The following is a 56748-nucleotide window of genomic DNA, read 5'->3' as shown; positions in this document are numbered from 1 at the left end:
GGTCCTCGGTCTTGTAGACGCGGTGGCCGAATCCCATGATCTTCTCGCCCGCGGCGAGCTTGTCGCGCACGGACTGGGCGACCTGCGACTGGTCCAGCGACTCCAGGGTCCGCATGACCTGCTCGTTGGCGCCGCCGTGCAGCGGGCCCTTGAGCGTGCCGATGGCCGCGACGATCGCCGAGTGCATGTCCGACAGCGTCGCCGCGCAGACGCGGGCGGCGAAGGTCGAGGCGTTCATCGTGTGGTCGGCGTGCAGGACGAGGCACTCGTCGAAGATCTCCGCGGCGCGCGCGTCAGGGACGCGGCCGGTCACCTGGAGCAGGAAGTTGCCGGCGATGCTGAGCGAGTCGTCGGCTTCCGGTACGGCGGAGCCGCCGGTACGCGCCGCGTGGTAGCGCGCGATCAGCAGCGGCTGCTGCGCCACGAGCCGGGCCGCCTTGCACAGGTTGGCCTCGGGCGTGATGGAGTCCTTGTCGGGGTCGTCGGCCCCGGCCAGCGAGACGAGCGAGCGCAGCGCCTCCATGGGCTTCTGCTTCTCGGCGATCTCCTCGATGTTCTGGGAGACGAGCGCCCCGAGCTCGCGTCCCCTGACCAGCTCCTGTCCGTACCCCGCCAGCTCGTCGCGGGTCGGCAGCTTGCCGCGCTGCAGCAAGTAGGCGGTCTCTTCGAACGTTGCTCGGCCGGCCAGGTCGTGGATGTCGTATCCGCGGTAGAAGAGGCGACCGGCCTTGCCGTCGATGTCGGACAGCGCTGTCGACGCGGCTACGACATCGGCGAGGCCTTTGGTGGGCTTGTCCGCCATAAGTGTTTCCTCCGCTTATCTGTCCCCGAAGTCTACCTGTGAGCAGGTAAAAGGCGCGGAGGAGGTCCAGACCAATTTCACGCCGGATTCTCCTTATGGCAAAGGAGATTCCACATCCGTCCGCCTGGGTAAGCCGGATCTGTAGCAACAGTAATGCCAGGCTACCTGGGAGGAACGTTCGTGCCGCGAGAAGCAGCGCCTGTGAATTGCTGCGACTGCTAGGGAGGACACGCAGTGGAGGGGCCCTTTATCCGCATCGAGGACACCGGTGACGTGGTCCCGTTGCGCCCCGAGATCACGACGGTCGGGAGAGGCCGGGGCGTCGACATCCGGCTCACCGACCCGAGCGTGTCTCGGCTCCACGCCGAGTTCGTACGCCGAGGACCCTACCTGTACGTCGTTGACCTGGGCCTGTCCCGCAACGGCACACGGGTGAACGGCAGGCCGATCGCCCGGAGGGTGCTCGACGACGGCGACGTCGTTTCCTTCGGTGCCGCTCGATGCCGGGTCGGCGGCGTGCCTCGCGAGGACTTCGCACCCGAGGTGGAGTTGCGCCGGGCCGCCGCGCCCGAGCTGACCAGGCGCGAGGTCGACGTGCTGACGTCGCTGTGCCGTCCGGCCCTGTCGGACGAGGCGTTCGTCGCTCCGGCGACCGCCCGCGAGATCGCCGACGACCTGGTCGTCACCGAGGCGGCGGTCAAGCAGCACCTGCTGCGGCTCTACCAGAAGTTCCGCATCCCCGAGGGCACCAACCGGCGCACCAGGCTGGCCAACGAGGTGGTGGCGCTGGGCCTGGTCAGGCCCACACCGGTGGTGCCGCCGCAGCGTTCGGCCACGCCCGCGCCAGAAGGTCAGCCCGCGGGACGACGCGCGTCCTGAAGGAGCACTTGGAGCGGTCCCACGGCAACCGGCTCCGGCAGCCTCAGCGGCCCGGAGCCGGGTGTGATCGTCCCGAGGATGCGAGGGCCTGACGCCCCGGTGCAGCTCGGCACCGTGGCGGGCAGCCCGTGCGCGGTCAGCCAGCCGAGCAGCGAGAAGGCGATGGCCTCCTTGGCGTCGGCGAACTCGTGCACGGTCACCTCGGCGTCCACGCGTGCGCGCAGCATGCCCATCAGCGTGGGATTGCGCACGCCTCCGCCCGACACCACGACGCGCCGCAGCGCGTGCCGCCTGATCTCGGCGGCGACGGTCTCGGCCGTCAGCGCGGTCAGCGTCGCCACCAGGTCCGCCTGCCCTACGTCGGCGTCGACGTAGTCGGGCGTGAACAGCTCCTTGCCCGTCGTCTTGGGCGGGCTCAGGGCGTAGTACGGCTCGGCGAGCAGCTTGTCGAGCAGCTCGGGGACGACCCGTCCCTGCGCGCCCAGCCGTCCGTCCCTGTCGTACGGCGGGGCCGCGGCGTCGATGAGCGCGCATCCGGGCCCGGTGTCGTAGGCGAGACCCGAGTCGCGCACGGTCAGGTTGGCGATGCCGCCGACGTTCAGCGCCCCCGCCCGCTCGGGAAGCGTCAGCAGGTCCAGGTACGACACCAGCGGCGCGCCCTGACCGCCCGCCGCCATGTCGCGCACCCGCAGGTCGGAGACCACCGGCACGCCCGTGCGCTCGGCGATCCACGCGGGCTGGCCCATCTGCAGGGTGCCCAGGCCGGGCCAGTGGTAGAGCGTCTGGCCGTGCGAGCAGATCAGGTCCGCGTCGTACGGCTCGGCGGCGTCGGCGAAGGCCTGGCCGATCAGGGTGTCGAGCGCGCACACCTCGGCCAGGTCGACCCGGCCGGGCGGGAGCGCGCCCACGATGCGCTCCCGCAGCGCGGGTGGGTACGGCGTCTCCCCGGCCTGTTCCACCGTCCCGACGAGGGTGTCGCCGCGCAGCTCCCAGTCGACGACAGCAGCGTCGATGCCGTCGTGGGAGGTGCCCGACATCAGGCCGAGGACACGCATCTAGAGCAGCACCCGGTTGCCGTTGCTGGGACCGCTGACCCGGTTGGCCCGGTCGACGGCCAGCGCGTAGTAGTACTGGCCCCGCTTGCCCTCCGGGTCCACCCAGCGCACGTGCCGGTCGCCCGGCACCAGCGCCACCAGGCCGGCGGCGTTGTCGAAGGCGCCGTCGGCGGGGCGGGAGTCGAAGCGGAAGATCGCGACCTGGAACGGCTCCTCACGCCCGGTGGCGACCACGCGCACCTCGACGCCGCCGCCCTGGACGCGGTGGGCCGAGGCCACGATCGGGCGCCGCGGCTTGGGACCGCTCGCGAGGCGCCCCAGCACGGGAGCCAGCGCGGGCCGTACGTAGTGGTCGGTGACCGCGGTGGAGATCGAGGTGATCCTGTCGACCTTGACGTCGTTGGCGTTGTACCAGATGTCGCCGCCGATCTCGGGGTGGTTCTTGTTGAGCGTCAGGTGGTCGGACAGTTCCTTGGGGTCCTGCCACTCGGGCGCCTGGATGGGGTCGCCCGCCTTGTAGGCGGCCTGGCCGATCCACAGCTCGACGCCGGTGCCCTTGGCGACGTCGGACCACCACGGCACGAGCTTGGAGTAGTCGGCGGGCGGCTGGCCGATGTACCAGTACAGCTGCGGCGCGATGTAGTCGAGCCAGCCCTTCTTGACCCAGCCGCGGGTGTCGGCGTGCAGGTTGTCGTAGGACTGGCCGCCGTTGGTCTCCGAGCCGAGCGGGTCGGTGCCCTTGTTGCGCCAGATGCCGCTGGGCGAGATGCCCCAGGCGATCTCCGGCTTGACCTCCAGCACGCGCTGCTGCATCTCCGAGACCATCAGGTCGACGTTGTGGCGCCGCCAGGAGGCCAGGTCGGGGAAGCCGGCGCCGTACTGCGCGAAGGCCGCGCTGTCGTCGAAGGCGGTGGTGTTGGTCGGGTAGAAGTAGTCGTCGAAGTGCAGGCCGTCGAGGTCGTAGCGGGTGATCGCGTCGAGCATCGCGTCCTGGCAGAACTTGCGCACCTCGGGCATGCCCGGGTTGTAGTAGAGCTTGCCGCCGAAGGGCAGGATCCAGGTCGGGTTCTTGCGTCCCGGGTGCTCGGGGTGGAGCTTGGCCGGGTCGGCCTGCATCGAGACGCGGTAGGGGTTGAACCAGGCGTGCAGCAGCAGGCCGCGCTTGTGGGTCTCCTCCACGGCGAAACCCAGCGGGTCGTAGCCGGGGTCCTGGCCCTGCGTTCCGGTCAGGTACTGCGACCACGGCTCGTAGGTCGACGGCCAGAAGGCGTCGGCGGTGGGGCGGATCTGCAGGAAGATGGAGTTCAGCTTGCGCGACTGGGCCACGTCCAGCCAGGCGATGTATTCAGCCTTCTGCTGCTCGACCGTGAGGCCGGGCTTGGAAGGCCAGTTGATGTTGAGCACCGAGGCGATCCACATGCCGCGCATCTGGTGCAGCGGCGGGGGCACGGCGACTGATTCTGCGAAGGCGGGCAGCGGCACCGCGGTCGCGGCCGCGGCCAACGCCAGGCCGCGCAGGACAGTCCTTCTGGAGGGCGCGCTCATCGTGAACTCCTGGGGGGTGTTGTCATCCAGGGCGACGATGACAGAAAATTACCTTCCGATCAATATTGATGAAGGAAAATGTCATGCTCTCCCAGCTGGCTCTCAGCGTGCTGCAACCGGGTTTCGACGGTACCTCCGCCCCCGACTGGCTGCGCCGTGCGCTGGGCCAGGGGCTCGGCGGCGCCGTGTTGTTCGCCCGCAACCTGCCGCGTCGCGAGCTCGTCGACGAGCTCCGGGCGGAGAATTCCGATGTCGTCGTGGCGATCGACGAGGAGGGCGGGGTCGTCACCCGGCTCGAGGCCGTCGCCGGCAGCTCCTTTCCCGGCAACCGCGCGCTCGGGGTCGCGGACTCGCTCGACCTGACCCGTCGCGTCGGTCACGCGATCGGCTCCCTGGTCAGCTCCCACGACATCACCCTGAACTACGCGCCGTCGGCCGACGTCAACGCCAACCCGGCCAACCCGGTGATCGGCGTGCGCTCCTTCGGGCCGACGGCCGAGCTGGTCGCGCGGCACACCGCCGCGTGGATCGAGGGGCACCAGAGCGCGGGCGTCGCGGCGTGCGCCAAGCACTTCCCTGGGCACGGCGACACGGTGACCGACTCGCATCTGGCGCTGCCGACCGTGCACGCCTCGGCCGAGCTCTTCCACGAGCGGGATCTGCCGCCGTTCAGGGCGGCGATCGAGGCCGGGGTCAAAGCCATCATGTGCGGACATTTGCTGATTCCGGCACTCGACCCCTCGGGGCCCGCGACGCTGAGCCGGGCGATCCTCACCGACCTGCTGCGCGGCGAGCTCGGCTTCCAGGGCATGCTGGTGACCGACGCCATCGAGATGAAGGCGGTCGCCGCGCTGCACTCCCCCGGCGAGATCGCCGTGCGGGCGCTGGCCGCCGGGTGCGACGCCATCTGCGTGGGCCAGACCACCGAGGAGGGGCTGGCCGAGATCGTCGACGCGATCGTCGCCGCCGTGCGCGACGGGTCGCTGCCCGAGGAGCGCCTGGCCCAGGCCTCCGCGCGCGTCGCCGCCCTCGCCGCGTGGTACGGCAAGAGCGAACGCGCCTCCGCCTCGACCCTCGACCCGGCCACCGGCGGCCAGGGCTCCCCCGATCTGGCGGTCGGGCTGGAGGCGGCGCGGGCGGCGCTCACCGTCACCGGCGCCGCGAGGCTCACGGCCCCGCCCCACGTCCTGGAGATCAACCCCCGCCTCAACCTCGCCGTCGAGCCCGGCACCCCCACCGGCCTGACCGCCGCCCTCACCGAGCGCCTGCCCGGCACCACCCGCGTGCGCGTCGCGATGGGCGAGGACCTGCCGCCCCTGCCCGAGGGCCCGGTCGTGCTCGTCGTGCACGACGCCGCCCGCCACCCCTGGGTACGGCAGGCGCTGGCCGGCCTGACCGCGGCGCGTCCCGACGCCATCGTCGTCGAGACGGGCATCCCCGACACCCCGATCGGCGCCTCCTACCTGGAGACCCACGGCATCTCCCGCGCGTCGGCGATCGCCGCCGCGGAATGGCTCGTGGGGTCCACGACGCAGGCGAACGCCCACGCGACCGGTGAGATCGCATGACCGAGCCCGCCAACCCCGTCAGCGCGGTGCGCGCCGTACTCCCGTCGCTGACCCCCGCCGCGCAGTCCATCGCCAGGATCATCCTCGACGATCCCGGCGTGGTCGTGCGCAGCACCATCACCGAGTTCAGCACCATCTCGGGCACGAGCGAGGCCACGATCGTGCGCACCGCCAGGGCCCTGGGCTACTCCGGCTACTCCCAGCTGCGCTTCGCCCTGGCCGCCGCGGTCGCCCGCGACCGGCCCGAGCGGCTGGTCCCCGGCGACCTGGGCCCCGACGACCCGCTCACCGACGTCATCGCCAAGGTGACCAGGGCCGAGTCCGACGCGCTGGCCGACACCGCCGCGCAGCTCGATCCCGAACAGCTCGAAGCCGTCGTGGCGGCCATCGCCGAGGCCCGAAGGGTCGACGTCTACGGCGTGGGCACCTCGGGCCTGGTCGCCACCGACCTGTCGCAGAAGCTGCTGCGCATCGGCCTGTCCAGCCGTCCGTTCAGCGACGCGCACCTGGCGCTGACCAGCGCGGCGCTGCTCAAGAGCGACGACGTCGTGGTGGCGGTGAGCTACAGCGGGGAGACGCCCGACGTGCTGGTGCCGGTGCGCACGGCCAAGGCGGCGGGCGCCCTGGTGGTGGCGATCACCAACAATCCGCGCTCGTCGCTGGCCCTGCTGTCGGACCACGCGCTGGTGTCGGCGGGCCGCGAGACGGCCTTCCGCCCCGGCGCGCTGGCCAGCCGGATCAGCCAGCTGCTCATCGTCGACTGCATCTTCGTCGGCCTGGCCCAGCGCACCTACGACACCGCCGAGGCCGCGCTCAAGGCGACCAGGGCGGCTCTGGAGGTCTTCAGGAACCGGCAGTGACGATCATGCCGCGCAGCTCGTAGCCGGAGATCTCCTCCTTCATCGTGACGCGGGGCGGGGTCCGCATGGCCAGCCCCGGCACCGCGAACAATCTCGTCAGGAAGACGTCGGACTCCTGCACGGCCAGGTGGGCGCCGGGGCACTTGTGCGGCCCGTCGCCGAAGGTCAGCCCGTGGGGCGCGACGCCGTCGGCCACCGCACGCCCCGGACACAGGTCGCCGGGGTCCGGCCCGACGGCCGAGCCGTCGAGGTTGGTGGTGCTGACCGCGATGTCGACGATCTCCCCGGCCGGGATGACCGTGCCGTCGACGTCGAGCGGGGCGACGGTGCGCCGCTTGAGGTTGCCGACGACCGGTTCGAGCCGCAGCACCTCGTGCAGGATCGCGTACCGCTCGGCCTGGGAGCCCTCGACGTAGCGTTTGCGCAGTTCCTCCTGCGAGAACAGGTGCCAGGCGGCCATGTTGATGAATTCGCGGGTGGTCACCATGCCGGCGGCGGCGAAGGTCACGCACTCGCCGAGCACGTCGCCGCCGTGGCAGCCCTCGTCGAGCAGGTGGCTGATCAGGTCGTCGCGCCGCTCGGCGCGCCGGGCCTTCACCGCGGGCCGTACGTCCTTGAAGTAGATCGAGCCGAAGGTGCGGATCTGGCGGAAGAACCAGTAGATGCCGTGGAAGCTGGTGAAGCCCGGCCGGCCCCACTTCTCGGGGAAGAACCGTTCGAGCCGGTCGGACAGGCCCGGCCTGCTCTCGGTCATCCCGATGACCGCCGCGGCCACCTCGACGGCCACGTTGAAGCTCAGCTCGCCCAGGTCGGCGCTGCCGTCGCGCAGCAGCCTGGCGATCTGCTCGTCGGAGACGCGCTCCATGAGCTCGCGGTACTTCTCGTCGACACGTTTGGGGGTGAAGTAGCGGGCGGTCTGCCGACGGTGTTCGCGGTGCTCGGGGCCGTCGCGGTAGAGCACGGCCCGTCTGATCTTCTTGGGAAGCCTGTCCATCGTCTCGACGCCCAGGCCCGCCTGGACGGTCTCGGTGCTGCGTAACACCGTCCGGCCCTGGGCGTGGCCGCGGATCCGCCACACGCCGTCGTCGCCGCGTTCGACGGGGCAACCGACCTCTGATGACCCTCTGTCCACCTTGCGCACGATCGTCATCGTAGGAGGGTTTCGCCCGATCCACGAGGGATGAGGCGCACCGGCACGCGGATCTCGCGCGGCTCGCGCAGGGGCTCGGCCAGGCGGTCGGACAGCAGCGACATGGCCGTGCGCCCGATCGCCTCCGGATCCTGCGCGACGACCGTGAGGCCGGGCCGCAGCAGCTCCGCCAGTTCGAGATCGTCGAAGGCCACCAGCGCGGCCGGGAGCGACGGGTGGCGCTTGAGCACCTCCAGCGTGATCCGGTTGTTCCCGGTGATCAGCGCGGTGACCGGGTCGGACTCGTCGAGCATCGTGCGCATGACGCTCGTGACGAACTCGGGGCTCGGGCTGCCGAGCCGTACCTCGTGCTCGTCGACCGGAACCCCGTGCTCGGCCATCACGGCGCGGAAGGCGGTGACTCGTTCGCGGGCGGTGAAGACAGCGGGGTCGTCGCCGAGGTAGCCGATGCGACGGTGACCCTGCTTGAGCAGGTGTTCCACGGCCAGCCTGATCCCGACAGCGTTGTCACTGAGCACGGCGTCGCACGCGATTCCCTGGGCCGGACGGTCCACGGCGCAGACCGCCAGGCCGTCGGAGATGTCGGGAAGCAGGTAGTCCTGACGTTTGGCGATGGGGGCCAGGATCAGGGCGTTGGGACGGCGGGCGGTGAAGCCGAGCGCCACGTCCCGCTCGCGCGCCGGGTCGTCGTGGCTGGAGCCGATCATGACGACGAGGCCGTCCTCCTCGGCGCGGGTCTCCACGGCCTTGCCGATGGCGGCGAAGAAGGGGTCGGCGATGTCGCGCACCACCAGCCCGATCGCCTGCGACCTGCCCTGACGCAGCTGGCGCGCGCCCTCGTTGCGCCGGTAGCCGAGCCGGTCGATGGCCTCCCGCACGCGGTTGAGCGTCTCGGGGGCCACCGTGGTCTCGCCGTTCACCACGCGCGAGACCGTCTTGAGCGCCACTCCGGCGGCTTCGGCGACATCTTTCATGGTCGGGCGACGTGTCACGGGTGACAACGTTATCTTCTCGACAGCTCTCCAGGGGCCTCTAGCTTGATGACAACGTTGCCATTAGGGTGGCGTTCGCCACTGATGCATCCCCCGGGGAGACGCCGTGCCCGTACGCCTGCTGTCCGCCCAGTCCACCGACCTGTTCGTCGGCACGGAGGCCGAGCCGTACCAGATCCTGAAGGTCACCGCCGCGCAGGGCGAGGTGGACACCCCGCTCGACGTGCGAGGGGACGGCGTCGGACCGGCATCGCCCGTCGTCGTGCCCGCCGGCGACGGCGAGATCGTGGTCGAGGTGCCGCTGCGGATCACCCGGGAGCACGGCGCGCGGGTGGCCTGCGTCGTCACCGCCGCGGACGTCGAGCTGTCCGTCGATGTCATCGTGGAGGAGCCGGGCTGGACCATGTACATGGTCTCCCACTTCCACTACGACCCGGTGTGGTGGAACACCCAGGCCGCCTACACCTCGCCGTGGGAGTTCCTCTCGGGCGACGCCACCACCAGGCCGCTGTGGGAGCGCAACGCCTTCGCCCTGGTCGAGGCGCACATCGACCTGGCGCTGCGCGACCCTGACTACACGTTCGTGCTCGCCGAGATCGACTATCTCAAGCCGTTCTTCGACACCCACCCCGAGCGCCGCGCCGACCTGCGCCGCCTGATGGCCGACGGACGGGTCGAGCTGATGGGCGGCACCTACAACGAGCCCAACACCAACCTGACCGGCGCCGAGACCACGATCCGCAACATCGTCTACGGCATCGGCTACCAGCGCGACATCCTCGGCGGCGACCCGAAGACCGCCTGGCAGCTCGACGCGTTCGGGCACGACCCGCAGTTCCCCGGCTACCTGGCCGCCGCCGGGCTCACCGGCTCTGCCTGGGCACGCGGGCCCTTCCACCAGTGGGGGCCGATCAGCAAGAACTTCAAGACGGCCAAGAACGACGCCACGCTGATGCAGTTCCCCAGCGAGTTCGAGTGGATCTCGCCCTCGGGCGAGGGGGTGCTGACGCACTACATGCCCGCGCACTACTCGGCCGGCTGGTGGATGGACTCCTCGGCGTCGCTGGAGGAGGCCACGCAGGCCGTCTTCGAGCTCTACCGGGCGCTGAAGCCGGTCGCGGCCACGCGCAACATCCTGCTGCCGGTCGGCACCGACTACACCCCGCCGAACAAGTGGGTCACCGACATCCACCGCTCGTTCGCCGAGGCGTACGTGTGGCCGAGGTTCGTGTGCGGCACGCCGCGCGACTTCCTCGACGCGGTCCGCTCGGAGCAGCGCTTCTTCAGCCCGCAGACCCGTGACATGAACCCCATCTACACGGGCAAGGACGTCTCCTACATCGACACCAAGCAGGCGCAGCGCGCCGCCGAGGTCGCCGCCACCGACGCCGAAAAGCTCGCGGCCTTCGCCGCCCTGCTGGGCCTGGGCGCCTACCCGCACACCGCGCTCGACAAGGTGTGGCGGCAGCTTGCCTACGGCGCCCACCACGACGCGATCACCGGCTCGGAGTCCGACCAGGTCTACATCGACCTGCTGACCGGCTGGCGCGAGGCCCACGACCTGGCCGCCGACGCCCGCGACCGGGCCCTCGACGCCCTGACCGGCCAGATCTCCGTCGAGGGCCGGAGCATCGTGGTGACCAACACGCTGTCGTTCGCCCGCGATGGCCTGGTCAGGGTACGGCTCGCCGAAGGCCTCACCGTCGACGCCCCCGCCATCCACGAGGACGGCGTGCTCACCTTCCTGGCCACCGACGTCCCCGCGATGGGATGGCGCGCCTACCCGGTCGTCGAGGGCGCACCCGGCGGATGGCAACCCGCTCCAGGCGTCACCATCGAGAACGACCGCTGGAGCATCACCGCCGACCCCGCGCGCGGCGGCACCTTGACCTCCATCCTCGACAACGGCCGCGAACTGCTCACCGGGGCGGGCAACGAGCTGCGCCTCCACGGCGAGTACCCGCACCACCCCGACATGGGCGAGGGCCCGTGGCACCTGATGCCCACCGGGGAGGCGGCCGGCCAGAGCACGTCCGCGGCAGCCGTACGGGCCGAGAGCTCGGCGCTCGGCTCCCGGCTGATCATCGCCGGAGAGCTCGACGGCCTGGCCTTCGAGCAGATCGTCACCCTGTGGGCGGGCTCCGGCACCGTCGACTTCACCACCAGGGTCCTCGACTACACCGGCCAGGACCGGCTGCTGCGGGTGCGCTTCCCCGCCCACGTCCCCGGCGCGCTGCCCGTCTCCGACGTCGCCGGAGCTGTCATCGGACGCGGCTTCGCCCTGCCCGACGCCGACTCCGCCGAGCACCCGTGGACGCTCGACAACCCGGCCAACACCTGGTTCGGCCTGTCGAGCACCGCCCGCGTCGACCTGGGCGAGGCGGGAGCGCGGGCGATCGGCGTGGCCGAGGTGGTCGTGTCAACGCTCGACCAGGCTCCCGTGGCGCGTGACCTGCTCGTCGCCCTCGCCAGGGTCGGCGTCACCGCCACCACCTCCACCGCCGCCGGATCCAGGTACGGCTGGCTCGACGTCGACTCCAACCTGCCCGACGTGCGCATCATCGTGGGCGAGGACAACCCGCTGGCACGCGAGCTGCTGGAGCTGGTCGACGACGCCTTCGCCGAGACACTCGCCAAGACCGGACGGGTGTGGGTGCCCGCCGAGAAACCGCTGCGCGAGGTCTGGCAACCCAGCGCCGACCTCCGCGACCTGCGCGCCCTGCCCGCCCTGATCGTCACGGGACCGGTCGAGGAGCTGGTCGCCGACCTGGCCGACGCCAGGATCGAGGCTGCCTGCCCGCTCGGCGAGGAGGTCCTGGAGGACCGCACGGTCACCCTGCTGACGTACGGCCTGCCCGGCTTCGCCGTCGACCCCTCCGGCGCGCTGCACCTGTCGCTCATGCGCTCGTGCACCGGCTGGCCCTCCGGCGTCTGGCTCGACCCGCCCCGCCGCACCACCCCCGACGGCTCGGCCTTCCAGCTCCAGCACTGGACCCACGAGTTCAGCTACAGCCTGGCCGCCGGATCAGGCGACTGGCGCGCGCTCAAGCTGCCCTCGGCCGGTCAGGAGTTCATCACCCCGCTGCTGCCCCGCGCCGTCTCCCGCCAGGACGGCCCGTTGCCCGCCGTGCACTCGCTGCTGAGCGTCGAACCCGCCCGCGACGTGCTCTTCGGCACCGTCAAGGCCACCGGCAACCCGCACGCGCACGGCCGGTCCGCCACACCGGGCGACGGCGTGACCATCCGCCTGGTCGAATCCACCGGCCTCGGGACCCGTGCCGTTCTCGACTCCCCCGTGCTGCCGCTCGACAACCTCGTCCAGTCGGACCTGCTGGAGGCGCCCGGCGGTCCCGCCAGGCTGGAGCTGGCCGGCTCCGAGGTCGCCACCTACCTCGCGCCCGCCTCCCTCGCCGAAGGGACCGAACTCGGCCGGACCACCGAGACGGCCCAGCCCGTCTACAGCCGCTACTGGCTGCACAACAAGGGCCCGGCGCCGCTCGGCTACCTGCCCGTCTCCGTCGCCCTCTCCCCCGGCCTGATCACCCAGGACGGCCCGTTCGAGGCCGAGGTCGTCGTCGCCTCCCACCTGGTCGACACCGCCGTCGAAGGAGTCGTCGGCTTCGAGGCGCCCGACGGCTGGAGCGTCTCACCCGCCGAACGTGTCTACCGGGTCGAGGCGGGCGGGCACCTGCGCTTCCCGATAACCGTCACCCCGACCGGCGGGCAGGGGCTCCACTTCGTCACCGCCCGCACCGAGGCCGGCGGCCAGGTCATCGAGGACGTCCTCACCGTCGCCCTCGGCGACGCGCCCGAGCTGCCCGTGCCGGGAACCGCCCCCCAAGACGGCGTTGCCGCCCAGGGCACCAAGGCCGCCGAAGGCCGCGCCACCGGACTCGTCGTCACCTGCCCCGCCGACGCGCTCTCCCTGCGCCCCGGCGAGCACACGTCGCTGGTCGTACGGCTGGCCAACACCACCTCGGCCGAGATCCGCGGGGAAGGGCAGCTGGCGGCCCCGTGGGGGACGTGGGAGATGTTGCCCACGGTCGTCCAGGGCTTCACCGTCGCCCCCGGCGCCACCGTCGACCTGGCCTTCCCCGTGGAGGTGCCGCTCGACATGCCCGCCGGTCACGCGTGGGCGCTGGCGAAGGTCATGTGGTTCGGTCGCTGCCAGTACGCCCCCGTCGTCCGGCTGGAGGTCACCCGATGAGCCACGGTCACTCCCATGCCCCTGATGCCGTGAGGACCCGGCAGCCCGCGACCGGGTCGTCGCGCGGCGGGACCGTCATCGGCTGGGTCAACGACCACCCCGTGCCCCGCGCCCCGCTCGACCGTCGCATCGGCGAGCTGCGCGCCGGGCCCATGAACGGCGCGCTCCCCACGCCGGGCAGCCCGGAGGACAGGCAGCTCGCACGGTGGCTCACCCAGGTGATCCTCACCGAGGTGCTGTGCGAGGACGAAGCCCGCACGCTCGGGCTCTCCCCCGTCGAACGGCCCGCCCTGGACCGGCTCGCCTCCGTCGAACTCGGCTCCATCAACGCGGCCGCGCTCAACGGCAACCCCTGGGTGCGAGCGCTGTTCGAGCACGTCACCGAGGAGGCCACAGTGCCCACCGCCTGGCGGGCCCCACGGGTGTCGGAGGCGGGCGAGCTGTTCCGCGTACGGCACCGCCGCTTCGCCGAACGGCCCGGCGGCGAGGAGGAGCTGAAGGACCTGGGAGTCGTGGAGCTCGCCACCCTGCCCGCCGCTGTGGCCTCGGAGCTGAGGCGCTCGCCGTACGGGACCGTGGTGGGGCCGGTGCGCGACGCGCTCGGCTGGCACCTCGCCGTCGCCCACCCGACCGCGTCGAACCCCCAAGAGCCACCACACACGGCCCCCGCCACCGCCGCCGAACCCGGCACCATCCTTGCTCACTCCCCTTTCCCCGCCACCGCCCCCAGCGACGGCGTGACGAGGGCGGCGGACGGTCACCCGGCGCTCGTGGAAGCGGCCAGGCGGCGCTCCTTCGCCCAGTGGCTCGACCGGCTCAGGTCGGAGAGGGTCGACCTGGTCCCCGGCCTGGAACATCCGGGCGACCCCCGCCAGCCCGACAACCACCACAAGCACTGATGCCCACCACATCCCGCGTGCTGGCGATCGACATCGGCGGCACGAAGCTGGCGGGCGCGCTGGTCGCCGCGGACGGCGAGATGCTCGCCTCCGCCCAGCGCCCCACCCCGCCCACCGACGTCTTCGGCGCGCTGGCCTCGCTGATCGCCGAGCTGACCGGCCCCGGCCCGGCCCCCGTCGCGGTGGGCATCGGGTGCGCGGGGCCGCTGGATCTGGCGGCGGGCACGGTGAGCCCGGTGAACATCGGCACCTGGCGCGGCTTCCCCGTGCGGGACGAGGTGGCCGCGCTGACCGGGCTGCCGACGACGCTGGCGGGCGACGCGCAGTGCTTCGCCCTGGGCGAGTACTGGCTGGGCGCCGGGCGGGGCAGCGAGGCGCTGCTGGGCGTGGTGGTCTCGACGGGCATCGGCGGCGGCCTGGTGATGGGCGGCGTGCCGCTGCTCGGACCCACAGGAAACGCCGGACATGTCGGGCACATGACCGTCGAGGTCGCGGGCGAGCCCTGCGACTGCGGCGGCCGCGGCTGCGTCGAGCGCTACGCCAGCGGCCCGCACCTGACCCGGTGGGCGCTGGAACAGGGCTGGCACCCGGACGCGCACGCACACGGCGGGCTGCCCGACTCGGGCGGCGGGCCGGCCGGTTCCGGGGACGGGCGGTCCGGGTCGGTTGTCCCACGGGCTGTCGATGCGCGGTCGCTGGCCGAGGATGCCGCTGCGGGGCATCCGATCGCCGTCGCCGCGTTCGAGCGCGGCGCCAGGGCGCTGGCCGCGATGGTCGTCTCCACGACCGCCGTCGTCGACGTGCGCAAGGTCGTGATCGGCGGCGGCGTCGCCAACGCCGGCGAGGTGCTGTTCGCCCCGCTGCGGCGAGCCGTCGACGACCTGGCCGGCCTGGCCTTCGTGAAGTCGGTGGAGATCACCCGCAGCACGCTGGGAGTGCGGGCGGGCCTGGCCGGAGCGGCCAGGCTGGCGTGGTCGGCTACTGCCGCTCAGCCCACTGCGCCTCACGACGCTCGATGATCCGCTTCGTGGCCGGGATGACCTCGACGAGCTTGCTCCCCAGGAACGCCCCTACGAAGGCCAGGGCGATCAGGACGAACGGGCTGGTGGAGATGCCCATGACGGTCACGAAGGCATGCAGGGTCACATCGAGCAAGGGGGACTCCAAGGCAGGAAGACACCGATGACCGTGTCACCCGCACGGCCGTTCGGCACAGGCTAGCCGAACTTGACGAGTGATTGACCTGCTTTGGTATGTCTCCTTACCGTCACCCTCATCTGCCCATCGCGCGTATTGCGGCCAGTCGGGGCGCTCTGGACGCAGGGCTGTCGAGGCTGAAGCTCCGCACGTCGCCGAGCTGTTCGCGGGCGAAGGCCTCGGTCTGGGCGACCTGCTCGCGCAGCGCGCCGGCCGAGGCGGGCGGCTCGAAGGTGCCCCAGACCAGCTCGCCCTCGGCCGGGTCGTACTCCCACAGCCCGACGAGCCTGCCGCGGTCGAGGATGGCGTGGCTCTGCAGGTCGAGCCGGTCCTTGGTCTCGTCGCCGTCGACGAGGGTATCGATCTGCCTGCGCAGCAGCGCGATGCCGTCGATGCCCGCGACCAGCGCGTATCGAGGCTCGGCGGGACGCTCGAAGGCGAAATAGTCGTCGGCGTCGAGCGTCAGCAGCCCCTCGCCCAGGTCGACGAGCTCCAGCTCGGCCATGGCGGCCTTGGCGTCGCGCACGGTCCAGCCGGTGAACCATCGCAGGTTGGCCGGAGTCGCGGCGCCGGTCCAGCGGAAGTAGCGCCTGGCCAGCTCGACCCGGGCGTTCTCGACGGGCATGCCGCCGAGCCCCCACCTCACGTAGCCGAAGCGCTGCTGGTCGAAGCGCCCGTTGACGGGCACCCTGCGGATCTCGCCTGCGGCTTGGAGCAGGCCGAGCACGACCGGCAGGGTCGTGGTGACACCGGCTTTCCTGCCGGCGTCGCCGAGGTTGCGCACCAGGTCGCCGAGCAGGGGCTTGAGCGCCGCCGGGTCGAGCGGCGCGTCACCGGTGACCGACAGCACGCCCGCCGCCAGGTCTTCGAGCTCCTTCTCGGTCACCCCGAGCCGGATCGCCTTGGCCGCCTCGCCCTGCGCCGCCCCCGAGCCCACGGTCAGCCCGAGGGCGAAGTCGGCGGCGGGCAGCACGTAGGTGCAGCCGCGGGCGCTGGGCAGCTCGCAGATCTCCAGCGCGGCCGCCGCCCGGTCGGCCTGCTCGCGGGAGCTGCCCGCCCGGGCGAACAGGGTCAGATACGGGTTGGACCCGCCGACCGACCTCGCCCACCCGGTCTCGGCCAGCACCTGGGCGGGCGGGACGCCGGTCAGCCTGCCGTCGAGCCCCTGCCGGTGGGCCCACCAGGCGCGCAGCTTGTCCACGCCTCCACGTTAGTGGAAGAAGTGCCTGGTCCCCGTGAAGTAGAGGGTGACACCGGCCTTCTCACAGGCCTCGATGACCTCCTCGTCACGGATCGAGCCGCCCGGCTCGACGATGGCCTTGACGCCACCGGCGATGAGCACCTCGGGACCGTCGGCGAAGGGGAAGAAGGCGTCGGAGGCGGCCACGGATCCGGCCGCCCGCTCGCCCGCCCGCATGACCGCGAGCTTGCAGGAGTCGACGCGGTTGACCTGGCCCATGCCGACGCCCACGGTGGCGCCGTCGGCGGCCAGCAGGATCGCGTTGGACTTGACCGAGCGCGAGGCGCGCCAGGCGAACTCCAGGTCCTTCAGCAGCTCGGGCGAGGCGGCGGCGCCGGCCTTGAGCTCCCACGCCGCGGCGCTGTCGCCGGGGGCGTCGATCCGGTCGGCCGACTGCACGAGCAGGCCGCCGTCGATGCGCCGGAACTCGGCGGCGTTGGACGGCCCCTGCGGGCAGAGCAGGATGCGCAGGTTCTTCCAGCGCTCCTTGAGGATCTGCAGCGCCTCGTCGTCGTAGGCGGGGGCGACCAGGACCTCGGTGAAGCCCTCGGTGAGCTGGCGGGCCAGCTCGGCGGTGACGGTGCCGTTGACCGCGACCACGCCGCCGTAGGCCGAGACCGGGTCGCACGCCAGCGCCTTGCGGTGGGCGTCGGCCACGTCGGCGCCGACGGCGATGCCGCACGGGTTCTGGTGCTTGATGATCGCGACGGCGGGCTCGGAGAAGTCCCACGCGGCGCGCCAGGCGGCGTCGGTGTCGAGGTAGTTGTTGAACGACATCTCCTTGCCGTGCAACTGCTCGGCGCCCGCGAGCCCGCCCTGGCCGGAGGTGTAGAGCGCGGCCTTCTGGTGCGGGTTCTCGCCGTAGCGCAGGGAGCTGTCGAGCTCCCAGGTGGCGCCCATGAACGCCGGCCAGCTGTCCTGCTCGGCGGCGTAGACGTTGCCGAACCAGCTGGCCACGGCCACGTCGTAGGCGGCGGTGTGCGCGTAGGCGCGCCCGGCGAGCCTGCGGCGCTCGTGCAGGGTGAAACCGCCCTCGCCCAGGGCCTTGACGACCTCGTCGTAGCCCGACGGGTCGACGACGACGGCGCAGGTGGCGTGGTTCTTGGCGGCGGCGCGGATCATCGCGGGACCGCCGATGTCGATCTGCTCCACCACGGCCTCGTCGGCGGCGCCTGAGGCGACCGTCTCGCGGAACGGGTAGAGGTTGACCGCGACCAGCTGGAACGGCTCGACCTCGAGCTCCTCGAGCTGGGCGACGTGGTGCGGCTTGGTCATGTCGGCGAGCAGGCCGGCGTGCACGCGCGGGTGCAGGGTCTTGACCCGGCCGTCGAGGCACTCGGGGAAGCCGGTGAGCTGCTCGACCTTCGTCACGGGGATGCCGTAGGACGCGATGGCGGCAGCCGTACCGCCCGTGGACACGATCTCCACCCCGGCGGCGTCGAGCGCACGGGCGAGCTCCTCGAGCCCGGACTTGTCGTACACCGCGATAAGCGCTCGCCGGATGGCAATGCGTGACACGTTCCTGATCCTCCTGGTTAGTTGCCGATCCGGACTGTTCGCCCGGTAACGGTCCAGCCTTCGCGGACCATGCGGCCCACGGTGTCGACGAGCAGGCCCTGCTCGACGGTCTTGATGCGCTCGTGCAGGCGCTCCTCGTCGTCGCCGTCGAAGACCCGCACGGCCTCCTGGGCGACGATCGGCCCGGTGTCCACCCCCGCGTCGGCCAGCATCACCGTGCAGCCGGTCACCCTGACCCCGCCGGCCAGCGCGTCGCGCACGCCGTGGGCGCCCGGAAAGGAGGGCAGCAGCGCGGGGTGGGTGTTGAGCACGGGGAAGGCGTCGAGCGTCGGAGCGCCCAGGATCTTCATGAAACCGGCGCAGACCACGAGATCAGGCTCGTGTACGGCGATGCGTCTGGCGATCGTCTCGTCCCACTCCTGACGCGAGGGGTGGTCCTTGACCCGTTCCACGAAGGTGGGGATGCTCGCTCGCTCGGCTCTGGCCAGCCCTTCGATGCCTTCGCGATCGGCGCCCACCGCGACGATTCGCGCGCCGTACGACGGATTGACCGCAGCATCGAGCAAGGCCTGTAGGTTGGTTCCAGAGCCGGAGACGAGGACGACGAGCCGCCCCACAGAATTGGACACGCACGCTCCAGTGTTGGGTGGGTAGCCAGGGTATCGGTTCCGTCACCGGTGAAGCAGAGGAGGGTACGTGGTCACACCTGTCCGCGCGTCCGCGGAGGCCGCGGGGCGCAGGGCGATCTGGCTGTCCATCGCGGCGCTCGCCATGGTGTTCATGCTGCCGTTGGCGGGCCTGGTGCTCGCGCTGTTCGCCCTGGTCGCGGGCATCCGCGCGCTGCCCTTGCTCCGGCAGGAGAACAAATCGCGCGGCACCGCGGTCGGCAGCATCGTCGTCTCCTCCGTCGTGCTGCTGTTCTCGCTGATGGCCACCGGCATGCAGCTGTACCTCATGGACGAGTACTCCGCCTACACCGAGTGCATGAAGGGCGCCGGCACGGTCGCGGCGCAGGGTGAGTGCTTCACCGCCTTCAAGGAGGCCACCAGCCAGAAGCTGCCTCCCGAGGTGCTGCGCTACCTGGCCCCCTAGTCCTTGTCCCAGGCGTAGGGGTCCATGTAGATCACGTGGCCGCCGCGGTCGTCGGTCTCGTCGACGATGTCGCGGCGCCGCGACTGTGCCTGCACCTCGGCCGCCGCCGAGGCGTGCTCGTCCATCCAGTCGTCCCTGATGACCGGGATCGCCTGGGTGTCGGCCTCGGTGGCGTCCATCCAGTGGCCGGGCAGCGGCTTGGCCGAGTCGCTCTCGGCCAGGCCCACCTTGCTCGCGGCCCTGGCGATCGCCGCGCCCGCCTTGGCCACCTTGCCCGGCTCCTTGCGCGCGTCGCGGTAGAGCAGCATCCAGTTGGCCAGCCCGGCCGACAGGCCTGCCGCCACGCCGACCTCCAGCGCGACCGACAGCGCCACCTCCCACGGGGAGGGGCCCATCGCGGCCAGTTGCTCGCCGCGCATCGGGCCGCCCGACAGCGCCGCCAGCACGCCAGCCGTCAGGCCGGTCGCCACGCCGGTGACCAGCCCCCAGAACGGCGCCGCCTCGTACGACGGCGACGGCGCCACCCGCACCACGACCACGCCCGCCACGGCTCCGGCGAGGAACGGCAGCGCGATCACGCCCATCGCCCACGCGGGCGCCGGCCCGCTGTCGGGCAGCGCTCCCAGCAACGGCAGCAGCGGCATCGGCTCCAGATTCACCCCCGTCGGCGCCACCAGCGTGCCGGTGCCGACGGCGAAGCCGGGGCCGGCGATGTAGGCCATCGCCCACACCACGGCGTTGAGCAGATACAGCACCTGGATCAGCAGCAGCATGACGCCGCCGACGAAACCGGGCGACAGCTGCGAGGTGAGCTCGGCGATCGAGCGGAAGTTGACCAGGAGGGCGCTGAGCACCAGCAGCAGGCCCGCCGTCAGCATGAGAGCCGTGGCCGTGGCCGTACCCAGGGCGACGGCGCGGGCCCGCTCGGGCAGCAGCCGCAACATCGAGCGGAACGGGCCGATGGTCCTGGCGGTCGCCAGCACGCCGCACGCGAACGCGAGCAGGAAGTGGCTGGCCAGCACCTCGCCGATGTACGGCTGGGTGACGTCGTTCCTGGCCACCAGCGCGATCAGCCCGGCCAGCAGGGCGTACGGCGCGGCCAGCGAGACACCCGCCTGCACCACCAGGACCAGCTGGGCCTTGCGCCGGGCTCCGGCCTGCTCCTTGGGGCTGTTCTTGGGCAGCTGGGCGGGCAGGCGCAACCGCAGGTCGGCATCCCTGGCCATCCACCGGGCCGCCTTGTACAGCAGCACGGCCGGCAGGATCATCAGGCCCAGCGGGAGCAGGCCCACCCGGCCGCCGGGGATGGCGAAGCCCGCGTGGTGGGCGGCCAGCCAGATCTGGGCGGCGGTCCTGAACACCCCCGGCAGGCCACTGCCCAGGGCGGTGCTGCCCGGGGCGGCGATCCAGCCGATCAGGGTCATGGTCGTGAGCGCCGCCAGACCGACCCCGAGCGTCATCGCGGCGGCGAGCATCCCGGAGACGGGAAGCGGCCGCCGGCTCTCGTCATCGTCGCCCGAGATTCCGGGGATCCTGCCGAGCACCGAGCGGGGGGCGGTCCGCAGCTGATCGATTAGGGCCGTCACAGTGTTCGATGTTCTCAAGGATTGGGTCAAGAGCACTCGCCGACACCCCGCTAAGTCCTATTCTCCCGAGGCTCTGCGCTGAGGCATACTGGGTTTGATTTCCCAACTGACTCACCCTCGGAGAGCCCCATGGAAGCCTGGACAGCCCTCGTGACCGGCGCAAACCGCGGATTGGGCAAGGCCCTCGCCGACGCCCTGCTGTCACGCGGCGCCCGCACCGTCTACGCCGGCGCCCGCGACCCGGAAACCGTGACCGACCCGCGACTCGTCCCCGTACGGCTCGACATCACCGACCCCGCCTCCGTCGCCGCCGCCGCCGAACGGTGCGGCGACGTCACCCTGCTGATCAACAACGCCGGGATCGGCCTGCGCGGCGGCCTCATCGCCCCCGGCTCCCTCGACGCCGCCCGCGCCGAGATGGAGACCAACTACTTCGGCACCCTCGCCATGTGCCGCGCCCTCGCCCCCACCCTGGCCCGCAACGGCGGCGGCGCCATCGTGAACGTGCTCTCCGTACTGTCATGGATCACCCTGCCCGGCCTCGGCACCTACTCGGCCTCCAAGGCCGCCGCCTGGGCCATGACCAACGGCGTACGGCAGGAGCTGGCCGGACAGGGGACGCGAGTGGTGGGAGTGCACGCGGCCTTCATCGACACGGACATGGCCGCCGGGGTGGACCTGCCCAAAACCTCGCCGGCGACGGTCGCCGAGCTCGTACTGGACGCGGTGGAGAAGGGAGAGGAGGAGGTGCTGGTGGACGACATCACACGGCAGACGAAGGCAGGGCTTTCGGGGTGACCTCTCCGGCATGCCGAGTCAGCGGAGCTGCCCGCTCTGGTGCAGGTGATCGAAGATGACCTGATCGACCGGGGACACCCGGTCACGGTCGGCATAGCTCAACCAGGCCACCTCCTCGATCTCACCACTGGGCGCCGGCACCCCGTGATGGTCGGCGGTGTAGCAGGTCATCCGCACGATGACACCCTCGGCGTGGCCGTGCGCCTGAGCCTCGTAGGTGCCCACATGCGCGGCGGTGGCGGGGACGATGGCGACGGAGAGCTCCTCGTCGATCTCGCGGACGAGCGTGTCGAGATCGGTCTCGCCGGGCTCGCGCTTGCCGCCGGGGATGTAGTAGACGGTCTTGCCTTTGGAGCGGGTGCTGAGGATCTTGCCTTGGTCCAGGCGGATCCAGGCGATCTTGTCGATGGTGGGGGGCACGGGTTGCTCCTGGCTGTCGGGACGGGCGATGGGTCAAGCGGCCAGGTCGTCGTGGACGATCTGGCTGACCAACGGGAGGGAGGGCAGAGACGCATGAACCGCCGCGGTCGTCAGCAGGCCACTCGATCACTACCGTAAGCGGCACGAGTGCGCCTTCCGCAGATTCAGACCGTCATCCCTTGGAGCCGGCGAACACCATGACCATCAGCCCCCCGGATGCCTCCTGGCTCTTCAACGAATACGCCGGACACCACTACAGCTTCGTTTACGCCCGCAGCACCCCCGAAGACGTGATCACCAGGCTGGGCGGCCAGTGGGCAACCTTCGAGCCCGGCGGATTCCCCGGCGTCGACGCCCTCATGGCAGGCCGCGAATCGCGCATCGGCGTGACCGCCATCGGCGATTGGACCCTCGTCATCGACGGCGCGTCGATCAGCGTCTACGACGAGAAGGTCATCCAGTTGTCCGAGGGCACCCAAGCCGTCCTTCAACTCGTGATCGACGTCGAGGCCATCGACCTGTTCCGCTGGTATGTGGATGGGCGAGCCCGGTACTGCTTCGGCGACGACGAGGCGTTCCTGGTCGGGACGCCGCCTGAGCTCGTCGAGCCACTGGCCGGAGTCCAGCGGCACTTCCCTGCTCTCGACCTCAAGGAGGGAGGCGGGTTCATGCTGGTCGAGCACCTGACCGGCATCGCCGTGACGGAGCGGTTGCTGGAGGATTCCAGCTACCTGTGGGGCCGGTTGCCTGGACACTAGCCGCGCAGCACGAAGCTCACCGACACACCCCTCCCCCGCGAACGGCCCCCGCCAGAGGCCCTCAGCCCGCGCAGGACCGGGGGCGGGCGGGGGGCAGCAAGAGGGGAGCCGAACGCCGTCGCGTAGCGGCGCCCGCCACGCACGCCGGCTGGGCGTCTCCCTGGACAGCCCCCGGCCACGGTCGGCGGGTGGGGGTGACCCATGCGTGCCGTACATCCAAGGAGCGCCGCACAGCCGCCACGGCGCCCGGAACAAGCGGAAAGCCCCGTGCGGTGACCGCACGGGGCTTGTCCGGAACAGACGCGGGTCAGCGGGCCTGCATGATCTCCCGCATCAGGCGCGCCGTCTCCGACGGGGTCTTGCCGACGCGGACGCCGACCTTCTCCAGCGCTTCCTTCTTCGCCTGCGCCGTGCCGGCCGAGCCGGACACGATGGCGCCGGCGTGGCCCATGGTCTTGCCCTCGGGCGCCGTGAAGCCCGCCACGTAGGCCACGACGGGCTTGGTGACGTGCTGCTCGATGTAGGCGGCCGCGCGCTCCTCGGCGTCGCCGCCGATCTCGCCGATCATGACGATGGCGTCGGTGCCCGGGTCGTCCTGGAACGCCTGGAGGGCGTCGATGTGGGTGGTCCCGATGACCGGGTCGCCACCGATGCCGACGGCGGTGGAGAAGCCGAAGTCGCGCAGTTCGTACATCAGCTGGTAGGTCAGCGTGCCGGACTTCGACACCAGGCCGATGCGGCCGGCGGTGGTGATGTCGGCGGGGATGATGCCGGCGTTGGAGGCGCCGGGCGAGGCGATGCCGGGGCAGTTCGGCCCGATGATGCGGGTCTTGTTGCCCTTCTCGACCGCGTAGGCCCAGAACTCGGTGGTGTCGTGGATCGGCACGCCTTCGGTGATGACCACGCAGAGCGGGATCTCGGCGTCGACGGCCTCCTTGACGGCGTCCTTGGTGAACGCCGGGGGCACGAAGACGACGGAGACGTCGGCGCCGGTGGCCTCCATGGCCTCGGCGACCGAGCCGAAGACGGGCAGGTCGAGGTGGGTGGTGCCGGCCTTGCGGGCATTGACTCCGCCCACGACCTTGGCGCCGGAGGCGAGCATGCGCTTGGCGTGCTTGGTGCCCTCGCCGCCGGTCATGCCCTGGACGATGATCTTGCTGTTTTCGGTGAGCCAGATAGCCACTTCGATTACACCCCAGCCGCAGCGAGCTCGGCGGCGCGCTTGGCCGCGTCGTCCATCGTGTCAACCAGCTCGACGCCCTTGAGCGCGGCGTCGGCCAGGATCTGCCGCCCGAGGAGGGCGTTGTTGCCGTCGAGGCGGACCACCAGCGGGCGGGTCACGGCCTCGCCGCGGTCTTCGAGCAGCTTGAACGCGGCCACGATGCCGTTGGCGACGGCGTCGCAGGCGGTGATGCCGCCGAAGACGTTCACGAAGATCGACTTCACGGCCGGGTCGGAGAGGATGATCTCCAGGCCGGCGGCCATGACTTCGGCGCTGGCGCCGCCGCCGATGTCGAGGAAGTTGGCGGGCTTGGGCTTGCCGGGGAACTGCTCGCCCGCGTAGGCGACGACGTCGAGGGTGGACATGACCAGGCCCGCGCCGTTGCCGATGATGCCGACGTTGCCGTCGAGCTTGACGTAGTTGAGGTCCTTCTCCTTGGCCGCGGCCTCCAGGGGGTCCTCGGCCGACTTGTCGGCGAACTTCTCGAAGACGTCCTTCTGGCGGAACTCGGCGTTGCCGTCGAGCGTGACCTTGCCGTCGAGGGCCTTCACGTCGCCGTCGGCGGTGAGGATCATCGGGTTGACCTCGACAAGCGTGGCGTCCTCGTCGACGAAGACGCACCAGAGCTTCTCGATGAGCTCGGCCGCGCCGTCGAGGGCCTTCTCAGGCAGCTGGCCGGCCGCCGCGATCTCGCGGGCCTTGGCGCGGTCGACGCCGGTCAGCGGAGAGATCGCGACCTTGGCGACCTTCTCCGGCGTGCTGTGCGCGACCTCTTCGATGTCCATGCCACCGGCGGCGGAGCAGATCGCGAGGAAGGTGCGGTTGGCGCGGTCGAGCAGGAAGGAGAAGTAGTACTCCTCCGCGATCGCGCTGGCCTCCTCTACGAGCACCTTGTGGACCGTGTGGCCCTTGATGTCCATCCCGAGGATGTCGGTCGCCTTCGCGACGGCGTCGTTGGCGTCATCGGCCACCTTGACGCCGCCGGCCTTACCCCGGCCACCGGTCTTGACCTGGGCCTTGACCACGACGCGGCCGGTCAGCTGCTCGGCTGCCTCGCGCGCGTCCTCCACGGTGAACGCGACGACGCCGCGCGGCACCGGGATGCCGTAGTCCGCGAAGAGCTCCTTCGCCTGATGTTCGAACAGGTCCACGAGGGTCCGTCCTTGCTTGTCCGACTGAGTGTTCGACGGCCCGGGCCACCCCGTGTGCCGGGCGTTTCCGCCAGTGAAGCCTAGCCGTTGTCAAGACCTGGCCTGGTCACCGGGGACGAGTTATTCCGCGATGTGACGGTGATCTCACTTTCTGGCCGATCTCTTAAACCCTCACACATCCACACAGGATCTTCACAAATCCCACTCGCCCCCAAATACCGCCATACGGCATGATCCACCTCGTGAAACGCTTCCTCATCGCTGTCGCCATCGCGGCAGCCAGCGCCCTTCTCACCACGGGCACCGCTCATGCAGCCCCCGAGACCCCCCTCACGGCACTGAAGAAGCAGTATGTCGAAGGCCGCGGCGTCAAGATCAAGGAGACGTCGTTCATCGAGCTCGACGGCGAGTCGCTCGGCAGCTCCAACCGCGTCACCGGCGTGGTCGGCTTCGGCCACAAGGGGGTCGACTCCTACGACCTCACGCTCCGCGGCGCTTCGCTGCTGAGCGAGAACAGCTCGAAGATCCAGATCATCCACGTCAAGGGCGCCACCTACCTCAAGGCGCCCGGCACTCCCGACATGCCGGCCGGCTGGGTGCGCTACTCCGAGGCCAAGGTCAACTTCTCCACCAGCCAGCTGATCAACATCTTCGACCCGAAGGTGCTGAAGAAGGCCATCGCCGCCGCCAAGGTGCGCAAGCCCGGTGAGTACCGCGGCACCCTGCCGCTGAAGGAGCTGGCCGGCTCCGAGGTGGGCGGGACCCTCGGCAAGGCGAAGGTCAACTACCGCATCTTCTTCAACGGCAAGAAGCTGATCACGCGCGTGCGCTCGGAGATGGTCCTCGACTTCGGCGTGCTCGGGTCGATGAACAGCATCACCGACACCCAGTACTACGAGTGGGGCCGGAAGGTGAAGATCCAGGCGCCGCCGAAGGACCAGGTCACGGACGCCAAGGACCTGGAGGGCGGCGAGAGCGGCGACCACCCGTCGGAGCAGCCGCCGCCGGTGTTCGACATGGTTCCCAGCAACTGACGGTTGTGAGTGTCCGGCGGCGGCGCCCTTTCGGGGCGTCGCCGCCTTCGTCCGTGAAGAGCCCGCGCATCTGATACCCATTTCGTCACCTGAGACCTGGCCGATACCAACCGCCAGCAGCGTTTCCTGCGTGATGACTCGACTGATCGCGGGATTCGCCACGGCCGCGGTGCTGCTGACCGCGGCTCCGGCGCAGGCGGCGCCCCCCGCTCCCCTCAAGGCGCTCAAGAAGCAGACGAGCGTGCGCTTCACCGAGCGCACCCACATCGTCGCCGGAAGCTCGAAGGTGGTCTTCACCCGCCGTTCCGGCGCCTTCCTCCTCAACTCCTCCGGCATCAAGGCCTCCGACGTCACGGCGAAGCTCGCCATCAAGGCCGCCGACCTGACCGACGCCGCCCTCATGTGGATGCTCGACCCCGAGCGGACCATCCGGATCGGGACGACCTCGTACATCTCCGGCGGCTACTTCGCCACCCGTCTCCCCGTGGACCGGACCTGGCTGAAGGTCGCCAAGGGCCCCGCGGCCGGGGTCACGGGCATCTACGGCCAGCTCGTCAACGTCGCCGAGGCCCGCACCCTCGCCGCCCTGCTCAAGACCGCCACCCGCACGTCGTACGGCTACCGCGGCACGATCACGCTGGGCCGGCTCCACCAGAGCTCGCCCTGGCTGCGCGCCTCCATCGGGAACCTGCTCGGCAAGCCGAAGACGGTGATCTCCTGGCGCCTCACCCTCGACGCGCGCGGGTTGCCCATACGTCTGGTCTCGCAGTACTCCTCCGGCGCGGACGGCGACGTCGTCATGGACACGCGCTTCAGCGGCTGGAGCGGCAAGCTGAAGATCGTGGCGCCTCCGGCCGACCAGGTGTGGGAGGGCGGCGCGGCCGAGCTGCCCCAGTCGCCGCCGGTGACCTCGCCGATGTCCGGCGGGCAGGTGGTTCCGTGATCAGGCTGGTCGTGTCGGTTCTGATCGCCACGACTCTCATCACAGCGCCCGCGGAGGCGGCGCCCGCGAAGGTGCCCCCCGCCGAGACGACACGAGCGGAATCCGCGCCGCCTGACCCGGTGTCCGTGCTCACGGCGAAACTGACGACACACCACGGCGTGAAGGTCGTCGAGCGCCACCGTCTCACGATCGACGGAGAGCCGTTCGCCGACGGCACCCGCCGGGGCGTGATCAGCTTCCGCCCTTCCGGCTACGACACCACCAACAGGACGAGTCTCGGCAAGGTCAGGGTGCTGGCCGTCGGCCGGCACACGTACATGTCGGGCGGCCCGATCACCTCGGCGCTGCCCAAGGGGAAGACCTGGTTCAAGACATCGAGCAAACCGTCCAGGCGAACGCCGTTCTACGGCCCGATCCTGCTCACGGAGCCCGCCACCCTCAGGGCGTTGCTCGCCACCGCGACGACCACGACAGGGCGGGTGCGCTCGGGCGTGATCGGCTCCAAGGCGCTGGCGCGCGTCTCGCCCTCGTTCGCCACCAAGAAGGCCTTCCCCATCGGCTGGAAGCTCTGGCTGGGCCGTACCGGGCTGCCCACGCGCCTGGTGACGACGTGGACGGAGCAGGACGCGCTGGGCGAACTCGGGAAATCCAGTGACATCCGCTTCAGCTCGTGGGGCCGGAAGGTGACGCTCGTCGCCCCTCCTGCCTCGAAAACGGCGACCTGACACAATCCCGGCATGAGCCGATTGCTGATCGTCAACGCCCACCCCCTGGAGCCGGTCGTCGGGCAGCTCGGCGACCGGTCGTGGATCGAGGTGGCCGAGGGCCGCATCGTGGACACGGGCACCGGCTCCCCGCCGTCCGGTGAGCACCGGGTGATCGACGCCGCCGGCCGTACGGTGCTCCCGGGGCTGATCGACGCCCACGTGCACCTGGTCGCGAACACGCTCGACACGCGCGAGGCCGCGACGTGGACGCCCGGGTACGCCGCGGTGAGGAGCCTGCGCGCGGCCGAGCAGATGTTGCGGCGCGGCTTCACCACCGTGCGCGACGTCGGCGGCGCCGACTACGGCATGGCGCAGGCGCTGGCCGAGGGGCTGGTTCCCGGGCCGCGGCTGATCCACGGCGGCAAGGCGCTGTCACAGACCGGCGGACACGGCGACCTGCGCCCGCGCTCGGAGGAGGGGCGGCCGTGCTGCCACACGCCCGGGTTCGCGCGCATCGCCGACGGCGTCGAGGAGGTACGGCTCGCGGCGCGCGACGAGTTGCGCAAGGGCGCCGCGCATCTCAAGCTCACCGTCTCGGGCGGCGTCGCGTCGCCGCACGACGAGGTGTCCGCGGTGCAGTACACGATGGAGGAGATCCGCGCGGCCGTCGAGGAGGCGGACAACGCGGGACGCTACGTGACCGTGCACGCCTACCACGCCCGCGCGATCAACCGGGCTTTGGAAGCGGGCGTGCGCTGCGTCGAGCACGGGAACCTGCTCGACGACACGACACTGGAGCTGCTCGTCGAGCGGGACGCCTTCCTGGTGCCGACGCTCGTGACGTACGAGCAGCTGGCGCTGCGGGGGCGGGAGCTCGGGCTGGGCGAGGAGTCGTACTGGAAGATCGCCGAGGTGCGCGACGCCGGGCTGGCGGCGCTGGAGCGGGCGCATCGCGCCGGGGTGAACGTCGTGTTCGGCTCCGACCTGCTCGGGCCGATGCGGGAGGCGCAGCTCCAGGAGTTCGATCTGCGTGCCCAGGTGCAACCGGCGGCCGCGGTGGTGCTCTCGGCGACCGCCACAGCGGCGCGGCTGCTGGGCATGGAGGGGCAAATCGGCACGCTCGCGGTGGGCGCGCACGCCGATCTGCTGGTGGTCGACGGGGATCCGCTGGCCGATCTGTCGGTGCTCAGCAGCCGCCAGAAGGCTTACGTGATCAAGGGTGGGGAGGTCGTCTAGTCGCTCAGGCGTGACTCTCGCAGCGCCGCCCATTCGAGCGAGTGCTGGATGCCCTCGGCCACCGAGTAGCGTGCCCGCCATCCCAGCGCCTCGGTCGCCCGCTCGACCCGTGTGTACGACCCGACGACGTCGCCAGGACGCCGCGGCGCCTCGACCACCTCGACCGGCCGGTCGGCCACCTGGTTGAAGACGTCGACCAGCTCGCGCACGGTCGTCCCCTCCCCGGTCCCGAGGTTGATCACGGACATCGGCAGCGAGTCGAACCGCCGCAGGGCGGCGACGTGCGCTTCTGCCAGGTCCCACACGTGGACGTAGTCGCGGATGCCCGTCCCGTCGGCCGTCGGGTAGTCGGTGCCGGTGATCTGGAACGGCACGCCCTCCTGGTAGGCCCGGATGATCATCCCCAGAGCGTGCGAGGGCCGGGCGTGCTGCAGCCCCGTGCGCATCTTGGGGTCGGCGCCGACGGGGTTGAAGTAGCGCAGCGAGAGCACCTTGATCGGCTGCGACACGGCGATGTCGGCGAACATCTCCTCGCACACCGCCTTGGTCCTGGCATAGGGGCTCTGCGGGTCGAGCGCGGAGTCCTCGTCGACCGTCAGGTCCTCGCCCGCCGCGTAGATGGCCGCCGAGGAGCTGAAGATCATGCGCGAGCACCCGTTGCGCAGGAGGTGGTCGACGAAGTCGAGCGACTTGGTGACGTTGGCCCGGTAGTACCCGACGGGGTCGGCGACGGAGTCGGGCACCACGATGAGCGCGGCGCAGTGGATGACGGCCTCGATCTCCGGATTCTCCTGGAAGATGCGGTCGATCAGCTCGCCGTCGGCGATGTCGCCCTCGTAGAACACCCGCCCGTCGGCGAACTCCCGCCGCCCCGTCACCAGACTGTCGAGGATCACCGGCGTGATCCCCGCGTCGAGGCACGCCGAGGCGACCGTGCTGCCGATGAATCCCGCTCCACCCGAAATCAGAACACTCACGCGGGAACATTACCCCGAGATCACTTCGTGACCATCCTGGGCCAAGATCGCGGGCTATGTGGAAACCCCTCGCCGCCCTCGTCGCGGCCCTGGCCGTCGCCCTGACCGCCGCCCCCGCCCAGGCCGCCCCCAGGGACCCGGTCAGGACCCTGACCAAGGAGCTGGCGACGAAGCGCGGCGTCTCCTTCACGGAGAAGACGGACGGCGACTTCGGCTGGATGAACAGGGACCAGCCGGGAAGCGCCTCCACCGGCTCCCGCAAGGGCCGGATCGCCTACAACGGCTCGGGCATCACCGCCTTCGACATGAAGATCATCGACGACCCCGGCGCGTCGAAGGGCGTGATCCGCGTGGGCAAGACCATCTACCAGGAGACCCGCGAGACGGACCCGGGCTGGGTCAAGAGCCCCCACCAGGGCTGGTCGCCGTTCTTCGGCCCGATCAACGTGCTCGAGCCCGCGACCCTCAAGGCCGTGATCAAGCACGCGGACAAGCAGATGGGAGCCTTCCGCGTCAGCTTCCTGCCCACCGCCGAGATCTGGAAGGTCTCGCCTTCCTACCGCGTCTGGAAGGGCAAGCGCCCCACCGGCAAGGAGGCCAAGATGTTCTATCTCGTCTTCTTCAAGCTCGGCCGCAACGGGCTGCCCCAGGAGATCACCACGGAGTGGCCCGAGGGCAGGAGCACGATCACCTTCTCGTCGTGGGGCAAGAAGGTGACCGTCAAGGCCCCGCTCTAGAGCTTCTCCAGCGGGGCGTAGGCGAGCAGCAACGTCTTCTCGCCTCCGCCCCCGAAGTCGATCTTCACCTTCGTCTTCTCCGCCACCCCGTCGACGGACACGACCGTGCCGAGCCCGAAGGCGTCGTGCGACACCCGGTCTCCCGGCGCCAGCGACGGCACCTCGCGCGAGCTCTTCTTGGCCGGAGCGGGACGCGCCGGGGTGTCGCGCCGGGTGGCGGCGCTCCACGCGGACTTCTCGGGATCGGTGCGCCACTCGAGCAGGTGATCGGGCACCTCGCCCACGAACCGGGAGGCCGGGTTGAACGACGGCGCCCCCCACGAGCTGCGCACGGCCGCGCGCGTGATGTAGAGGCGCTTCTGCGCCCGCGTGATGCCCACGTAGGCCAGGCGCCGCTCCTCCTCGAGCTCCTTGGGCTCCGAGAGCGAGCGGATGTGGGGGAAGACGCCGTCCTCCATCGCGGTGAGGAAGACGACGGGGAACTCCAGGCCCTTGGCGGTGTGGAGGGTCATCAGGGTGACGACGCCCTGCCCGCCGTCGGCCTCGGGGATCTGGTCGGCGTCGGCCACCAGCGAGACCTGCTCCAGGAACTCCACCAGCGTGCCCTCGGGGTTGGCCTCCTCGAACTCCGAGGCGACCGAGACGAGCTCGTTGAGGTTTTCGAGCCGCGACTCGTCCTGGGGGTCCTGCGAGGTCTCCAGCTCGGCGCGGTAGCCGGTGGAGACCAGGACCTCCTCGGCCAGCGCCGACGGCGGCATGCCCTCGGCCTTGCCGATCAGCTCCTCCATCAGCGCCACGAACTCGCGCACGGCGTTGACCGAGCGCGCCGCCATGCCGTAGACCTCGTCGATCCTGCGCATGGCCTCCCAGAAGGGGATGCGCTCGCGGGACGAGAAGGCCTCGATCATCGCCTCGGCGCGCTCGCCGATGCCGCGCTTGGGGACGTTCATGATGCGGCGCAGCGAGACCACGTCGTTGGGGTTGGCCAGGACCCGCAGGTAGGCGAGCAGGTCCTTGACCTCCTTGCGCTCGTAGAAGCGCACGCCGCCGACGACCTTGTACGGCAGGCCGGTGCGGATGAAGATCTCCTCGAACACGCGGGAGGCTGCGTTGGTGCGGTAGAAGACGGCCACGTCGCCGGGACGCACCTGTTCCTCGTCGTGCAGCCGGTCGACCTCCTGGGCGACGAAGACCGCCTCGTCGTGCTCGTTGTCGGCCACATAGCCGACGATCTTGGGGCCGTCGCCCTGCTCCGACCAGAGGTTCTTGGGCTTGCGCCCTTCGTTCTTGGAGATCACCGCGTTGGCGGCGGTCAGGATGTTCTGCGTGGAGCGGTAGTTCTGCTCCAGCAGGATCGTGCGCGCGTCGGGGTAGTCGCGCTCGAACTCGAGGATGTTGCGGATGGTCGCGCCGCGGAAGGCGTAGATCGACTGGTCGGCGTCACCGACGACGCACAGCTCCGACTGCTCGGCGCCCGACCTGACCAGCTCGCCGTCGGCGGTGTGCAGCGACGGACGGCCGACCAGCTCCCTGACCAGGATGTACTGCGCGTGGTTGGTGTCCTGGTATTCGTCGACCATGACGTGGCGGAACCGCCTGCGATAGTGCTCGGCGACGTCGGGGAAGAGCTGGAACAACGTCACCGTGTTCATGATGATGTCGTCGAAGTCCATGGCGCCGGCCTCGGTCAGCTTCAGCTGGTAGGCCTTGTACGCCTGGGCGAGGGTCTTCTCGAGGTGGGAGCCCGCCCGGTCGACGGCGGTCTCGTAGTCGATCAGCTCGTTCTTGAAGTTGCTCACCTGCGCCGAGAAGGCACGCGGGGGGTAGCGCTTGGGGTCGAGCTCCATCTCGCGGCAGACCATCGCCATGAGCCGCTGGGAGTCGGCCTGGTCGTAGATCGAGAAGCTCGACGGGAACCCCAGCCGCTTGGCCTCCCTGCGCAGGATGCGCATGCACGCGCTGTGGAAGGTCATGATCCACATGAGCTTGGAGCGCGGGCCGACCAGCTTGTCGATGCGTTCCTTCATCTCGCGCGCGGCCTTGTTGGTGAAGGTGATCGCCAGGATCTCGCCCGGATGCACCTCGCGCTCGGCCAGGAGATAGGCGATGCGATGCGTCAGCACCCGGGTCTTGCCCGACCCCGCTCCCGCGACGATGAGCAGCGGACTGCCATGGTGGATCACGGCCTCACGCTGTTGCGTGTTGAGACCGTCGAGCAGCGGGTGGTCAATCGAGACGTGGGTCGGCACGCCCCTAGGTTAAAGCGCGCCACCGACGGAATGTGCGCCAGACGGGAACGGTTGAGACGAACATGCTTCCGGAAAACGAGATCAAGCGTGTCCTCACCGTCACCGCCCACCCCGATGACATCGACTTCGGCTCGGCGGGGACGATCGCCGGCCTCACCGACCGTGGCGTCGAGGTGACCTACCTGCTGGTGACGGACGGCGACGCCGGAGGCAACGAGCGCACGCTCGACAACGGGGGCATGGCCGAGCTGCGCCGCGTCGAGCAGACCGCGGCCGCCAAGCACGTCGGCGTCACGGACCTGCGCTTCCTCGGCTACTCGGACGGCACCGTGGTGCAGTCGCTCGACCTGCGGCGCGACATCGCCAGGGTCATCCGCCAGGTGCGCCCCGACGTGGTCATCACCCACCACCCCGAGCGCAACTACCAGTTCATCGCTCCCAGCCACCCCGACCACCGCGCGGTCGGCGGCTCCACGCTCGACGCGGTCTACCCCGACGCGCGCAACCCGTACGCCTTCCCCGAGCTGCTCAGGGACGAGGGCCTGGAGGCGTGGACGGTTCGCGAGGTCTGGCTGACGAGCGGTCCCACGCCCGACCACTACGTCGACATCACCGCCAACGTCGACCGCAAGATCGCCGCCCTGCTCTCCCACCAGAGCCAGGTCGCGCACGTCACGGGCTTCGAGGAGTCGGTCAAGGGCCGCTTCCTCGAGTGGGGCAAGCTGGCGGGCCTGCCCGAGGGCGGCTACGCGGAGGCCTTCCAGATCGTCCCCACCGGCTGACGCACGAACGTGCTGCTCGACCCCACCCCCCTCCTGGCCGTCGTCACGGTCGCGCTCGTCGTCCTCGCCGCCGTCGCGGCGGCGGCGCTCGGCCACGCGCGTGCCGTCCTGACCGCGTCGGCCAGGGCCGCCGCGCAGCTCGCCGCGATCTCCCTGGTCATCACCGCGCTCGTGCACACCCCGTGGGTGAGCGCCGTCCTGCTGGTGATGTACGGCGTGGCGGCGTGGACGGCCGGCAGGCGCGTCTCCAAGAGCCGTCCATGGGCCGCGGCGGTCCCGATGGCCGTCGGGGCGCTCCCGCCCCTGCTCCTGCTGTTCGGCACCGGCGCCGCCCCGCTCCAGGGCATGGTGCTCATCCCGATCACCGGAATCCTGCTCGGCGGCTGCCTGACCGCCACCGCGATGGCCGGGCGCAACGCCATGGACGAGCTGCGCGCGCGGAACGGCGAGGTGGAGGCGGCGCTCGCGCTCGGCCTGCCGCCCGCCGAGGCACGCAGGGAGATCTGCGCGCCCAAGGCGGCCCAGGCGCTGATCCCGGCGCTCGACCAGACCAGGACCGTCGGCCTGGTCACGCTGCCCGGCGCCTTCGTGGGCATGCTCCTGGGCGGGGCGACCCCGCTTCAGGCGGGGATAGTCCAGCTGGTCGTGCTGGTCGCGCTGCTGGCCGCCGAGGCGATCGCCGCCAAGGTCACGATCGAGCTCGTCTGCCGGGAGCGATTCGGGCGAACAGGTATCCCAGCGAGTTAGTCGCCACGTGCAGCAGCGACGGCGTCAGCAGCCCGCCCCTGCGCCGCAGCTCGCAGAAGAACACCCCGGCCGCGGCGGTGGAGACGACGCTCCCGGCCACCACACGGGCGACGTCGGCGCGACCCGGCCCTTCCTCGCCGGCCGTCAGCGCTCCGAGCGCCGGATTGGCCCTGGCCATGTCGATGGCGGGCAGGATGTGCCAGAGCCCGAACAATCCCGACGACACCGCCGTCGCGGCGGCCGTGCCATGGGTACGGCGCAGCATGCCGTACAGCGCGCCGCGGAACCCGACCTCCTCCAGCAGCACCGTGCCCACGGGCACCTGGAGCAGCGCCTCCTCGAAGGCGCGCGAGCGCGACAACGACAGGGCGCGCTCGTCGCGGAACAGCTCGCGGGTGCGCGGGATCGAGATGCCGGCGGTGTAGACGGCGGCCACCGCGAAGGCGAGCGCGCCGCCCGCCGCCGCGCCGCGCCTGCCGTGCTCGAACCCCATCTCCTGCCACGACAGCCCGCTCCTGCGGGCCATGGCGACCAGGGCGCCGGTCGCGACCGCGGAGGTCAGCGGCGCCCAGCGCTTGGCGATGCGGTTGTTCAGGACGTTGGCCGCGGTGAGCACGGCGAGGGATCTGCCCAGCACCTCTGCAGGTTACGTCGTCGCGGGAGTGCGCCACCCGGCGGGGAAGCGCGCCCTGCGGCGTTCCTCGGGGGTCATCCCGCCCCAGATGCCTTCGGACTCCCCCGCCCGCAGGGCGTAGTCGCGGCACTGGGCGAGCACCTGGCAGCCCGCGCAGACCGCCTTCGCCTGCGTCTCCTGGACGCGGGAAGGCGCCAGCGGAAAGAACAGCTCAGGATCGCTTGACCGGCAAGCACCCTTGCGAAGCCACCCGGCCTCGTCGGCGATACCCATGGCTCCCACGCTAGAGCCGCGGGGGTTCGCGTGCATCCCCCTCAGGGTTGACACGCCTCTACTCCGCCGCGATATCCCCGCGCGAAGGACTGCTGGCGTTGCTCGGCCGTACCGTGGGCCTGCGGGTTGAACCAGTCTTCCGTGGGATCGCCCGCGGCGGCCAGATTGAGCAGGAGCTCCTTGTCGTCGTTCTCCTCGGCCGTGATGGCGCCCGACCTCACCAGCGCCGCCAGCGTGGCCCCCGCGTAGCAGTCGGCCTGCAGCTCGATCTGGATGCTGTACTGGAAACGGGACTCGAACTGCGCCTGGACGGCGTGGCCGATCTCGTGCGGGATGATCAGCCAGGTGGAGCCGTCACCCATCTCCGTCCACAGGGCCTCCAGCCACGCCTGGTCGTAGGCGACGAAGTGCCCGTCGGGGCAGTAGAAGGCGTTGTTCGGCACGGACGGCTGTCCGCCGCACGACGGACCCGCGTCACCCACATAGGGGATGAAATCCCGGATGGGCAGATAGGTCCCGCCGAACTCCTTGAACTGCTGCTTCCAGAACTCCTCCGACAACACGCGTGAGGCACGCACGTCGTCGTCGAAGTTGTCTTCCTGCTGAGCGTTGCGCGACGGCGCGCGCACCACCCCGCACGCCGCCACCAGCAGGATCGCGATCAGACCTGCCAGGCATGCACGGGCTCGTTGGTATGCATGCGCGCGATGTAGTCGAGCGTCATCCGGCGCAACGCCTCGTGCCGGTCGACGCCCTTCTCCGCGTTCACCCGCTCGACCTGCCACGTCGCTCCCGTCCGGTGCGTGAGACAGCGCGCCTCGATGACTCCCAGCAGCCTGCCCGCCACCGCGTCGTCCACACCCCACTTCTCCAGTCCCTGGTAGGCCATCGGGAGCAGCCTGCGCAGGACCAGTTCGGTGACCGGGACCTCGCCCATGCCCGGCCAGTACAGCCGCGCGTCGATGCCGTTCCTGGCCGCGCTCCACAGGTTCTCCTCGGCCGTCGCGAACGACATCTGGCTCCAGAGCGGGCGCTCCAGGAACGGGACCGTGCGCATCAAACCGTAGTAGAAGGCGGCGTTGGCCGCGATGTCGAGCACCGACGGCCCGGCGGGCAGCACCCGGTTCTCCACCCGCAGGTGCGGCGTGCCGTCCACGACCGCGTAGACCGGGCGGTTCCAGCGGTAGATGGTCCCGTTGTGCAGGGTCAGCTCGTCGAGTGCCGGGATCCGGCCGCTGGCCAGCACGGCACGCGGATCGCTGTCCTCGCACAGAGGCAGCAGCGCCGGGAAGTAGCGCACATTCTCCTCGAACAGGTCGAAGACGCTGGTGATCCACCGCTCCCCGAACCAGACGCGGGGCCGTACGCCCTGCTCCTTCAGCTCCTTCGGCCGCGTGTCGGTCGCCTGGGCGAACAGGTCGATCCTGGTCTCGCGATGTAACTCCTTGCCGAACAGGTACGGCGCGTTGGCCGCCAGCGCCACCTGCGGACCGGCGATCACCTGGGCGGCGTTCCAGTGGGCCGCGAACTCCTCGGGGCTCACCTGCAGATGCAGCTGGACGCTCGTGCACGCCGCCTCGGGCGCCACGCTGTCGGCATAGGTGTCGAGGCGTTCCACGCCCTCGATCTGGAGGTGCAGATCCTCGCCCCTGGCCGCGAAGATCTGCTCGTTGAGCAGCGCGTAACGCGGGTTCGCCGACAGGTTGCCCTCGATGAGGTCGCGCTCCCTGAGCGTCGGGAGGATCCCGATCAGCGCCAGATGCCCGCCCACCGACCTGGCCCGCTCCTCGGCGTGGTTGAGCCGCGCCCGCACGTCGTTCTCCAGCTGCAGCGCGCCCTCACCGGCCAGGCTCTGCGGCTCGACGTTGATCTCGACGTTGAACTGGCCCAGCTCGGTGGCCCAGTCGGGCTGCGCGATCGCTTCGAGCACCTCGGCGTTGCGCATGGCCGCCTCACCGTGCTCGTCGGTGATGTTCAGCTCGATCTCCAGCCCGGCCTGGGGGCGGTCGAACTCGAACCTGGACTCGCGGAGCATGCGAGCGAAAACGTCCAGGCAGCTCCGCACTTTCTCCCGATATTGACGACGGTCTTCCCGACTGAACACGACGACTGGCACATCCCTGCCCATATCCGGAATGTGCCACGCGATCGCGGCCCTGCCTACCCCGCGGCGTCAGACGAGCCTGCGAGCCGTCGCCCACCGCGACAGCTCGTGCCGGTTCGACAACTGCAGCTTGCGCAGCACGCTCGACACGTGCGTCTCCACCGTCTTCACCGAGATGAACAGCTCCTTGGCGATCTCCTTGTACGCGTAACCACGCGCGATCAGCCGCAATACCTCCCGCTCCCGCTGCGTGAGCGAGTCGAGCTCGGGATCGATCGGCGGCGCCTCGGTCGAGGCGAAGGCGTCGAGCACGAAGCCTGCCAGCCGCGGCGAGAACACCGCGTCGCCCTCGGCCACCCGCCGGATGGCGTCGGTCAGCTCGCGCCCGCTGATGTTCTTCGTGACGTACCCGCGGGCCCCGCCCCTGATCACCCCGATGACGTCCTCGGCCGCGTCGGACACCGACAACGCCAGGAACCGCACCTGCCCACCGGAGCCCAGGACGCGCCGCAGCACCTCCTGCCCGCCGCCGCCCGGCATGTGCACGTCGAGCAGGACCACGTCGGGCGTGAGCTCGGCGATGGCCTTGACCGCCGACTCCACGTCCTCGGCCTCGCCCACGACGTGAATGGAGTCACCCAGCTCGGCCCGCACGCCCGAACGGAACAGCCGGTGGTCGTCGACGATCAGAACGCGAATCATTGCTCCACCTTCATGGTCAGCATCACTTCGGTGCCCTCCCCGGGCTCCGTGCGCACCTTGGCCGTGCCGCCGTGCCGTTCCATTCTGCCGATGATGGACTCCCTGATGCCCATCCTGTCCACCGGGACGGCGTCCATGTCGAACCCCTTGCCCCTGTCCTTGACCGAGATGAAGACCTCCTGGCCCTCCACCTCGGCGTACACGGAGATGACCGGCGAGTCCGAATACTTGCCCGCGTTGACCATCGCCTGGCGGAACGCCTTGAGCATGCCGTCGAGCCGCTGGTCGAGGGCGATGTCGCCGACGCAGACGATCTCCACGGGGATGCCGTGCGCGTCCTCCTCCTCGGCGGCGATGCGTCGTACGGCTGCCGCGAACGTCGTGTCCGCGTCTTGGGCGGGCTGGTAGAGCCAGTTGCGCAGCTCGCGTTCCTGGGAGCGGGCGAGCCTGGTGACCTCGCGCGGGTCGTGCGCCACGCGCTGGATGAGGGTGAGGGTGTGCAGCACCGAGTCGTGCACCATCGCGGCGATCTCCGCCTTCTCCTCCTGGCGGATGCGCTCGCGGCGCTCCAGCTGGAGTTCCTTCCACAGGCCGGCGAGCCACGGCAGGGCGATGACCACCAGGCCGCCGACGACGACCACGGTGAAGATGAGCCCGGAGCGCGCGGCTTCCAGGGCGCCCTGCGTGACGAGGAAGCCGATCGCGCCGCCGATCACCAGCAGCACGCCGAGCAGGGTACGGACGCGGTTCTTGCGCATGCCCTTGGTGGCGCCGCTGACCCAGCTGGTGCGCCGGTCGGGGTCGGCCTGCTGCCACAGGATCAGGGCGCCGATGCCGCCCACCGCGAACGGCAGCATGGCGACGCCGCCCCGCGAGGCTCCGGTCAGCCAGCCGAACGCGAACAGGGCGATGCCGATGGCGGTGAAGGCGGCCAGCTGGCTCCAGTCGCGCGACGGAGGCGCGCCCTCGTGCGGCTCACGCGGCGTGATCATCCACAGCACCGCGTAGACCACCACGCCGACGCCCTCGACGGCGCCCAGCAGCAGGAAGGCCAGCCGGATCACGACCGGGTCCAGCTTCAGCTGCCTGGCCAGTCCTCCGGCCACGCCGCCCACCAGGCGACCCTCCATGGGCCGCATCATGCGGCGGAAGGGTTCGGGCGCCTTCTGCTCGCTGTCGACGACACTCACCTCTTCACGCCGAACAGATCCTTTTAGCACGGATGCCCCTTCGACGTTAGTACGTGCCTGAGCATCGTCACATGTCTGCCTCGCCGTCCACATCAGGGATGTCCCCTGACCTGCCCTGGCCCGCCATCGTCGGGGTTGCCTCAGGGTGGTCCCGGATGCGGCCGGGGGCAGCTCAGGCCACGATAGGACCTATGACTGAGGTACCCACCCCGCCCAGGCCGCTCGCCCGCAGCAGCGAGGGCCGCATCCTCACGGGAGTCTGCGCCGGGCTGGGCAGGTACACCGGCATCGACCCCATCGTCTTCCGCGCCGGCTTCGCGCTCCTGCTCCTGGGATCGGGAGTCGGGGTCTACCTGTATCTCGCGGCGTTCCTGCTGATGCGGGCGCCGACGGGCGGTCCCGGCTACGTCGAGCAGTGGACGCGCCGCGACTTCAGCGGTGACACCGTGCTCGCGCTGCTGACGGCGGTGCTGGGGTTCGGGCTGATGATCAACCTGGCGACCGTGGCGTTCGGCATGGGGACCCTGGTGGTGGCGATCCTGCTGGCCGTGGGCCTGCTGGCGGCGCACTCGAACGGGGTGGACCTGCTGGGGCTGGCCCGGTCGATGCCCGAGCGCCTCAACCGGCGGCGGCCGCGCAACGCTCCGGCTCCCGTGCCCTCCGCGCCCCCGCCCTCCTTCGACGAGGTCCCGCTGTTCGGAGGGGGAACGGCGAAGGAGACCGCCCGTGACGAACCGGACTTCGCCGTACCGAGGCCCGCGCCCGCCGCGCCTCCGAGGTGGAGCCCCGCAGAAGAGCACGTGGAGGCGCTGAGCGAGGACGTGCGCCCCGAGGAGCCGGCGCGCGACACATCGGCGGACGGCCCGACGACGGACGGCCCGACGGCGACCTTCCCCAGCGCCAGTACGACGCCCACCTACCAGACGGCCACCCCGCGGCTGTCGTACGGCGAGCCCTTCGCCCCTCACGGCCCCTACCAGCCCCTGGACCCCACCAGGCGCCCGGGCTACTACGACCCGAGAAACTTCGCCCCGCAGGCACCCGAGCGACGCCCCAAGCGAGCCAAGTCGGTCATCGGCGTCCTCACCACCCTGCTGGCCCTGATCATTGGAGTGATCGTCGTGGCCGTCCAGACGTCCCCGTCGGGAACCGGATCGCCGAGCCTGGTCGTCGTCAGCGGCGCGATGCTGGTCACCATCGGCGCAGGCCTGCTGGTGGCCACCTGGTGGGGCCGGGGCGCCGGCCTGGTGGCCCTGGGCACGGTCATCGCCCTGGCGGCCGCGGTGGGCCTGATGTTCAGCGGCCTGCCCAAGAAGATCACCGATGCGGTGTGGACTCCGAGGAGCATGCAGGACGTGCCTCAGACCTACTCGGTGGGCATCGGCGAGGGCACTCTCGACCTGACCGAGCTGCCCTTGCAGGCGGGCTCCACGACGACGTTCAACGCCTCGATCTCGGTCGGCGAGCTGACGGTGATCGTCCCGCCGACGGCGAGGGTCGAGGTGCACGCGACGAACCGGGTCGGCGACATCAAGATCGACCATCAGGTGAACGGCGGCACCAGCCTGGAGATCAACGAGACGCTGGAGCCCGAGGTGGAGCCCGGCACCGGCGAGCCCGCGACGATCGTCCTGCGCATCAAGGGCGGCGTCGGCGACATGGAGGTGCGCCGTGCAGCGTAAGGGCAACCTCCACAGGACCGACTGGATGGCGTTGCTGAGCGGCCTGCTCTTCCTGGTCGTGGGCATCCTGCTCCTGACCGGGGCGCTGACCGACTGGGTGCTGCTGGCCTCGCTCACGGTGGGCGGGCTGGCGATCGCGGGAGTGATCTCGGTGATCACCCGGCTCATCCGCGGAGGGCGCTGACCAAGCAAACCCTTGACCGGGAAAAACACCGGCGTACGTTGGCATTTATCCGCCTTATCCCTTCAGGGGAGGACGTATGCCCCGAATCGCCGTCACCGTTGACGGAATCAAGTACGAGCAGGACGTCGAACCGCGCCTCCTGCTCGTCCACCTCCTACGAGACAACCTGGGCAAGACCGGCACCCCCATCGGCTGCGACACCAGCAACTGCGGCGCCTGCACGGTCCTGCTCGACGGCAAGAGTGTGAAGAGCTGCTCGGTCCTGGCGGTCCAGGCCGACGGCAGCGACGTGGTCACCATCGAGGGCCTGGCCACGAACGGCTCGATGCACCCGATGCAGCAGGCCTTCCACGAAGAGCACGCGCTGCAGTGCGGCTACTGCACCCCCGGCATGGTCATGGCCTCCATCGACCTGCTGAGGACCGACCCCGATCCGTCCGAGGAAGCCATCAGGGAAGGCCTGGAAGGCAACCTCTGCCGGTGCACGGGGTATTGCAACATCGTCCGGGCGGTGAAGCGGGGCGCCCAGAACGTGGGAGCGAAATCATGAGCGAGATCGACCCCACGGCGATCGCCGAGCAGGCCGAGGTCCCCACCGAGCCGAAGGAGGCCACCACCGAGGTGGGCAAGGCGCGCCGCCGCAAGGAGGACGCCCGCCTGCTGACCGGCAGGACCCAGTGGACCGACAACATCCAGCTGCCCGGCATGCTCTACGTGCAGTTCCTGCGCAGCCCGATGGCGCACGCGAGGATCACGCGCGTCGACGTCGAGGCCGCCAGGCAACTGCCCGGGGTGGTGGCGGCCTTCAGCGGCCGCGACTTCGCCGCCGAGCAGGGCAGCCTGCCGTGCGCGTGGCCGGTGAGCGAGGACATCGTCATCCCCGATCACCCGCCGATGGCCTACGAGGAGGTCCGGTACGTCGGCGAGGCGGTCGCCTGCGTCGTGGCGACCAGCCGCTACCAGGCCGCCGACGCCCTGGAGGCGATCGAGGTCGACTACGAGCCGCTGCCCGCGGTGCTCGACATGAACGAGGCGCTGACGGGCACCAGCCCGAAGGTGCACGACCAGGGCAACCAGGCCTTCACCTGGAAGTTCGGCCAGGGCGACATCGACGCGGCCTTCCGCGACGCACCCGTCGTCATCGACCGCACCTACGTCCAGCAGCGGCTGATCCCCACCGCGATGGAACCGCGCGCGGTCGTCTGCACCACCGACGGCCAGAGCTTCACGATGTGGTCGGCCACCCAGATCCCGCACATCCTGCGCTTCCTGCTGGCCGCGACCACCGGCATCCCGGAGCACATGATCCGCGTGATCGCCCCCGACGTGGGCGGCGGGTTCGGCTCCAAGCTGCAGGTGACCGCGGAGGAGGTGCTCTGCCTCCTGCTGGCCAGGCGCCTGGGCAAGCCGGTGAAGTGGACGGAGAGCCGTTCCGAGGGCAACCTCACCGTGCACCACGGCCGCGACCAGATCCAGCACATCATGATCGCCGCCGAGGGCGACGGCCGCATCCGCGGCATCAAGGTGGACCTGCTGGCCGACATGGGCGCCTATCTGATGCTGGTCACACCGGGCGTGCCGCTGCTGGGCGCGTTCATGTACAACGGCATCTACAAGATGGACGCCTACGACTTCGCGTGCACGGGCGTCTTCACCACCAAGATGCCCACCGACGCCTACCGCGGGGCGGGGCGCCCCGAGGCGACCTACGCGCTGGAACGGGCGATCGACGAGCTGGCGCACGAGCTCAAGCTCGATCCGATGCAGGTGCGCAGGCTCAACTGGATCAAGCACGAGGAGTTCCCGTACACCACGATCGCGGGGCTCACCTACGACTCGGGCAACTACGAGGCGGCGACGGACCGGGCGATGGCCCTGTTCGGCTACGACAAGCTGCGGGCGGAACAGGCCGACCGGCGCGACCGTGGTGACCCCGTGCAGCTCGGGCTCGGGATCAGCACCTACACCGAGATGTGCGGTCTGGCGCCGAGCCGGGTGCTGGGCTCGCTGAGCTACGGAGCGGGCGGCTGGGAGCACGGCTCCGTGCGCATGCTGCCCACCGGCAAGGTCGAGGTGGTCACCGGTAGCTCGGCCCACGGACAGGGGCACGAGACCGCCTGGAGCCAGATCGTCGCCGACGCGCTCGGCGTGCCGTACGAGGACGTCTCGGTCCTGCACGGCGACACGGCGATCTCGCACAAGGGCATGGACACCTACGGCTCGCGCAGCCTGGTCGTGGGCGGCATGGCCGTGCTGCAGGCGTGCCAGAAGGTCAAGGAGAAGGCCAGGCGGCTGGCGGCGCACACCCTGGAGTGCTCGCCGGACGACATCGAGTTCTCCCAGGGCGCGTTCAGGGTCAAGGGCACCAGCCAGCAGAAGACCATCCAGGAGCTGACGCTGGCCGCCTTCGCCGCCCACGACCTGCCCGAGGGCATGGAGCCCAGGCTCGACGCCGACGCCACGATCGACCCGGAGAACTTCTCCTACCCGCACGGCACCCACCTGTGCGCGGTCGAGGTCGACACCGAGACGGGACAGACGAAGATCCGCTCCTACGTGGCCGTGGACGACGTCGGCCGGGTCGTCAACCCGCTGATCGTCGAGGGTCAGGTTCACGGCGGCATCGCCCAGGGCATCGCTCAGGCCCTGTTCGAGGAGGCCGTCTACGACGCCGAGGGCAACCTGCTGACCAGCACGATGGCCGACTACCTGCTCCCGAGCGCGGCGGACCTGCCCACCTTCGTCACGGACAGGACCGAGACCCCGGCCACCAGCAACCCGCTGGGCGTCAAGGGTGTCGGCGAGGCGGGCACGATCGCCTCCACTCCCGCCGTCGTGAACGCCGTCGTGGACGCGCTGCGCCCGCACGGTGTGCACGACATCCAGATGCCGTGCACCCCCGAGCGAGTCTGGAGGGCCCTGCAGTGATCCCGGCCCAGTTCGACTACGTGAGACCGTCCAGCGTGCAGGAGGCGAGCCAGGCGCTGGCAGGCGACGACGACGCCAAGGTCATCGCCGGCGGCCAGTCGCTGCTGCCGTTGCTGCGCCTGCGGCTGACCTATCCGACCCTGCTGGTGGACGTCGGCAGGCTGAGCGAGTTGCAGGGGGTGCACGACCGGGGCGACCACGTCTTCATCGGCGCCGCGGTCACCCACGACGAGGTCGTGCGCTCGGGCGTGATCCGTGACGCGTGCCCGCTCGTGGCGCTGGCCGCCGCCACCGTGGCCGACCCGGCCGTACGGCACCGCGGCACGTTCGGCGGGTCCCTGGCGCATGCCGACCCGGCGGGAGACCTCCCGGCGGTGGCGCTCGCCCTGGACGCGGTCCTGGTCACCTCGGAGCGCGAGATCCCGGCCTCGGAGTTCTTCGTCGACTACCTGGAGTCGACGATGAACCCCGGCGAGATCCTGGTCGGGGTCAAGGTGCCCAAGCTCGGCCCCGGCTGGGGCTTCCACTACGAGAAGTTCCACCGTACGGCCCAGGCCTGGGCGATCGTCGGCGTGGCGGCAGCCGTGCGCCGCTCCAACGGATCGATCGCCGAGGCGCGCATCGGGCTGACGAACATGGGCGCGGTCCCGGTCCGGGCCCGCGAGACCGAGGCCCGCCTGCGAGATCTCGACCTGGGCGAGGCGGTACGGCAGGCGTGCGCGCACGCGGCCGAGGACACCTCGCCCCCGTCCGACCTGCACGCCCAGGCGGACTACCGGCGCCATCTGGCCCAGGTGCTGACCCACCGGGCGGTCCGTGCCGCCGCCGGGTCACCCTGATCGCGGGAAGGGGCATCCGGGCGGGCATCCCTCCCGGATGCCCCTTCCACGGCGTAAGGTCGCACTTAGGCAGAAGGAGCGGTCATGGCGATGCGTTTCGAGCACGATTTCTCGGTCCCGGTTCCTGTCGAGCAGGCCTGGGCGGCGCTGCTGGACGTCGAGCGGGTGGCGCCCTGCCTGCCCGGCGCGGCACTCGACGTCGTCGAGGGCGACGAGTTCACCGGCAGGATGAAGGTCAAGGTCGGGCCGATCACCGTGACCTACCGGGGGTCGGCGCGCTTCGAGGAGATCGACAAGGACTCCTACAGCATCCGGCTCAAGGCCGGGGGCAAGGAGGCCAGGGGTTCCGGTACGGCGGAGGCCACCGTCAACGCGCGGCTCGCCCCGGACGGCGACCGGACGGCCGTCAAGGTCGAGACCATGTTCAACGTCACCGGCCGCCCCGCCCAGTTCGGCCGGGGCGTGATGCAGGAGGTGGGCTCGAAGCTGATCGATCGCTTCGCCGCCAACCTGGCCGACCTGCTGGCGGGCAACCACGAGACCGACGTCGAGGCCCTCGCGGCCGAGCCGGAGTCCACGACGACGGTCGACGAGGGCGAGCGGCACCTGACGGCGGTTCCCGGCACGCTGCGCACCTCGCGCACCCCCGACGAGGAGGCGCTCGACCTGCTGGAGATCGCCGGAGCCCCGCTGATCAAGCGGGTGGCGCCGGTGGTCGGCGCGCTGGCAGCCGTGGCGTTGCTCATCTGGGTGATCAGGCGGCTTTTCCGGTAAAAGTCCCGGCAAGTCGCGGCAAGTCCGGACACTTCGCCCGACGTGCGGGAATGCCTTTCCTCGAAGAGTGAACGATTCGGGGGGAATCAGGCATGCCGGACTGCAGCGTTGTCGTGATTGCCTACAACGACGCGGCCCGCCTGCCCAGGGCCGTGCGTTCCGTCCTCGGCCAGTCGTTGCGCAACGTGGAAGTGATCATCGCCGACGACGCGAGCACCGACGACACCGAGCAGGTGGCGCGGCAGCTCATGGCCGAGGACAGCCGCGTGCGCTACCTGCGCAGGAAGGTCAACAGCGGCGGCTGCGGCGCCCCGCGCAACGACGGGATCGACGCCGCGCTCTCGCCGTACATCATGTTCCTCGACAGCGACGACCGGCTGACCAGGCACGCCTGCAAGAGCCTGCTCACCGAGATCGAGCGCACCGGCGCCCAGTTCGTCTCCGGCCAGATCTCCCGCTTCTACGAGGCCACCGGCAAGCAGCAGCGCTACTACCCCTCGCTGTTCGCCCCGCGCCGCGTGGTCGAGGGCATCGAGGCCGAGCCCGAGCTGTTCGTCGACAGCTTCACCACCAACAAGCTCTACGACGTCGCCTTCCTGCGCTCCAAGGCCCTGCGGTTCCCGGAGGGCGTGCACTTCGAGGACCACGTCTTCGCCGCCGAGCTGTACAGCGTGGCCACGCGCTTCGCCGTCGTCCCGTGGGTCATCTACCTGTGGCACCGGGCGGCCGACGACACCTCGATCTCGCTCAGCCACAGCGAGATGACCAACGTGCGCCAGCGGATCGGCGCGGCCTTCGCCGCCGACCGCATCCTGGCCGACCACGGCCTGAGCCACCTGGTGCCCGAGCGCCAGCACCGCTTCCTGCGTCAGGACCTGCCCGTCTACCTGCACCCGCTGCCCTCGCGCGAGGAGGTCTGGGTCAAGGAGTTCGCCTCGGTGGTGCGCCCGTACCTGGCCACCGTCCCGCAGGAGGTCTTCGACCGCACCGACCCCATGGTCAAGGTATGCGCCCAGCTGATCCTCGACGAGCGCGTCGAGGACCTCACCGTCGCCGCCCGCTCCCTCACCGGCCCCCACGCGCCACCGCGCCAGGCCACCCAGCAGAACGGGCGCACCTACTGGGGCACCTCCGTCGGGCCCGGCACCGACATCACCGCGCTGCGCCTGGCCGAGCTGCCCTACACCGCCTCCCGGCTGCGCCACGAGGTCACCGACCTGGCCTCCGACGGCCGGCGGGTCACCATGACCGTGCGCACCTACGACCCCTTCGGGGCGCTGCCGACCGACTGGAAGGCCTTCATCCGGCTCGGCGCCACGAAGGTGGCGATCGAGCCCCGGCCCTCCGGCGACGGGTGCTACATCAGCGAGATCACGTTCGTGCCGGCCAAGGGCGGCGACCCGCGCATCGGCTTCACCCGCCTGTCCGACGGCCGCACCACCACCGACCGGCTGCTGGTCGACCCGCGCGTCGAACCGGTGCGGGTGGGCGAGATCACCGTGCGGCCGGAGGGGCGCGCGGCGATCCTGCGCGTGAGCGCGCCGCCGCGGCGGCCGTCGCTGCTGCGGCGTACCGCCAAGAAGCTGCTCAAGCGCTGGAGCACCCCGGCGATGAAACTCAAGGTCTACAAGGTGCTGATCCGGGTACTCCCCCGCAAGAAGGACCTCGCGCTGTTCGAGTCCGACTGCGGAAAGGGATACACCGGCAGCCCGCGCGCCCTGTACGAGGAGCTGCGGCGACGGGGGCTGCCGGTGGCAGTCGTCTGGTCGGCCGCGCGCAACAGGGACACCTTCCCCAAGGACGCGGGCATCGTCAGGCGCAGCAGCTGGCGCTACATCTGGACCATGGCCAGGGCCGCCTACTGGGTCGACAGCCACGGCTTCCCGCTCGACTACCCCAAGCCGCGCGGCACCCGCTACCTGCAGACCTGGCACGGCCAGGGCATCAAGTCGATCGGATTCGACGCCCCCGACCTGCGCGCCGACTTCGCCCAGCCGCGCGACCAGTGGCGCGAGGCGATCGCCCGCTGGGACGCGCTGGTCTCCCCCGGCGCCGAGTTCGAGCGCATCTTCGTCACCGCCAACCGCTACGCGGGACCGCTCCTGAGGTACGGCACGCCGCGCTGCGACGCGCTGGTGCGCGGCCAGACGCCGGAAGGCGTGCGGGAGCGGCTGGAGATCCCGCCGGGCAAGAAGGTGCTGCTCTACGCGCCCACCTACCGCGACGCCGCCAAGTTCTCCGGCCGGTCCGTCAGGGTCGACCTGGACCTGCTGGCCGAGGAACTGGCCGACGAGTGGGTGCTGGTGCTGCGCACGCATCCGGTGGAGAAGTACAAGGTGCCGCAGCGGGTGAGGCACTTCGTCCGGCCGGCGGGCTCCTACCCCGAGATCAACGACCTGATGCTGATCTCCGACGCGCTGCTGACCGACTACTCCTCCGTCAGCAGCGACTACGCGGTGACGGGCAAGCCGATGTTGTTCTACATCGACGACTGGGACGACTACCGGCGCAACGAGCGCGGCGTCTACCACGACCTGCCCTCGATCGCCCCCGGCCCGTGCCTGTCGACCACCGAGGAACTGGTGACCGCCCTGCGCGACCTGCCCGCCGTACACCGGGCCCACGCCCAGCGGTACGCGGCCTGGCGGCAGTTGTGGTGCGCCGACGAGCGGGGCAACGCCGCGGCCAGGGTCGTGGACGATTTCTTCGCCGGGCCACTCGCTCAGCCCGCGGTCGGCGGCGGCTACCTGTGGGGGACCCGATGAGCGTGACCTTCGCCTGCATCGACGCCGACACCCTGGGCGGCATCCAGCAGATCACCCACACCCTGGCCCAAGGCCTGGCCGAACGCGGCTACGACGTGCGGGTCATCGGGCTGCAGCGCACCGAGGCGCCCTTCCGCTACGTCGAGCACCCGCTCTACGCCCGCCACCTGGTGGCCAAGGACAGCAAGCTGCCCAAGATCCTGCCCTCCGACGGCTTCCTGGTGATGACCTCGCCTGGCGTGGTGACACGGCTGGCCGGATACGGCACGGGGCTGCGGCGCATCGGGCAGTACCACGGCTCCTACGAGCACGCGCGCGGCACCTGGCACCTGGGCTCCATCCGCAGACACTACGGCCAGCTCGACCAGGCGGTCTTCCTCAGCGAGGCCGACGCCTGGCAGTTCGCCGAGCACACGCTGCTGCCCAACACCTGGGCCATGCCCAACCCGCTGCGCGAGTGGCCGTCGCGGGTCTCGACGCTGGTGACGCCGCGGGTCCTGGGCGTGGGACGGCTGGCGGGTGTCAAACGCTTCGACCGCCTCATCACCGCCTTCGCCAGGGCGAGCGCGCCGCCGTGGGAGCTGCATCTCATCGGCGACGGACCGGAGGAGGAGCGGCTGCGCGCGCACGCGCGCAGCGAGGGCGTCGAGGACCGGGTGATCTTCCGCGGCCGGGTGGACGCCGCCGACATGCCCAGGGAGTACGACGACGCCGCGCTGCTCGGACTGTCGAGCGAGCACGAGGGGCTGCCGCTGGTGCTGCTGGAGGCTGCCGCCCACGGGGTGCCCGCGGTCGCCTTCGACGTCTCGGGAGGGGTGCGCTCCATCGCGCCCGTGCTCGTCCCGCCCGGTGACGTGGACGGCTTCGCCGTACGGCTCGGCGCGTTGATGGCCTCCTACGACGAACGGCGGCGCCTGGGCGCCGCCGTCCGGTCACAAGCGGCGGGATTCCGGCTCGACCGGGTCCTGGACCGCTGGGAGGTGCTCTTCTCTCACATCACGCGCTGAGGCATCTCCGCCTCGGCACGCTGCTGGGGGATGCCCGCCAGCGCGCACTGCTCCTCGGTCAGCAGCGCCGCCACGGGACCGGGCTCGCGCAGGCGCATGAACCGGTCGCGCAGGGCCTTGCGGCTGCGGTTGGAACGGCGCTTGGCCATCGTCCGCTGCAGCGAGGCGACGTGCTCCTTGGCCGGGCCGGGCGCGCCCGACAGCTCGTAGCCCTTGTCCTGGAGGCGGGCGCCGAGCATGTCCTCGCAGAGCGAGATCTCCCAGTCCTCCAACCGCTGGCCCCAGCTGCCCACGCGGGCCCTGGTCACCTCGCCGTGGGTGTTGGTGTGCCAGACCTTGTGCAGCGGGACGACCGTGTCGGCCGCCTGCTTGGGCGAGACCACCGACGGGTCGAACTCCTCGCCCAGGTAGGCGCAGAGCTTCTGCATCTCGGCGCCGGGGTCGTCGGTCAGGTCCTCGTAGCGCAGCTCGTAGTAGCTGTCGGCGGGCAGCGTCCTGGCCAGCTTGTTGCCGTAGTCGATCGCCTCGGCCCAGGTCGACATCGCGTGGAAGGAGTCCAGCGTGAACCAGGGCATCTCCTTCAGCGACGAGACGCAGTCGCGCCCGTCCCTGATCAGGTGGATGAACTGGGCGTCGGGGAAGATGCGCCGCAGGATGTCGACCTGCTTGACGTAGCTCGGCCGCTTGTCGCCCCAGCGGGCCTTGCCGAAACGGTCGGCGTACATGCGGAAGGCCGTGCCCAGCACGGAGCCCAGCGAGCCGGGCGCCTTGGTCGCCTCCTGGACGAAGGCGTCCCTGGCGAGGCCGAGCTCCTTGAACTTGGTGCTCTTGTCGGTGGCGATCCACTCGGCCAGCGCCTGACGGCAGGCCGCGTCGCGCATGTCGCCGAAGGCACGACGCCGCGTGTAGGTCGGGATCACGAACCGGGTCTCGGGCGCCACCGCGATCCTCGGGTGCGAGTGCAGCATGAGCTGCAGCATCGTGGTCCCGGAACGCGGGCAGCCGATGACGAACACCGGACGGTCTGACATTGGTTATCCCCCGATCAACGCGTGCTCACGGCTCTCCCGGGGCGCCGCTGCGCGACGGGTGAAGAGCCACATTCGGTAAACAATGAAGACTTCGTTGGCCAGCAGCAGCAGGCTGGCCCCGGTCGAGACGGGCAGCAGGGCGGCAGCCCCGATGAGCGGGGCGACGACGAACACCGCCGCGTGGAACTCGATGCCGCTGATCAGGTGCGAGCGCACCCGGTGACGGGCCAGCAGCCGGTTGACCCTGGGCATCAGCCGCTTGCTCGGCACCCGCTCGACCTGCTCGCCAGGGGCTGCGCTCTCGCTGTTGAGGTGGACGGCTTCGCGCACCCGCTTCATCTGCGGCGCGTTGACGTAGCGGAACAGGTCGAGCACCGCCAGCACCGCGCCGAGCACGATGTAGACCACGTCCCCGGTCAGGACGTACTGCCCGTAGGCCAGGCCCGCGGCGCAGAACACCACCCGGATCCGGTCGCCCACGTAGTCCAGCCACAGGCCGAACGGCGAGCCGGTGCCCTTCAGCCTGGCGATCTTCCCGTCGACGCAGTCGACCAGGAAGCTCACGTAGAACAGGAGCGCACCCACCGCGAGCTGGTTGGCCGCGAAGCTCACCGCCGAGCCGAGACCGATCACCAGCGAGGTGACGGTCAGCGCGTTCGGCGTGACCCGCGTGTGGTTGGCGATCAGCCGGGTGAGCGGGCAGGCCAGCGGGTCGACGAAGTAGACCGTCCACCACGAGTCGCGGTTCTTCAGCGTGGAGCGCACCTCGGCGATGCTGTAACGCCTCATGAGGCCACCCGCTGGGGCTCGCGCTGCCCGCTGGTCAGCAGGGCCGCCACGGGGCCGGGCTCGCGCAGCCGGTTCACCCGGTCACGCAGGTCCTTGCGCATCCGGCTCGCCCGGCGCTTGGCCATGGTCTGGCGGAAGGCCGCCACGTGAGCCTTGGCCGCTTTGGGCGCGCCGCTGAGCTCGTAGCCGTGCTCCTGCAGGCGCTCGCCCAGCACGTCCTCGCACAACGCGATCTCCCAGCCGGTCAGCCGCGTGGTCCAGCTGCCCACCCGTTCCCTGGTGACCTCGCCGTGCGTGTTGCTGTGCCACGTCTTGTTCTTGGGCACCGCGACGCCCGCCAGCATGTGCGGCTCGCACATCGCCGGGTCGAAGTCCTCGTCGAGGAACTGGCAGAGCTTCTTCAGCTCCATCGCCGGGTCGTCGGTCAGGTCCTCGTAGCGCAGCTCGTAGTAGGTGTCGGCGGGCAGCTTCCTGCGCAGCTTCGCCCCGGCGTCCATCGCCTCCGCCCAGTTGGCGATGGCGTGGAAGGAGTCGAGGCTGTACCAGGGCATCTCCTTCAGGCTCGCCGAGCAGTCACGGCCGTCCCTGATCAGGTGGATGAACTGGGCGTCGGGGAAGAGCCTGCGCAGGACGTCGACCTTGCGCACGTAGCTGGGACGCTTGTCGCCCCAGCGCGGCTTGCCGAACCGCTCGCCGTACATGCTGAACGCCCGGCCGATCACCGAGCCCAGCGAACCCGGGCCCTGCGCGGCCTGGCGGATGTAGTCCTCCCTGCCGATGTGCAGGTCGTGGAACTTGGTGCCCTTCTCGCCGGCGATCCACTCGGCCAGGTTCTGACGATTCCTGACATCGCGCATGTCCCCGTAGGCGCGCCGCCGGTAGTAGGCCGCCTCCAGGAACCTCGTCTCCGGCGGCACCGCGATCCTCGGGTGCGCGTGCAACATCAGCTGCAGCATTGTCGTGCCGGAGCGGGCACAGCCAATGACGAACACCGGCCGATCGGACATGTGGTCAAACCCCCCGTTGTATCGCTGCCTGCCTGGTTGTGACCCACAACCGGTAGACCAGATTCGCCTCGAACCCCAGCAGCAGCGCCCCCGCCACCGCCGTCATCGGCACCAGCGCCGCCGCACCCGCCAGGGGCGCGGCGACGAACACGGCCGCGTGGAACTCGATCCCGCTGAACAGGTGCCTGCGCACCCGCCTCCTGGCCAGCGCCCGCTCCCACCGGGTCTTCGGCGGACGGACACTGCCGGGCAGCTCCTCGCGGACCCGGCGCATCTGCGGGCCGTTCACGTAGCGGAACAGATCCAGGACGGCGATCGCCGCACCCATGATCACGAATGCCACGTCCCCGGTCGCCGCGTACTGGCCGAAGGCCAGACCGGCCGCGCAGCTCAGCTCGCGCACCCGGTCGCCGATGAAGTCCAGCCACAACCCGAACGGCGTCCCGGTGCCCTTGAGCCGGGCGATCTTCCCGTCGACGCAGTCGACGAGGAAGCTCACGAAGAACAGGACCGCCCCCGCGGTGAGCCTGTTCGCCGCGAACGCCCCCGCCGCCGCGAGCCCCAGGAGCATGGAGATCCCGGTGATCGCGTTGGGGGTGAGAGTGGTCCGGTTGGCCACCAGGACTGCCAGCCGACACGCCAGCGGGTCGACCGCGAAGACGGTCCACCAGGCGTCCTTCCGCTTCCGTGCGGCGTGCACGTCGGCGAGCGAGTAGGTCGGCATGCAGACCAGCATGGCCACGATCTGCTGTTTATCGATTACTCTCTGGAACTACTGGGGGATGTCCATGCCTCTTCTTGACCATTCAGGGACGGCCCTCGCACGCGCCGCCAGGAGGGCGTCGGCCACCCGTTCCCTGCCGCGGCCGTCGATGAGGCCGCGTCCCGCCGTGCCGTACGGCTCGCGCAGGTCCGCCCGGCGGATGAGCGACTCCAGCAGCGGCGTGGCGGCCTCGATCGTCGCCGCGGGCCCCAGCCCCGCCGCGAGTCCTGCCGACACCAGGGCGTCGTAACTGATCAGCTGGTTGTCGGCCACGAAGGTGACCGCCGACGGCACGCCCAGGTGGAGCAGTTCCCAGACCGACGACCCGGCCGCGGTGACGACCAGGTCGGCGTCGGCCATCAGGCTCGCGAGGTGGTCGGTGGGCGGGCTCAGCTCGATCGCCCCGCCCGCGGGCAGCGGCACCGGCCTCGCGCTGATGACCGTGGCCTCGAAGGGCGCGTCGACCGCCGTCAGCATCCCGACCACGCGCTCGACGAGCCCTCCCGCGTCGGTGCCGCCGAAGAAGCACAGCACCCTGGGCACGTCGCCGCATGCGGCGCGTCGCGCCGACCGCACCTGGTCGCGGAGCAGCACGTACGGCGCGCCCGCCAGCCGGACGGAGCCGGGAGGCAGGTCAGGCAGCAGCTTCTCGGCGCCGAGGTTCTGGTCGAGGTAGACGTCGGCGGCCTGGCCGCGCAGGTCGCCGTCGACGATCGCGAGGACGGCGATCCCGGCGGCGCGGAAGCGGGCTCCCTCGCCCTCGGGCAGCGTGTAGGAGTCCAGCACGATCGCGTCGAGATCGAGCCGCCAGGCCAGGTGCGCCGGCTTGAGCGGCAGACTCCTGCGTTCGAGCTGGCTCACCGCCCAGTCGAGGCCGCCGAGGTCACCGAGGAAGCAGACGTCCTCGCCCCGGCCGACGAGTTCCTCGGCCAGCGCGATGCAGCGCATCAGGTGTCCGACCCCGATCAGCGGGCCCGCATCGCACCGGAACCCGATCATGCCTCCTGCAGCTCCTTCTGCCTGACCCCGGCGTTGATCGCGCGGATTTCCGGGTGCGCGCGCAGCCAGTCGACCAGCGTGCGCACGGCGATCGTCCGGTCGCCGAACTCGCCCACCACGGCCTGGATCAGTTCCCAGTCCTCCTGGGTGTCGAGCGTCACGCGCAGGTCGGACGCGCCGGGCGTGTAGGTGAGCCCGAGCAGGCGGAAGCGCTCCGCGTGGGTGTAGACGTAGGACGTGACGTGGGTGCGGTGATAGGCGGTGGCGGCCTGGTCGGCCACGGCCAGCGCCGCCCGGCCGACGATCTCGATGTCCGTGCCGCGCGGCAGCGTGTGAGGCAGCCCCGTGCTGAGGTAGTCGAGCCCCGGCACCGCCCGGTAGATCAGGGCCGCCTCGCGGATCACGGCGGGGTCCAGCAGCGGGCAGTCCGCCGTGAACCGCATGACCGCGTCGGCGGGGTGCTCACGCAGGGCCCCCACGAACCTGGTGAGAACGTCGTCGACCGGGCCCCGATGCCAGGCGACGCCCAGCCGCTCGCACTCCTCGACCACCGCGTCGTCGATGCTCTCGGTCGTGGTCGCGACCACGATCTCGTCGAGCGCCTCGGATTCCCTGGCCGCCCGGATCACCCAGCCGAGGACACTTCGCCCCGCCAGCGGCTTGAGGACCTTGCCCGCCAGGCGCGATGAGCCCATGCGAGCTTGAACAATTCCGACAGTACGCACAAATGCCCCATTCCCCCGTGTGACCGTGCGTCATTGAATCGTCGCGATATGCTACCGCCTCGTTCTGCTGACTACAGCGCGTCATCACTTTTCGGGGGCACTCACCGTGAGCGTACTCACCGGTTCGTCAATCCTGATCACCGGAGGCACCGGCTCCTTCGGCAAGGCCTTCATCAGGTACGCACTCGACCATCTCGCCCCCAGGCGGCTGGTCGTCATCTCGAGGGACGAGCTGAAGCAGTACGAGATCAAGCAGCACTTCGACCACGACGAGCGCCTGCGCTGGTTCATCGGCGACGTCAGGGATCGCGAGCGCCTCGCCAGGGCGATGCACGGCGTCGACTACGTGGTGCACGCCGCCGCGCTGAAGCAGGTCGACACCGCCGAGTACAACCCCTTCGAGTACGTGCGCACCAACGTCGCCGGCTCGCAGAACGTCGTCGAGGCCGCCATCGACTGCGGCGTGCGCAAGGTGGTCGCGCTCTCCACCGACAAGGCGTCCAGCCCGATCAACCTCTACGGCGCCACCAAGCTCGTCGCCGACAAGCTCTTCGTCTCGGCCAACCACTACGCGGCCGCGCACCCCACCCGCTTCGCCGTCGTGCGTTACGGCAACGTGGTCGGCAGCCGCGGCTCGGTCGTGCCGTTCTTCCTCAGGCTGGCGGCCGAGGGCGGCAGCATCCCGATCACCGACAAGCGCATGACCCGCTTCTGGATCACCCTGGACCAGGCGGTGCGCTTCGTCGTCGACTCCTTCGACATGATGCAGGGCGGCGAGCTGTACGTGCCGCGCATCCCGAGCATGCGCATCGGCGACCTGGCCGAGGCGCTCGCCCCCGAGAGCCCGACCTACGAGATCGGCATCCGGCCCGGCGAGAAGCTGCACGAAGAGATGATCTCCCCCGACGACGGCCGCCGCACGCTGTGCCTGCCCGACCGCTACATCGTGCAGCCGACGATCGCCACCTGGGGCTACGTGCCCCCGCAGGCCGGCCAGGTCGTGCCGGAGGGGTTCTCCTACCAGTCCGACACCAACGACCAGTGGCTGTCCGTCGAGGACCTGCGCCAGATGACCGCGGTGACCGTCTGATGCTTCCCTACGGACGCCAGAGCATCATCGAGGACGACATCCTCGCCGTGGCGCAGGTGCTTCGCGGCGACTGGCTCACCACGGGCCCCGCCGTCCAGGCCTTCGAAGAGGAGCTCGCCCGCTGGACGGGCGGCGTGCCGTGCGTGAGCGTCACCTCCGGCACCGCGGCCCTGCACGTCGCCTACGCGGCGGCAGGGGTGGGGCAGGGCGACGAGGTCATCACCACTCCGATCACCTTCGCGGCCACCGCGAGCACCTGCGCGCTGCTCGGAGCCACGCCGGTCTTCGCCGACGTCGACCCCGAGACCGCCAACCTCGACCCCGACGCCGTCGCGGCCGCGATCACGCCGCGCACCGCGGCCATCACCGCGGTCGACTACGCCGGTCACCCCGCCGACTACGACGCGCTGCGCGACCTGGCCGACGGCGCGGGGGCGACGCTCATCGGCGACGCGGCGCACGCCATCGGCTCCAGTTACAAGGACAGGCCCGTCGGCTCGCTGGCGGATCTCACCACCTTCTCCTTCTTCCCGACCAAGACCGTGACGACGGCCGAGGGCGGCGCGGTCGCGGCCCTCGACGCCGGACTGCTGCAGCGCGCGGGCTCGTTCAAGAACCACGGCCTGGTCCGCGATCGGGAGCTCCAGCGCGATCCCGACCACGGCGGCTGGCACCAGGAGGTGCACGCGCTCGGGCTCAACTACCGGCTGCCCGACGTGCTGTGCGCCCTGGGCATCAGCCAGCTGCGGCGGCTCGGGGACTTCCGCGCGCGCCGCGCCGAACTGGTCGCCCGCTACAACGCCGCCCTGCGCGAGGTTCCCGGGCTCGGGCTGCCCGTGCAACGGCCCTACGTGGACGTCTCCTGGCACCTGTACGCCGTCCGGGTGCTCGGCGGGAGGCGGCGTGAGGTC

General features: G+C 70.6%; 53 protein-coding genes (2 of these 53 running past the window's edge). 26 read left to right on the top strand and 27 right to left on the bottom strand.

The genetic code is table 11. The annotated features are described in order from the left end of the window. On the bottom strand, positions 1–802 hold the 5' portion of the coding sequence (locus tag ACIBH1_RS01995) for a citrate/2-methylcitrate synthase (protein WP_397311668.1). 320 nt of this gene lie to the left of the window's left edge; 802 of the gene's 1122 nt are visible here — the first part of the coding sequence; it begins with the start codon at positions 800–802; its stop codon lies beyond the left edge, outside the window. 234 nt (positions 803–1036) lie between these two features. Between ACIBH1_RS01995 and ACIBH1_RS01990 the strand changes: the two genes are divergently transcribed. Then, positions 1037–1681, top strand: coding sequence for an FHA domain-containing protein (locus tag ACIBH1_RS01990; protein ID WP_181611179.1), 645 nt, complete (start codon positions 1037–1039; stop codon positions 1679–1681). Here the strand turns inward: ACIBH1_RS01990 and ACIBH1_RS01985 are convergent. Next, on the bottom strand, positions 1654–2736 hold the full coding sequence (locus ACIBH1_RS01985; protein WP_397311667.1) for an anhydro-N-acetylmuramic acid kinase: 1083 nt from the start codon (positions 2734–2736) through the stop codon (positions 1654–1656). The two genes, ACIBH1_RS01990 and ACIBH1_RS01985, sit on opposite strands and share 28 nt — an antisense overlap. Further along, positions 2737–4281: a glycoside hydrolase family 10 protein gene (locus ACIBH1_RS01980; RefSeq protein WP_397311666.1), complete on the bottom strand. Its 1545-nt coding sequence runs from the start codon at positions 4279–4281 to the stop codon at positions 2737–2739. It lies immediately after the preceding gene. An 83-nt stretch (positions 4282–4364) separates the two neighbouring features. Here ACIBH1_RS01980 and ACIBH1_RS01975 point away from each other — a divergent pair, with 83 nt between their 5' ends. Together ACIBH1_RS01975 and ACIBH1_RS01970 are read left to right on the top strand one after the other, a co-directional pair. Next, complete coding sequence (locus ACIBH1_RS01975) at positions 4365–5849, top strand: glycoside hydrolase family 3 protein (protein ID WP_397311665.1); 1485 nt, start codon at positions 4365–4367, stop codon at positions 5847–5849. Continuing rightward, the gene (locus tag ACIBH1_RS01970) at positions 5846–6709 is read left to right on the top strand and encodes a MurR/RpiR family transcriptional regulator (protein WP_397311664.1); all 864 of its coding nucleotides are present in this window, start codon (positions 5846–5848) and stop codon (positions 6707–6709) included. The genes ACIBH1_RS01975 and ACIBH1_RS01970 overlap by 4 nt, the downstream gene beginning before the upstream one ends. On the opposite strand, the gene ACIBH1_RS01965 is transcribed toward ACIBH1_RS01970, so the two are convergent. Together ACIBH1_RS01965 and ACIBH1_RS01960 are read right to left on the bottom strand one after the other, a co-directional pair. After that, on the bottom strand, positions 6693–7850 hold the full coding sequence (locus ACIBH1_RS01965) for a cytochrome P450 (RefSeq protein ID WP_397311663.1): 1158 nt from the start codon (positions 7848–7850) through the stop codon (positions 6693–6695). The genes ACIBH1_RS01970 and ACIBH1_RS01965 overlap by 17 nt on opposite strands. A gap of 5 nt (positions 7851–7855) precedes the next feature. Further along, the gene (locus ACIBH1_RS01960) at positions 7856–8851 is read right to left on the bottom strand and encodes a LacI family DNA-binding transcriptional regulator (RefSeq protein WP_397311662.1); all 996 of its coding nucleotides are present in this window, start codon (positions 8849–8851) and stop codon (positions 7856–7858) included. A 106-nt stretch (positions 8852–8957) separates the two neighbouring features. Between ACIBH1_RS01960 and ACIBH1_RS01955 the strand changes: the two genes are divergently transcribed. The 3 genes from ACIBH1_RS01955 to ACIBH1_RS01945 are packed head-to-tail and all read left to right on the top strand — an operon-like array spanning position 8958 to position 14976. After that, the gene (locus ACIBH1_RS01955) at positions 8958–13058 is read left to right on the top strand and encodes a glycoside hydrolase family 38 C-terminal domain-containing protein (protein WP_397311661.1); all 4101 of its coding nucleotides are present in this window, start codon (positions 8958–8960) and stop codon (positions 13056–13058) included. 29 nt (positions 13059–13087) lie between these two features. Beyond that, on the top strand, positions 13088–13957 hold the full coding sequence (locus ACIBH1_RS01950; RefSeq protein WP_397311660.1) for a hypothetical protein: 870 nt from the start codon (positions 13088–13090) through the stop codon (positions 13955–13957). Beyond that, complete coding sequence (locus ACIBH1_RS01945; RefSeq protein ID WP_397311659.1) at positions 13957–14976, top strand: ROK family protein; 1020 nt, start codon at positions 13957–13959, stop codon at positions 14974–14976. The genes ACIBH1_RS01950 and ACIBH1_RS01945 overlap by 1 nt, the downstream gene beginning before the upstream one ends. On the opposite strand, the gene ACIBH1_RS01940 is transcribed toward ACIBH1_RS01945, so the two are convergent. The 4 genes from ACIBH1_RS01940 to purN form a co-directional block, all read right to left on the bottom strand. Continuing rightward, entirely contained in the window at positions 14936–15112 is a 177-nt protein-coding gene (locus tag ACIBH1_RS01940) for a hypothetical protein (RefSeq protein ID WP_397312189.1), read from the bottom strand. The two genes, ACIBH1_RS01945 and ACIBH1_RS01940, sit on opposite strands and share 41 nt — an antisense overlap. Before the next feature lie 118 nt (positions 15113–15230). Beyond that, positions 15231–16355, bottom strand: a complete 1125-nt coding sequence (locus tag ACIBH1_RS01935) for a DNA glycosylase AlkZ-like family protein (protein ID WP_397311658.1) — start codon at positions 16353–16355, stop codon at positions 15231–15233. A 9-nt stretch (positions 16356–16364) separates the two neighbouring features. After that, complete coding sequence (gene purH / locus ACIBH1_RS01930; RefSeq protein WP_397311657.1) at positions 16365–17912, bottom strand: bifunctional phosphoribosylaminoimidazolecarboxamide formyltransferase/IMP cyclohydrolase; 1548 nt, start codon at positions 17910–17912, stop codon at positions 16365–16367. A gap of 17 nt (positions 17913–17929) precedes the next feature. Next, positions 17930–18541 (bottom strand): phosphoribosylglycinamide formyltransferase, encoded by a 612-nt coding sequence (purN, locus tag ACIBH1_RS01925; protein ID WP_397311656.1) that lies wholly within the window; start codon positions 18539–18541, stop codon positions 17930–17932. Positions 18542–18608: 67 nt separating this feature from the next. On the opposite strand from purN, the gene ACIBH1_RS01920 reads away from it, so the two are divergent. Continuing rightward, the gene (locus ACIBH1_RS01920) at positions 18609–19004 is read left to right on the top strand and encodes a hypothetical protein (protein ID WP_397311655.1); all 396 of its coding nucleotides are present in this window, start codon (positions 18609–18611) and stop codon (positions 19002–19004) included. On the opposite strand, the gene ACIBH1_RS01915 is transcribed toward ACIBH1_RS01920, so the two are convergent. Continuing rightward, positions 19001–20590 carry a DUF6350 family protein gene (locus ACIBH1_RS01915; protein ID WP_397311654.1) on the bottom strand — a complete coding sequence of 530 codons (1590 nt, stop codon included), beginning with the start codon at positions 20588–20590 and terminating at the stop codon, positions 19001–19003. The genes ACIBH1_RS01920 and ACIBH1_RS01915 overlap by 4 nt on opposite strands. 129 nt (positions 20591–20719) lie before the next feature. Between ACIBH1_RS01915 and ACIBH1_RS01910 the strand changes: the two genes are divergently transcribed. After that, positions 20720–21388 (top strand): SDR family oxidoreductase, encoded by a 669-nt coding sequence (locus ACIBH1_RS01910; RefSeq protein ID WP_397311653.1) that lies wholly within the window; start codon positions 20720–20722, stop codon positions 21386–21388. Between the two features lie 18 nt (positions 21389–21406). Here ACIBH1_RS01910 and ACIBH1_RS01905 read toward each other — a convergent pair whose 3' ends face one another. Beyond that, on the bottom strand, positions 21407–21808 hold the full coding sequence (locus ACIBH1_RS01905; RefSeq protein ID WP_397311652.1) for an NUDIX domain-containing protein: 402 nt from the start codon (positions 21806–21808) through the stop codon (positions 21407–21409). Positions 21809–22005: 197 nt separating this feature from the next. Here ACIBH1_RS01905 and ACIBH1_RS01900 point away from each other — a divergent pair, with 197 nt between their 5' ends. Further along, a complete protein-coding gene (locus ACIBH1_RS01900; RefSeq protein ID WP_397311651.1) occupies positions 22006–22566 on the top strand; it encodes a DUF6461 domain-containing protein in 561 nt (186 codons plus the stop codon). Positions 22567–22873: 307 nt separating this feature from the next. Here the strand turns inward: ACIBH1_RS01900 and sucD are convergent, their stop codons facing one another. Further along, positions 22874–23749, bottom strand: coding sequence for a succinate--CoA ligase subunit alpha (gene sucD, locus ACIBH1_RS01895; protein WP_397311650.1), 876 nt, complete (start codon positions 23747–23749; stop codon positions 22874–22876). Between the two features lie 5 nt (positions 23750–23754). Next, complete coding sequence (gene sucC, locus ACIBH1_RS01890) at positions 23755–24939, bottom strand: ADP-forming succinate--CoA ligase subunit beta (protein WP_397311649.1); 1185 nt, start codon at positions 24937–24939, stop codon at positions 23755–23757. Positions 24940–25181: 242 nt separating this feature from the next. Between sucC and ACIBH1_RS01885 the strand changes: the two genes are divergently transcribed. The 4 genes from ACIBH1_RS01885 to ACIBH1_RS01870 all read left to right on the top strand — a co-directional run bounded on the left by ACIBH1_RS01885 (position 25182) and on the right by ACIBH1_RS01870 (position 28859). Then, the gene (locus ACIBH1_RS01885) at positions 25182–25973 is read left to right on the top strand and encodes a hypothetical protein (RefSeq protein ID WP_397311648.1); all 792 of its coding nucleotides are present in this window, start codon (positions 25182–25184) and stop codon (positions 25971–25973) included. 130 nt (positions 25974–26103) lie between these two features. Further along, positions 26104–26916 carry a hypothetical protein gene (locus tag ACIBH1_RS01880; protein ID WP_397311647.1) on the top strand — a complete coding sequence of 271 codons (813 nt, stop codon included), beginning with the start codon at positions 26104–26106 and terminating at the stop codon, positions 26914–26916. Continuing rightward, entirely contained in the window at positions 26913–27641 is a 729-nt protein-coding gene (locus tag ACIBH1_RS01875; RefSeq protein WP_397311646.1) for a hypothetical protein, read from the top strand. The genes ACIBH1_RS01880 and ACIBH1_RS01875 overlap by 4 nt, the downstream gene beginning before the upstream one ends. A gap of 12 nt (positions 27642–27653) precedes the next feature. Continuing rightward, complete coding sequence (locus tag ACIBH1_RS01870) at positions 27654–28859, top strand: amidohydrolase family protein (protein ID WP_397311645.1); 1206 nt, start codon at positions 27654–27656, stop codon at positions 28857–28859. On the opposite strand, the gene galE is transcribed toward ACIBH1_RS01870, so the two are convergent. Then, positions 28856–29836 (bottom strand): UDP-glucose 4-epimerase GalE, encoded by a 981-nt coding sequence (gene galE / locus ACIBH1_RS01865; protein WP_397311644.1) that lies wholly within the window; start codon positions 29834–29836, stop codon positions 28856–28858. The genes ACIBH1_RS01870 and galE overlap by 4 nt on opposite strands. 56 nt (positions 29837–29892) lie before the next feature. Between galE and ACIBH1_RS01860 the strand changes: the two genes are divergently transcribed. Continuing rightward, positions 29893–30573, top strand: a complete 681-nt coding sequence (locus tag ACIBH1_RS01860; RefSeq protein ID WP_397311643.1) for a hypothetical protein — start codon at positions 29893–29895, stop codon at positions 30571–30573. Here ACIBH1_RS01860 and pcrA read toward each other — a convergent pair. Then, positions 30570–32822, bottom strand: a complete 2253-nt coding sequence (gene pcrA / locus ACIBH1_RS01855; RefSeq protein ID WP_397311642.1) for a DNA helicase PcrA — start codon at positions 32820–32822, stop codon at positions 30570–30572. The two genes, ACIBH1_RS01860 and pcrA, sit on opposite strands and share 4 nt — an antisense overlap. Positions 32823–32884: 62 nt before the next feature. Between pcrA and ACIBH1_RS01850 the strand changes: the two genes are divergently transcribed. Further along, positions 32885–33604 (top strand): PIG-L deacetylase family protein, encoded by a 720-nt coding sequence (locus ACIBH1_RS01850; RefSeq protein ID WP_397311641.1) that lies wholly within the window; start codon positions 32885–32887, stop codon positions 33602–33604. A 9-nt stretch (positions 33605–33613) separates the two neighbouring features. Continuing rightward, a complete protein-coding gene (locus tag ACIBH1_RS01845) occupies positions 33614–34351 on the top strand; it encodes an ABC transporter permease (RefSeq protein ID WP_397311640.1) in 738 nt (245 codons plus the stop codon). Here the strand turns inward: ACIBH1_RS01845 and ACIBH1_RS01840 are convergent. From ACIBH1_RS01840 to ACIBH1_RS01815, 6 genes are all read right to left on the bottom strand, one after another. Then, the gene (locus ACIBH1_RS01840) at positions 34293–34988 is read right to left on the bottom strand and encodes a lysostaphin resistance A-like protein (protein ID WP_397311639.1); all 696 of its coding nucleotides are present in this window, start codon (positions 34986–34988) and stop codon (positions 34293–34295) included. The two genes, ACIBH1_RS01845 and ACIBH1_RS01840, sit on opposite strands and share 59 nt — an antisense overlap. Before the next feature lie 9 nt (positions 34989–34997). Then, entirely contained in the window at positions 34998–35258 is a 261-nt protein-coding gene (locus tag ACIBH1_RS01835) for a WhiB family transcriptional regulator (RefSeq protein ID WP_397311637.1), read from the bottom strand. A 41-nt stretch (positions 35259–35299) separates the two neighbouring features. Next, positions 35300–35905, bottom strand: coding sequence for a neutral zinc metallopeptidase (locus ACIBH1_RS01830; protein WP_397311636.1), 606 nt, complete (start codon positions 35903–35905; stop codon positions 35300–35302). Between the two features lie 14 nt (positions 35906–35919). Next, entirely contained in the window at positions 35920–37293 is a 1374-nt protein-coding gene (locus tag ACIBH1_RS01825; RefSeq protein WP_397311635.1) for a glutamate--cysteine ligase, read from the bottom strand. Between the two features lie 138 nt (positions 37294–37431). Next, the gene (locus tag ACIBH1_RS01820) at positions 37432–38064 is read right to left on the bottom strand and encodes a response regulator transcription factor (RefSeq protein WP_181615988.1); all 633 of its coding nucleotides are present in this window, start codon (positions 38062–38064) and stop codon (positions 37432–37434) included. Next, positions 38061–39206 carry a PspC domain-containing protein gene (locus ACIBH1_RS01815; RefSeq protein ID WP_397312179.1) on the bottom strand — a complete coding sequence of 382 codons (1146 nt, stop codon included), beginning with the start codon at positions 39204–39206 and terminating at the stop codon, positions 38061–38063. Before ACIBH1_RS01815 ends, ACIBH1_RS01820 begins: the two co-directional genes overlap by 4 nt. 239 nt (positions 39207–39445) lie before the next feature. On the opposite strand from ACIBH1_RS01815, the gene ACIBH1_RS01810 reads away from it, so the two are divergent. From ACIBH1_RS01810 to ACIBH1_RS01775, 8 genes are all read left to right on the top strand, one after another. Beyond that, entirely contained in the window at positions 39446–40936 is a 1491-nt protein-coding gene (locus tag ACIBH1_RS01810; protein ID WP_397311634.1) for a PspC domain-containing protein, read from the top strand. After that, positions 40926–41120, top strand: coding sequence for a hypothetical protein (locus tag ACIBH1_RS01805; protein ID WP_397311633.1), 195 nt, complete (start codon positions 40926–40928; stop codon positions 41118–41120). Before ACIBH1_RS01810 ends, ACIBH1_RS01805 begins: the two co-directional genes overlap by 11 nt. 76 nt (positions 41121–41196) lie before the next feature. Continuing rightward, positions 41197–41670 carry a (2Fe-2S)-binding protein gene (locus tag ACIBH1_RS01800; protein WP_397311632.1) on the top strand — a complete coding sequence of 158 codons (474 nt, stop codon included), beginning with the start codon at positions 41197–41199 and terminating at the stop codon, positions 41668–41670. Beyond that, positions 41667–44048 carry a xanthine dehydrogenase family protein molybdopterin-binding subunit gene (locus ACIBH1_RS01795; RefSeq protein ID WP_397311631.1) on the top strand — a complete coding sequence of 794 codons (2382 nt, stop codon included), beginning with the start codon at positions 41667–41669 and terminating at the stop codon, positions 44046–44048. Before ACIBH1_RS01800 ends, ACIBH1_RS01795 begins: the two co-directional genes overlap by 4 nt. Beyond that, positions 44045–44887: an FAD binding domain-containing protein gene (locus tag ACIBH1_RS01790; protein ID WP_397311630.1), complete on the top strand. Its 843-nt coding sequence runs from the start codon at positions 44045–44047 to the stop codon at positions 44885–44887. Before ACIBH1_RS01795 ends, ACIBH1_RS01790 begins: the two co-directional genes overlap by 4 nt. A gap of 84 nt (positions 44888–44971) precedes the next feature. Beyond that, the gene (locus ACIBH1_RS01785) at positions 44972–45661 is read left to right on the top strand and encodes an SRPBCC family protein (protein WP_397311629.1); all 690 of its coding nucleotides are present in this window, start codon (positions 44972–44974) and stop codon (positions 45659–45661) included. A gap of 92 nt (positions 45662–45753) precedes the next feature. Continuing rightward, the gene (locus ACIBH1_RS01780; protein ID WP_397311628.1) at positions 45754–48426 is read left to right on the top strand and encodes a CDP-glycerol glycerophosphotransferase family protein; all 2673 of its coding nucleotides are present in this window, start codon (positions 45754–45756) and stop codon (positions 48424–48426) included. Then, positions 48423–49433 carry a glycosyltransferase gene (locus ACIBH1_RS01775; RefSeq protein ID WP_397311627.1) on the top strand — a complete coding sequence of 337 codons (1011 nt, stop codon included), beginning with the start codon at positions 48423–48425 and terminating at the stop codon, positions 49431–49433. Before ACIBH1_RS01780 ends, ACIBH1_RS01775 begins: the two co-directional genes overlap by 4 nt. Here ACIBH1_RS01775 and ACIBH1_RS01770 read toward each other — a convergent pair. From ACIBH1_RS01770 to ACIBH1_RS01745, 6 genes are read right to left on the bottom strand one after another with little or no spacing between them, the layout of a single operon-like run. Then, on the bottom strand, positions 49418–50464 hold the full coding sequence (locus ACIBH1_RS01770; RefSeq protein ID WP_397311626.1) for a sulfotransferase family protein: 1047 nt from the start codon (positions 50462–50464) through the stop codon (positions 49418–49420). The two genes, ACIBH1_RS01775 and ACIBH1_RS01770, sit on opposite strands and share 16 nt — an antisense overlap. Before the next feature lie 3 nt (positions 50465–50467). Further along, positions 50468–51253, bottom strand: a complete 786-nt coding sequence (locus tag ACIBH1_RS01765; RefSeq protein WP_397311625.1) for a CDP-alcohol phosphatidyltransferase family protein — start codon at positions 51251–51253, stop codon at positions 50468–50470. After that, positions 51250–52260: a sulfotransferase family protein gene (locus tag ACIBH1_RS01760; protein ID WP_397311624.1), complete on the bottom strand. Its 1011-nt coding sequence runs from the start codon at positions 52258–52260 to the stop codon at positions 51250–51252. The genes ACIBH1_RS01765 and ACIBH1_RS01760 overlap by 4 nt, the downstream gene beginning before the upstream one ends. 4 nt (positions 52261–52264) lie before the next feature. Next, positions 52265–52984, bottom strand: a complete 720-nt coding sequence (locus tag ACIBH1_RS01755; RefSeq protein WP_397311623.1) for a CDP-alcohol phosphatidyltransferase family protein — start codon at positions 52982–52984, stop codon at positions 52265–52267. Positions 52985–53032: 48 nt separating this feature from the next. Next, positions 53033–54022 (bottom strand): PseG/SpsG family protein, encoded by a 990-nt coding sequence (locus ACIBH1_RS01750; RefSeq protein WP_397311622.1) that lies wholly within the window; start codon positions 54020–54022, stop codon positions 53033–53035. Then, positions 54019–54747 carry a cytidylyltransferase domain-containing protein gene (locus ACIBH1_RS01745; RefSeq protein WP_397311621.1) on the bottom strand — a complete coding sequence of 243 codons (729 nt, stop codon included), beginning with the start codon at positions 54745–54747 and terminating at the stop codon, positions 54019–54021. Before ACIBH1_RS01745 ends, ACIBH1_RS01750 begins: the two co-directional genes overlap by 4 nt. Before the next feature lie 106 nt (positions 54748–54853). Here ACIBH1_RS01745 and pseB point away from each other — a divergent pair, with 106 nt between their 5' ends. Then, on the top strand, positions 54854–55837 hold the full coding sequence (gene pseB, locus ACIBH1_RS01740; protein ID WP_397311620.1) for a UDP-N-acetylglucosamine 4,6-dehydratase (inverting): 984 nt from the start codon (positions 54854–54856) through the stop codon (positions 55835–55837). Beyond that, a protein-coding gene (locus ACIBH1_RS01735) for a DegT/DnrJ/EryC1/StrS family aminotransferase (protein WP_397311619.1) crosses the window boundary here: on the top strand, positions 55837–56748 show its 5' portion. 213 nt of this gene lie beyond the right edge of the window; the window shows 912 of its 1125 coding nt (coding positions 1–912); the start codon lies at positions 55837–55839; its stop codon lies beyond the right edge, outside the window. Before pseB ends, ACIBH1_RS01735 begins: the two co-directional genes overlap by 1 nt.

Origin of the sequence: Nonomuraea sp. NPDC050663 (assembly GCF_044456985.1) — a bacterium.
GTDB lineage: Bacteria > Actinomycetota > Actinomycetes > Streptosporangiales > Streptosporangiaceae > Nonomuraea.
This window is presented reverse-complemented; position numbering and strand designations above follow the sequence as displayed.

Excerpts from the sequence above, each read along its gene's own strand:
- ACIBH1_RS01985 (WP_397311667.1), bottom strand. The coding sequence starts at position 2,736 with ATGCGTGTCCTCGGCCTGATGTCGGGCACCTCCCACGACGGCATCGAC.
- ACIBH1_RS01980 (WP_397311666.1), bottom strand. The coding sequence starts at position 4,281 with ATGAGCGCGCCCTCCAGAAGGACTGTCCTGCGCGGCCTGGCGTTGGCC.
- ACIBH1_RS01975 (WP_397311665.1), top strand. The coding sequence starts at position 4,365 with ATGCTCTCCCAGCTGGCTCTCAGCGTGCTGCAACCGGGTTTCGACGGT.
- ACIBH1_RS01970 (WP_397311664.1), top strand. The coding sequence starts at position 5,846 with ATGACCGAGCCCGCCAACCCCGTCAGCGCGGTGCGCGCCGTACTCCCG.
- ACIBH1_RS01945 (WP_397311659.1), top strand. The coding sequence starts at position 13,957 with ATGCCCACCACATCCCGCGTGCTGGCGATCGACATCGGCGGCACGAAG.
- ACIBH1_RS01910 (WP_397311653.1), top strand. The coding sequence starts at position 20,720 with ATGGAAGCCTGGACAGCCCTCGTGACCGGCGCAAACCGCGGATTGGGC.
- ACIBH1_RS01900 (WP_397311651.1), top strand. The coding sequence starts at position 22,006 with ATGACCATCAGCCCCCCGGATGCCTCCTGGCTCTTCAACGAATACGCC.
- ACIBH1_RS01870 (WP_397311645.1), top strand. The coding sequence starts at position 27,654 with ATGAGCCGATTGCTGATCGTCAACGCCCACCCCCTGGAGCCGGTCGTC.
- ACIBH1_RS01860 (WP_397311643.1), top strand. The coding sequence starts at position 29,893 with ATGTGGAAACCCCTCGCCGCCCTCGTCGCGGCCCTGGCCGTCGCCCTG.
- ACIBH1_RS01850 (WP_397311641.1), top strand. The coding sequence starts at position 32,885 with ATGCTTCCGGAAAACGAGATCAAGCGTGTCCTCACCGTCACCGCCCAC.
- ACIBH1_RS01835 (WP_397311637.1), bottom strand. The coding sequence starts at position 35,258 with ATGGGTATCGCCGACGAGGCCGGGTGGCTTCGCAAGGGTGCTTGCCGG.
- ACIBH1_RS01825 (WP_397311635.1), bottom strand. The coding sequence starts at position 37,293 with ATGCTCCGCGAGTCCAGGTTCGAGTTCGACCGCCCCCAGGCCGGGCTG.
- ACIBH1_RS01820 (WP_181615988.1), bottom strand. The coding sequence starts at position 38,064 with ATGATTCGCGTTCTGATCGTCGACGACCACCGGCTGTTCCGTTCGGGC.
- ACIBH1_RS01815 (WP_397312179.1), bottom strand. The coding sequence starts at position 39,206 with ATGATGCGGCCCATGGAGGGTCGCCTGGTGGGCGGCGTGGCCGGAGGA.
- ACIBH1_RS01810 (WP_397311634.1), top strand. The coding sequence starts at position 39,446 with ATGACTGAGGTACCCACCCCGCCCAGGCCGCTCGCCCGCAGCAGCGAG.
- ACIBH1_RS01800 (WP_397311632.1), top strand. The coding sequence starts at position 41,197 with ATGCCCCGAATCGCCGTCACCGTTGACGGAATCAAGTACGAGCAGGAC.
- ACIBH1_RS01795 (WP_397311631.1), top strand. The coding sequence starts at position 41,667 with ATGAGCGAGATCGACCCCACGGCGATCGCCGAGCAGGCCGAGGTCCCC.
- ACIBH1_RS01785 (WP_397311629.1), top strand. The coding sequence starts at position 44,972 with ATGGCGATGCGTTTCGAGCACGATTTCTCGGTCCCGGTTCCTGTCGAG.
- ACIBH1_RS01780 (WP_397311628.1), top strand. The coding sequence starts at position 45,754 with ATGCCGGACTGCAGCGTTGTCGTGATTGCCTACAACGACGCGGCCCGC.
- ACIBH1_RS01775 (WP_397311627.1), top strand. The coding sequence starts at position 48,423 with ATGAGCGTGACCTTCGCCTGCATCGACGCCGACACCCTGGGCGGCATC.
- ACIBH1_RS01770 (WP_397311626.1), bottom strand. The coding sequence starts at position 50,464 with ATGTCAGACCGTCCGGTGTTCGTCATCGGCTGCCCGCGTTCCGGGACC.
- ACIBH1_RS01765 (WP_397311625.1), bottom strand. The coding sequence starts at position 51,253 with ATGAGGCGTTACAGCATCGCCGAGGTGCGCTCCACGCTGAAGAACCGC.
- ACIBH1_RS01760 (WP_397311624.1), bottom strand. The coding sequence starts at position 52,260 with ATGTCCGATCGGCCGGTGTTCGTCATTGGCTGTGCCCGCTCCGGCACG.
- ACIBH1_RS01755 (WP_397311623.1), bottom strand. The coding sequence starts at position 52,984 with ATGCCGACCTACTCGCTCGCCGACGTGCACGCCGCACGGAAGCGGAAG.
- ACIBH1_RS01750 (WP_397311622.1), bottom strand. The coding sequence starts at position 54,022 with ATGATCGGGTTCCGGTGCGATGCGGGCCCGCTGATCGGGGTCGGACAC.